Here is a 56,462-nt window from a genome sequence, read left to right as displayed (position 1 = left end):
ATCCTGGGGTGCCGGTTTGGTTTCCGCGCTCCTGCGGACGAACTGGCGCCCGGCTGGGGCAGCGGGCTGGCCAGCGTGCGCCTCCCCTGCGGGAATCGACATGTCCAGCCGCGTCTCGATGCGCTCGACCCGCTGGAGCAACGCCGCTTCGGTATCACTGGCCGACGGCAACAGCAGCCGGGCACAGACGACCTCCAGCAGCAGCCGCGGGGCAGTGGCGCCCCGCATCTCCCCCAGCCCGGCATGCACGACCTCGGCATAGCGGGTCAAGCTGGCGGCCCCGATGCGATCGGCCTGCGAACGCATCTTCTCCAGCTCGTCCTCCGGAGCGTCCACCACCCCGCGGGCCGCGGCATCCGGAACTGCCTGCAGCACAATCAGATCCCGGAATCGCTCCAGGAGATCCACGGCAAAACGGCGTGGATCGTGACCGGCGTCGATCACCGACTCCACGGCACCGAACAGGGCAGCGGAGTCGGCGGCGGCCAACGCCTCGACGGCGTCGTCGATCAGCGCGACATCGGTGGCCCCCAGGAGTGAGAGCGCCCGCTGGTAGATCACCCGGTTGCCGTCGGCGCCGGCCAGCAGCTGATCCAACACCGACAGCGTGTCGCGGGGTGAGCCGCCGCCGGCACGGATCACCAGCGGGTACACCGCGTCGTCGACTTCGACGTTCTCACTGCTGCAGATGGATTCGATGAGGGTGCGCATGGTGCGCGGCGCGAGCAGCCGGAACGGATAGTGGTGGGTGCGAGACCGGATGGTGGGCAACACCTTTTCCGGTTCCGTGGTGGCAAACACAAAGATCAGGTGGTCCGGTGGCTCCTCGACGATTTTCAGCAGCGCGTTGAAGCCCGCGGTGGTGACCATGTGCGCTTCGTCGATGATGAAGATCCGGTACCGCGATTGGGCCGGTGCGTAGAACGCCCGGTCGCGCAGTTCGCGGGTGTCATCCACGCCGCCGTGGCTGGCTGCGTCGAGCTCGACCACGTCGACGTTGCCCGAGCCGTTGGGCGCCAAAGCAACGCAGGAGTCGCACACCCCACAGGGCGTGGGCGTCGGCCCCTCTACACAGTTCAGTGAGCGGGCCAGGATGCGCGCGGAGGACGTCTTGCCGCAGCCACGCGGCCCCGAGAACAGGTATGCGTGGTTGATCCGACCCGCCTGCAGAGCGATCGACAGCGGCTCGGTGACATGCTCCTGCCCCACGACCTCAGCGAAGGTCGCCGGCCGGTACTTGCGATAGAGAGCCACGTCAGCAGGTTACCCAGTCGGTCCGACGACGCTAGTCGCGTGCCAGTAGCGACTCGGTGGCCGCCAACAACGTGCAGGTGGCCAGACCGTGGATCGCGTCCCGAAGTTCGGGCTCCGACGGGAAGGTCGGCGCAATCCGAATATTCTTGTCTTCAGGGTCTTTTCGATACGGGAAGGCCGCACCGGCTTCCGTCAGCGCAATTCCGGCGTCCTTCGCGAGCGCGATGATGCGCTTCGCGGTCCCCGGCAACGCGTCCAGGCTGACAAAGTAGCCGCCGCGAGGATCGGTCCACGAGGCGACCTTGGAGTCGCCGAGCCGCTCCTCCAGGATCTCGGCCACCAGTGCAAACTTGGGCGCAAGCAGTTGCTGGTGACGCTGCATGTGCAGCCGCACCCCGTCGGCGTCGCCGAAGAATCGGGCGTGCCGCAGCTGATTCAGCTTGTCGGGACCGATGGTCTTCTTCGCCGCGTGCTGCAGATACCAGGCGATGTTGCCCAAGGAGCCACCGAAGAAGCTGACCCCGGCGCCGGCAAAGGTGATCTTCGATGTCGACGCGAAGACAAATGGCCGGTTCGGATTGCCCGCCGCAGCGGCCAGCCCGAGCACGTCGACCTGGCGCAAGAACTCGTGCGTGAGGGTATGGACCGCGTAAGCGTTGTCCCAGAACAGACGGAAATCGGTTGCGGCGGTACGCATTTGGACCAGCCGCCGGACGACCTCCCACGAGTACACCGCCCCGGTCGGGTTGGAGAACACCGGGACGCACCACATGCCCTTGATCGTGGGGTCAACGGCCACCAGCTCTTCGATCAGGTCGACATCGGGGCCGTCCTCGCGCATCGGGATCCGCACCAACTCGATGCCCATGCTCTCGGTGATCGCAAAATGGCGGTCGTAACCCGGCGATGGGCACAGGAACTTCACGCCACCGTCATGCAGGTCCTGGATCCAGGGCCGCGGCGAGTCGACGCCACCGTGCAGCAGCGAGAAGACGATCGAGTCGTGCATCGTCTCCAGGCTCGCGTTGTTGCCGGCGATCAGGTTCGGCACGGGAATGCCGAGAATCTCACCGAAGATCTCACGCAGCTCCGGCAGGCCGTGGAGGCCGCCATAGTTGCGGGTGTCGGTGCCCTGGGCGTCACGATAGGCATCGGGGCCATTGCCGGGCAGTGCCAGCAGCTCGTTGGACAGGTCGAGCTGTCCGGGCGACGGCTTTCCGCGGGTCAGGTCCAGCGTCAGCCTCTTGGCCTGCAGCTCGGCGTAATTGTCCTGCTGCAGCTTGTGCTCGGCCAGCAGTTCCTCGCGGCCGAGGGAATGGAAGGACACCTGGGGCCTTTCACGGCGGGAGCGACATAAGGGGACCCCGCGCACCCGCCAGAGCCCATTGACCCTTGCTGCCTTCCGGCCCTGGGGGAGTTCACAGGATGGACGCCGCGCGGGGTCCATCCGAGAGTGTAGTACCCGGACGGAGTGGTTCCGACCGCGCCGCCTCTAGCTGGGAATCCGCCGCAAGCTGGGCAGCGATTCTGGGCTTCGGGGGTGCCTCGGTTACCATTGCCGACGGAGGATTCGCCTAGTGGCCTATGGCGCTCGCCTGGAACGCGGGTTGGGTTAATAGCCCTCAGGGGTTCAAATCCCCTATCCTCCGCACTTGGTTGCGGGGTGTCCGCCCTTTATCGGGCGGACACCCCGGAACTCAACCCAAGGAGGGGTATGCGGCGCGGAATCACAGTGTCATGTCATGCCCTGTCTTTCCTGCTCTCCGCGGTTCTCTTCTTCCTGTTTGTGCTGCCACGCTGGTGGGAGTTCTCGGGCGGCGTCTCGCCGGGTATCGGGACCACGCTGCGCATCGTCACAGGCGTCCTGATCGGCCTCACCGCACTGCCGGTGGCAATCAACCTGATCAAGGTGCGCAAACCCGAATTCGGCACGCCGCAGCTGGCGCTGACATTGCGCGTGTGGTCGATCGTGGGACATGTCCTGGCGGGTGTGCTGATCGTCGGGGCCGCCATCGCCGAGATCTGGCTGTCACTCGACACCGCGGGCCAATGGCTTTTTGGTGTCTACGGTGCCGCCGCGGCCATCGCGGTTCTCGGCGCTGCCGCCTTCTACCTGGCGTTTGTCGCCGAGATGCCGCCACCACCGCCGAAACCGCTGAAGCCCAGAAAGTCCGCGGCCCCGGTTGCCGCTGCTCCGGTAGCCGATGAGCCGGCCCTCGAAGAATCGGAAGCCGACGAATCGGTGCCGGACGAGGTCACCACCGGTGACTCCGACGAGTCCTCCAGCAGCCCGGACACCGACACCACCGATCAGTCGGAAACCACCGACAAGGACGCAGCAGCCGACGACAGCCCGGAAACGGGTGGCCGGTTGCGCAACCGGCGGCCGGCCGGCAAGTCCGGCGCCGCGAAGGTCAACCGGCGACGCGGCGGCGGCGTCGCCGTCTCCGACGACTGACTGGACGATCCCGGTCGGGCCTGCCAGGCAGTATGGACAGGTAACGAATCGACCCCCCGCCCCGAGAGGCAAGTCATGGCCGCATTTCGACCACGTCTTCGTGCCCGCTTCCCGCTGTGGATGCTCGGCACCCTGCTATTGGCGTTCCTCCCCCTGTTCGGAGCGGGAATCGCGCAGGCCGAGCCGGTTCCCCCGGTGGAGCACAACCTGGTGGAGAACAACCTGGTGCAGATCTCGACGCGAGTCGATTTCCAGGGTGTTGTCGGCAACGGCACCGGCATCGTGCTGACCCCGGAGGGTGCCGTGCTGACCAATCACCACGTCATCCAGGGAGCCGACGAGATCAGGGCGTTGACGCTGAGCAACGGCCAGACCTACAACGCCGACGTGCTCGGCTACGACCGCTCCAACGACGTCGCGCTGATCCAACTGCGCGGCGCCTCCGGCTTGATCCCCGCGCCGCTGGGCAACTCGGCGGCCCTGACCGTCGGCGAACCCGTCGTCACCCTCGGAAATGCCAACGGCACCGGCAACCCGCTGACCCGGGAGCAGGGCAGGGTCACCGCTTTGGGCCAGACCATCAGCGCCGAGGACGAGCTGACCGGTAGCTCGCACAGCCTCGGCAATCTGATCGAATCTTCGACCAATCTGCGGTCCGGCGACTCCGGCGGCGCCCTGGTCAACTCCGCCGGCCAGGTCGTCGGACTCAATGCCGCCGCCACCTACAACTTCAAACTCAACGGTGAGTCGACGCCGGGCGGGCAGGGCTACGCCATTCCGATCAACGAGGCGCTGGGCATCGTCGACCAGATCCGTTCCGGCACCGGCACCGCCGAGGTGCACATCGGGCCGTCGGCCATCCTGGGCGTCGGCGTCTCCGGTGTGGATCGCGGTCAGGCGGGCTTGCCCATCCAATCGATCATGCGTGGCGGGCCGGCTGATCAAGCGGGTCTGCGGCCCGGCGATGTGCTGCTGCGCATCGACGGCACCCCGATCTCGTCGGCCAACACCCTGACCGCCGTGCTGGACCAGCGCTACCCGGGTAACAACATCGAGCTGGTGTGGCGCGACGCCACCGGTTTCGAGCGCACCGGCCACGCGATACTGGCCAGCGGCGCCACCAGCTGACCTGCGTGCGGTGCCACCGGCTCAGCCGGCGGTGCCGACAGGATTACCGTCCACGTCCCAGTGGGCGGCAACCTTCTTCGACGGCTGCACCCGCGGCGGTTCGCCCGGCATCTTCGGGTAGTTCGGCGGATAGGGCATATCGCCGAGACCGCGCTCCTCGTCGGCGGCCACCAAATCCAGCAGCGGCTTCAGCGACTGCACGGTGTCTTCCATACCGGACCACGGATCATCGCGGCGGGCCACAAGGTCCGGAACCGTCGCCATGGTGTAGTCGTCAGGGTCGGCGTCGGCGAGCTCTGACCAGTGCAGCGGCGTCGACACCGTCGCGATGGCGGTCCGTCGTACCGAATACGGTGAGGCCATCGTCCGGTCGCGGGCATTCTGGTTGAAATCGATGAAGATCCGTTCACCGCGCTCCTCTTTCCACCACGAGGTGGTCACCAGATCGGGCGCCCGCCGTTCCACTTCCCGGGCCAACGCGATCCCGGCCCGCCGGACGGCGATGAAATCCCACTCGGTGGCGATCCGCAGGTACACGTGCACCCCCCGCCCGCCCGAGGTCTTGGCGTAGCCCACCAGACCCAGCTCGTCGAGAAGCGGCTTGAGAACCTGGACCGCAACGTTGGCGGCCTCCCGAAAACCGGTACCGGGCTGGGGATCCAGATCGATACGCAGCTCATCGGGATGCTCCACATCGGGACAGCGCACCTGCCACGGATGGAAGGTGACGGTACCCATTTGCGCGGCCCACACCACCGCCGACGGATGGGTGATCTTGAGAGCGTCCGCGGTACGTCCCGACGGAAAGGTGACCACACACGTCTGCAGGTAGTCGGGATGTTTCTGGGGCACCCGTTTCTGGTAGATCTCCTCGCCGTCGATACCGTCGGGGAACCGCTGCAGATGGGTGGGGCGGTCCCGCAGCGCGGTCATCATCGGACCCGCGCAGGCGATCGTGCGGTAGTACTCGACCAGCGAGGCCTTGGTACCGGCGACACCCAGTGCGGGAAAGTACGGTTTGTCCGGGCTGGTGAGCCGGACCTTCGTGCCGAGAACATCGACTTCTTGTGCGGGCGTGGCCATATCAGCGCTCCATGACGTGGGTCGACGTGGTAGAGGTCATGCGTCATGCCGAATACGCGGCTGCGACGCCATAATCATCCGATGTCGTATTCATACGAGTCGGCGGCATCAGATTGCAGTCCGCTCACACTTCGAAGTTACGCGTTCATCCTGCTGCGGCGGCTCCGTTTCCTGTATGGCAGCGACTTTCACACGGCAGCAACCCGTTCACCGATCAGAGACCACCGCGCCGATCAAAGACCACCGCGCCGATCAAAGACCACAATGAGGTGATGAAGCTCCCGATCATGCCGCCGATCCCGCCGATGCTGGCCAAGTCGGTGCCGACGATCCCTCCCGATGCCTCCTATGAACCGAAATGGGACGGGTTCCGCTCGATCTGCTTCCGCGATGGCGACGAAGTGGAACTGGGTAGCCGCAACGAGCGACCGCTGACGCGGTATTTTCCCGAACTGCTGGAAGCGGCCAAGGCTGAGCTACCCGAGCGTTGTGTGGTCGACGGTGAGATCGTCATCGCCGCGAGCCATGGCCTGGATTTCGAGGCGCTGCAACAACGGATTCATCCGGCTGACAGTCGGGTCCGGATGCTGGCCGCGAAAACACCTGCGTCCTTTGTGGCCTTTGATCTGCTGGCGCTGGGCGAGACGGACTTCACCGCGCAGCCGTTCCACGTGCGCCGGGCCGCGCTGATCGACGCTTTGGCCGACGCCGGCTCGTCATTTCACGTCACACCGGCAACCACGGACGAAGGCACTGCGCAGCGCTGGTTCGACGAGTTCGAGGGTGCGGGTCTCGACGGGGTGATCGCCAAGCCGTTGACGATCACCTACCAGCCAGACAAACGAATCATGTTCAAGATCAAGCACGAACGTACCGCCGACTGCGTAGTTGCCGGCTACCGCGTCCACAAGTCGGGCGCTGATGCCATCGGCTCACTCTTGCTGGGCCTCTACAAAGACGACGGCACGCTCGCCTCCGTCGGCGTCATCGGAGCATTCCCCATGGCCAAGAGGCGGGAGCTCTTCGCCGAACTACAGCCTCTTGTCGCGAGCTTCGAAAACCATCCGTGGAACTGGGCAGCTCATGAAGCCGGTGACCGCACGCCTCGCAAGAACGAAGGCTCCCGGTGGAACGCTGGCAAAGACCTCTCGTTCGTGCCGCTGCGACCGGAGCGAGTAGTCGAGGTCCGCTACGACCACATGGAAGGCGAACGCTTTCGACACACCGCGCAATTCAATCGCTGGCGGCCCGACCGAGATCCCGGATCGTGCACCTACGCCCAGCTCGACCAAACGCCGGACTTCCGCCTCGGCGACATCATTTCCGGCCTCGGCACACCCACCGATTCGACTACGGCACAGCAAGATCGACCGTGAGGTTCACACGTCACTGCGCTGCGCGTGCTCAGCCGTCCGCCACCGGCTCCGGCAGCGTCGCGATGACGTCGAAGTCGTAGTGGTCGGCGCGGGCGATATGCACCTGCTGACGTGACCGGCCCACGCCGAGGTGCACCGTCCCACGGGGTCCGTTGTAGGTCACTCCGCGGTGCTCGATCGCTGCGAGTATTCGATGCGAGTCGACGCTGTGGACGGTGTTCACACTCGCAGCCAGCGCCAGGATCCCCTCGTAACACGATTCCGCGGCGTTGTTCAAAGCCGGTGCGTGCGGACCGAACCGATCCAGGTAGGCGCCGGTGAAATCCAGCGCCGACGAAGTCACCAGGCTGTTGAAGTACGCCGCGGCGACGTACAGATTGTCGGTGGCCGAATCCCCCGATGCCAGAAGCATGTTCTCTTCCATCAGGGGCGAGAACCGCACCATCCGCTCTTGCCTGCCGTTGGCCGCGAACTGCCGATTGAACTGCACCGCGTCCCGCCCGACCAGCAGCATGATCACCGCATCAGCGTCGCTGGCGTCGAGGTCGTGCAGGACGCCGCTGAAGTCACTGCAGCCGTAGCGCACGTAGAACTCACCGACAACCTTCGAGTGGGAGGTCTCGGCGTGGGCGCGCACCGTCCGAGCGGTGCGCCGCGGCCAGACGTAGTCCGAGCCCACGATGGCCCAACGACGCAATCCCAGGTGATCCCTGAGCCAGTTCAGACCCGGGACCACCTGAACCGCCGGGGTCTCCCCGGAGCAGAGCACGGCCTCACCGGCGGCACCCTCGTGCAGCGACGTGTAGACGTAGGGAATGTTCATCTGCGCCAGCACCGGGGACATGTGCTGGCGAACCGAGGAAATGTGCCAACCGACCACCGCATGCACTTCGCCCGACCGAGCCTGCAGCATCGTGCGGTCGCAGAACTCCTCCACCGGTGCCCCGGCGTCGAGCACCTCGATCTCCACCGGCCTGCCCAGAATGCCGTCGGTGGCGTTGAGCTTGGCGACAGCCAACTCGGCAACCGCTTCACACGATGGGCCGAATATGCCCCCGGGACCTTGAAGCGGGATGGCGAGGCCGATGCGGAACGCATCCGTGTTCCCACCCACACTTCACCTTCTCTGGTCGACTTACCCCGAGGACTTGTGTTCAAATGGAACTTATTGTTGGAACATATTTCCCTGACTCCGATGGCGCGTCAAGCATCGCAGACCGGGCGCGGATCGGAGTATGGATCGTTCGATGTCGACAGAATTCGAGGAACTGGCCGCACTGATCCTGGCCCGCGCAGCACGCCTCGAGCGGACCATCGGTGCCGGCTTGTCGGGGACCGGGCTTGCGGTACCGCACTGGCTGGTACTCGGGGCGCTCAACCGCGCCAGTGACGGGTTGACGATGACAGGCCTGGCCGATGTTGTCGGCCTGCCGGGCGCGACCCTTACCCGCAGCGTAGACCGCCTGGTCGATCAGGCGTTGCTGCACCGAACCGTCGACCCGCTGGATCGTCGGCGAGTGCTGGTGCACCTGACCGATCGCGGTCGGTCGAATTATCGGTCCATCGCCCCCCGGGTCAGCGAGACCGTCGAAGCGGAGCTGGCCGATCTGGCCGCATGGGAGCACCAGGCACTCGCCGGCCTCCTGGCAAAACGCAGCTGACACCACACCTTTCCCAGACCGGCGCCGCCACGCGCCTGGCCGTTCCTTTCCCATGCCCCGTGCCGGGCGAGCCGTCCTGACCGCAAGAATCTTCGACCTTGATTTATTTCCAAATGGAGATAATGTGTGCGTCGTCACATCCCGCGAACAGAGGAATGCACCATGGCCGACCCCACGGACTTCACACGCTCGGGCGTATCCCGATTCCCCGATCGCGACCTCGGTGTCCAACGCTTTTCCTGTGAGGTCGGCGTCCCGTTGGCCGATCAGAAGCATCTCGGCCACAACCGTTGGCATCCCGACATCCCACCCCTGATCGAGGTGGGTCTCGGCGACGAACTGATCCTGGAAAGCGGCGGATACGACGACTACCAGCTCAAGGACGTCGACGACGACGGCGACATCCACTCGTTCGACCTGACCCGCACTCACCCGCTCACCGGCCCGGTCAAGGTGGACGGTGTCAAGGCCGGCGACCTGTTGGTGGTCGACATTCTCGACGTGCAGCCACTTTCGGGTATCGGCTACTCCAACATCCTGCCCGGCATGGGTGGACCGCTGGCGTCATCATTCCCGAACGGATTCAAGACGATTTGGGATCTGCACGGCCTGTTCGCCACCAGCCGTCAGATCCCCGGTGTGGAGATCCCGGCGATCAGCCATCCGGGCATCATCGGGGTCGCCCCGTCACATGAACTGCTGCAGATCTGGAATGAACGTGAAGACCCGTTGATCGCAGACGGGTTGGCCGCACCTCGCGCGGACGCCACGGATACCGCCGTCCTTCGTGACCTCGAGGGCGACGAGTGGGCACGCGTCGCCGCGACCGCGGCACGGACCATCCCGCCGCGCGAGAACGGCGGAAACATGGACATCAAGAACTTGTCGCGTGGTTCGCGCGTGTACTTCCCGGTGTTTGTCGACGGCGCATTGTTTTCCAGCGGCGACTTCCACTTCGCCGAGGGCGACGGCGAAGTCACCTGGAACGCGATCGAGATGGACGGTGTCGGCTGGTACCGGTTCAACGTGATCAAGGACGGGATGGCTCGCTACGGCGTCCGAACTCCCATGTTCAGGCCGTCTCCGGTCGACCCGCAGTTCGGCACCCGGTACATCTCGTTCACCGGGCTGTCGGCAGGTGGTCGTGAGCAGAAGTACCTCGACACCACGATGGCGGTGACGCAAGTCGTCGAGCAGGCGATCGAGTACCTCGGAAAGTTCGGCTACACCCCCGAGCAGGCGTACACCATCATCTCGGTGGCACCGTGTGAGATGCACGTCGGTGGCGTCGTCGACATCCCGAACGCGGCAGTAGTCCTGAAGGTCCCCCTGGACATCTTCGACAAAGACATCCTTCCTCACTGACCGCGGTTCACCGACAGCGCGAGGCCGCCCGGCCGGGTCCTCCGGCCGGGCGGCGTCCCGAGAGAAAACGAGGTTCCCGATGAGCAACATCGGACTGTTCTATGTGGGCGCCGTGCTGATGGTGAACGGAGTCATGCTGTTGGGGTGGGTGAGCCCGCGCGGAGCCGCCCCGCTCAATCTCTTTGTGGGCCTGATGCAGGTATTCACTCCGACCTATCTTGTGCTCACCGCCGGAGGCGACCCCGCCGTCATCCACGCCGCGGCCGGCCTGTACCTGTTCGGTTTCACCTATCTCTGGGTCGGCATCAACGCACTGTTCGACCTGCCCGGCCAAGGCCTGGGTTGGTTCTCGCTGTTTGTCGCTGTGGCCGCAATCGCCTATGCCGCACAGAATTTTGCTGCCGATGCGCCGGTCTTCGGGATCATCTGGCTCTCCTGGGCAGCGTTGTGGCTGCTCTTCTTCCTGGTCCTGGGCTTGGAGCGGACCGAGTTGACCACGATCACCGGCACGGTGGCGTTGGTCGAGGGCGTGCTCACAGCCGCACTGCCCGCCTGGCTCGCCATGGATGGATCCCTTCGCGAGTCCTGGGCCGTCGCACTTGTCGGTGCGGGCGTGGGAGTGACGCTGATCGTTGCCATCAGCTGGGCAGTGGGGCGCCTCAGTCCAGTTGCCACCCCTGTTTCCTGATCCGCGGCCTGCGCGTGAAAATGATCTGATCCGAATCCATGGCGATAGCCTCTGCTGCCCGCCAGACTCGTATCGGTGGGACGCTGAACAGACCCCAAAACGCGGCACGTGGTGTCCCCGAGACCGATCGGAGACACCATGAGCAGCCAGCTGAGCGGCCAGACTGTCGTCCTCATCGGCGGAAGCGCAGGCATCGGGCTCGAGACCGCCCGCCTTGCCCGGCTCGAGGGAGCGGAGGTCATCTTGACCGGACGCAATCCCGACCGGCTCGCAACAGCTGCAACCGCCGTCGGGGCACAGCGCACCGCAGCATTCGACGCGAACAGTCCTGATGCCCTTCGCCAGTTCTTCGACACCATCACCACACCTATCGACCACATCCTCGTCACCGCCGGCGGACCGAAATATGGTCCGTTGCTCGACATGGACATCGCCGATGTCCGCGAGGCACTCAGCGGACACGTCACCCTCGGCCTACAAGTCGCGCACCACGCCAGGCCCAAGATGAGGCCGGGCGGGACGTTGTTGTTGATGGGTGGAACTGGAGGTCGACGTATCGATCATCGACTCGGAATCGTCTCCGCCGCCACCGCAGTACTGCCGCCGTTCACCGCGGCGCTTGCCCTCGAGCTCGCCCCCATACGCGTCAATCTGATCGCTGCGGGTTTTGTCGACACACCCCTGTCCGCGACGCTACTCGGCGATCAAATAGACACTCGGCGAAGTCAATTGGCATCGACCCTACCCATCGGGCGGGTCGTCAAACCAGAAGACGTTGCGGCTCTGGCATTACACCTGATGGCCAACACCGCACTCACCGGCGGCACCTATGACATCGACGGTGGGCAGCAATACATCTGAAACGCAACAAGCCCCCTCCGTCTCGATGAAGGAGGGGGCCTGCTGTTCAGCTGGTGTGGTTACTCGCTGCTTCCACTGGAGCTGCGGCTCGACTTGGCGCTGGAGCTGCCGCGGTCACCGCCGGGGGCCTTCCGGGTCGCGCCGCCGGAGTTGCTGCTCGAGTCGCTGCTGGAGCTACTGCGTTCACCGCCACCGGAGTTCTTGGCCGCAGCCGCGGCCTTCTCGCCGCGAGCCTTGAGCGCCTGCGTCCGGTCACCGGCCTTGCTGCCGGAGCCGGCCTTGGTGGCGGGCTCCGCGTCGTCAGCGTCGGTGGCGCCGGTCTCGGTGGTGTCGGTGGCCTCGGTCTCGGTCTCGGTCTCGGTGGTGTCGGTCACCACCGGTGCCGCCGAATCCACCTCGGACGGAACAGTTTCGGTGGCAGTTGCAGGTTCCGGCGCAACCTCGGGGGCAGTCACCTCGACCACCTCGACCACCGGAGCCGTCGCCGACGGGTTCACAGTGGGCTCGACCGTCGGCGTCGCGGATCCCAGCTCCACCTCGGCCTCGGGCGCCTCGATGGTCGGAGCCGACGAGGTCTCCAAAGAAACCAGCATCGCGTTCGACTCGGGCACCGCCGCAACATCGGCCATCGACGGCCGCGCCCCCTCCGCCGGAGGAGCGATCGCCGCCGCAATTGCCCGAGGAAGATAGACAAACAGCGTGGTGAGCAGGCCGGGGATCTGGTCAGGTGCGTTTGAGATAAGCCCCGGCATCAAGGTCCACTCATTGATCTGATACCCGTTGATCAGGGCATCGAGGCCTTTGGCAGGCATGCCGATGGCCTCACCCACGGCCCCCACGAGGTCACCGACCCGGACCGCGTCGAGGATCGCCTGGGCGCTGGCTCCCATCGCGGTGGTCACACCGAGGACGTTCTGCATGAAGCCCAGGCCGAGCCACATCACCTGCGAGTTGACGGCCTCGAGTGCTGCGGTGACGTTCTTCGAGATGTCGATGGGGATCTGCAACAAGCCCATCAACTCGATGGGGCCACCCAGGAACATCATGACGAAAGACGTGTTGAGCGTTTGTACCGCGGCTTCGATATCGCCCGTCTTGAGCGCGTCGAAGGCCTCCCTCAGCGCCACCGGCAGAGCGCCGTACCCGTCCCCGGTGGCCCACTCCACCATCCCCTCGACAAATCCCACCATGGAGGTCGCGTACAGCTCGGCATACCCGAGTCCGTTGCTGATTGATTGCCTCAGCACCGGAACCGGGTCGGACAGCCATGCGGCGCCGAGCCCCGCCAAGTTGCCGATCGTGTTCTCCGCGAGGTTCGCCCAGGGCGTGATGGGGTTTGCCATCGCCGAGAGCTGCACCGAAGCATGGGAGACCTCGGTGCGGGCCGCCTGAGTATCTGGCAATGGAGCGATGGGGGCGGCGGCGATGACACCGGCACCGACCATTGCGATACCTGCCGTGGCGTAGGGGCGAACCGTGATTTTCACGCAATCTCCTGAATTTGACGACGTCGACAGTGACGGCCGAGACGCTATCTGAGAATCAGTTGAATATTCACAGATCGATAGAACTTGTTTCATCTTTCGTAGCAACCTTCAGTGAACCCATCTTAGCCGCTCTAGCTTTCGAGTTGGAACTTGACTCAGATGCTCAGCTATCCATTAGGGCCCTTCGCCTGGAACACGTTCACCACAAAACACTGACAACGCACGTTGGCAGAGATCTCGATCGGACCCGATTCGCGGTGGCACTGGCCCGGGTCCAGCGGGTCCTAATGACACGCTTGTCATTCATCCCCAATGTGGATAACCCCTGTGGATAACCTCACCGGCGGTCGGCGAACAGGTGCACCAAACCAGAGGCCACCGCACATCGCGGGCCATGGACGGCCTCCACATTGGCCCGCCCCACCACCACCGAGACCGGCCGCAGCGCCTCGGCCACCGTGCGCAGCAACTCGTCATCGAGCGCTCCGCCACCGGCGAGCACCATCGCCGCCGGTGCGCGCTCGAATGCGGTGAGCGCCCGGGCGACATTTGCTGCGACGGTCTCCTGTTTCACCGCCAGCCGCAGACTGCGCCACTCCTCGGCGGCCAGCCGGCTCGAGAAGGGCACCAAGCCGGCGCCGCCGCGGGTGCAGAGCCGGCCGATCGCCTCGGCCGGTGCCGGCGCGTCCAGGAACACCCGGCGACCGTCCTCCTCATGAGCGACGTGCGGGCCTTCGACGCGGATCGCCGGAGTGCGTTTGACGGTCTCGGCCAACGCCCGCGGAATACCGAGCACCCGCGCCACCGCCACGGTGATGGTCTCCCCCGCACCCGCGGCGATCACGGTGGTGTCCACACCGATGAGATCGATGGTGCCGCCACCGATATCGCACACCACCGAATCCGGCGGCAGGCCCGGCGTGGTGCGGGCCCCACGCGCCGCCGCCTCCGGTTCCGTGGACAACGTGTCGGCGGGTCGTCCCGTCAGCTCCTCGAGGATGCCCGCCGCATCGGTGACTTCGTCGGCCGCCAGCAGCGCGACCACGGCGCCCTGGGCGTCGGCGACTCCGCGCCGCAACCACACCCCGTTGTCGATCGCCGACAGATCGGTGAAAAAGGCGTCATGCACGGCCAAGCCGTCGGCGGCAGTGGCCACCGCGGCCAACCGCACCCGTTGCACCGCGCCGGGGGCGGAGTGCCGCAGCACCGAATGCGCCTGCGCCGGTGAGTACCGCACCGAATTCACTTCGACGTAGTCATCGTGTGCGTCCGGAGCCGGCGCCGCGGTGAGGCGGCGGGTCACCGCGATCGCCGACGCGTCCGAGAGCTCACGGCAGAACTCGGCGACGTCACCGATCCGTTCCGGCGGCAACTCCAGGGCGGCGGTCAACCCGATCGGATCTGCCAGCGCCCGATAGGCCCGGCCCGGTTCGACCACCTCAACGGCCACCAGTGCCCCGGGTTCGATGTCGACAGCGGCCTCGTCGACCACCGGGACATCCAGCGGGATCCGGTTGGCGATCAGCACCGCATCATCCTGGGCGGCAAGCACTCCGGCGATCTTCCAGCCACCGGCGACGGCCGAGGTGAGCTGGGCGGCGGCGACCTCGAAATCGCAGTCCTGGTCCACGGAGACAATGACCGGATGCTCGGCCGCGGCCGCCGCCAGATCCGCGAGCCGCACATGGCGGCCCACCCCGTGGCCGCGGCCCGCCGCAGTACTCGCATCAGGGCTGCGCAGGCTGCGCACCGGCGAATTCGGGGCCACCGCACGCGGTATCGGCGCGGTGGCGGTATCCACGGGCCGCAGTGCCGCCAACAGCAACCGGTCGGCGACCACCCCGGCGTCGACCTCGATGCGGTGCAACAGCGCGGCCGCGCCCTGCAGCGATTCCCGGGATCCCTTGCGGCCGCGGGTCGGTGCCTGACCGTGGGCCACCGAGGTGACCGTCGATCCGTTCACCCGGGCCAATACCACCTCGGTGGTGTGGTTGCCGACATCGATACCCGCGACCGTGCAGCACCCGGAGTTCAACGCAGCAGACCTCGGCGGGCATACACCTGAGCGGCCTGCGACACCAGCGCGGCACACCGCGCCGCACCCCGGGTCTCCAGACTGACCCGCAGCTCCTCGAGTTCCTCGACCGTCGATCGATACGGACGCAGCGCCTCATATAGGCCCATCACATCCTCATCGTCCATGCTGGCCAATTCGGCTGCGCGCAAGAAGTTCTCAGCCAGCTGCGGGTTGCCACCGGCCTCGGCGACAACAGCCTGGTGGGCCAGGACGATGGGATCCATCCGCAGGTCCGCCAAACCGAGTTTGCCGTCGACGGCATTGGCAGTTGTGAAACGCTCGTCCGTCATCGCCTCACCTCCACACCGACCGGCGGTTGACCCGGCTCGCATGCTTGCCGTTCCAGCGCCACCAGGGCGACCGCCCGGGCGTGATACCGCGCCGAGATCGACTCATCGGTACCGCCGGTGAAGATCGGCACCGGCGCCATGCCCTTGGCGTGCCGGGCGGCGTTCTTCCCCAGTTCGCGGTACATCGAGGCCGTCAACAGCGGGGCGACACTGAACAATTCGAGGTTGGCCAGCGGTGCCAGATCGCGACGGTGGATCAACGAGGTGCCCTTGCCCTGCAAGCCGATTCCGATCCCGGAGCCGGACAGCCGGGCCGCCGTCAGCCCGATCAGTCCCACATCGATGGTGGAGCGCACCCGCACCAGCCTCGGCACACAGCCCTCTTCCTCCAGTCCGGCCGAGATCTGCCGCAGCACCTCACCGATCGACAGGCCACACAACGTCAGCCACACACTGCGCCCCCACGCCGGGGAGAGCCCGATGCAGACCTCACGCGGGTCGCTGCCCTGGCGGGCGGTCTCACCGTCGGTGACGGTCAAATGCCCGCGATACCCCTCCTGGTCGGCCGTCAGCTCCGACGAACTGCGGGCCTGCCGAATCGCGTCGATCTCAGCCGCCCGCTGCGGGGTGGGGGTGTATCCCGTTCCCGGACCGGCATAGTCGTTGGGATCGGTGAGCTTCGACAGCACCACGAAGTTCTCGTCGAAGATTGCCGATGTCTGCAGCTGGTCTCCTTTGAGCCGTTCCCGGGTGAGTCGGGTGATGGCGGCTGCCTCCTCGGCGAAGCCGGTTCGCTGCAGGGCGGCAATCACATCGAACACCGTCAACTGTTTGGCCTCGATGGCGGCCGCCGCTTCGGCGACCATTTTCGGGTGCCCGGCGGGGAGATCGCGGGACCCGTTGGCGAAGACAACTTCCTCGACACGGGCATCGTCGTAATCGGCCAATCCCAGGTCTCGGTAGACGGCCTGGACTGCTTTCGCCGCACGTCGCCGCACTACCTCCAGATGCTCGGGCGACACCGTCCGCAACCCGCCGTCGGCGCCCCAGTCCCGTTGCAGGACCAGGAAGTCGTCCATATCGTCGGAGTTGAAGTTGGACAGCGCAAACGCATTGTCGTACCGCGGGATCGAGCCGAATCCGGAGAACACAAAATCGGCACCCGCCAACAGCACCGGCAGGGTGTGTGCGCTGCGCCGGATATCGGATTCGGAGATCAGGTTGTCATTGCCGGCGCACGACTCGAGATCTCGCATCATCACCATCAGGTTCTCGGCCAGTAGCTCTTTCATGCCCTCGGGCACCGAGGCCACCACGCCCACACCGTCGATGCCCCCGTTCTGGACCCCCTGGGAGCCCAGCGCCCGGGCCAGCGACACACACCGCGACTCCAGGTAGAGGATGGAGCACCTCTCGGCCGCACCCATCAGCACTTCGGCGCCGCCGCCGCTCGTCACCCGCATCTTGAGACCGCGGGAAGCGTAGGCGGAGGTCAGAATCGCCTTGCTGAACGGCGTGTCGTCACCGTCGACAAACACCTGTTCGGTGCCGTAGATCGAAATGGTCTCGGCGTAGCTGGTCAGCCCGCGCAACCCGAGCCGCAGTTCCAGCGCTTCTTCGATGGAGCACTGCGCCATGGCCCCCGGAGTGCCGACCTGGCTGCCGATCAACAAGGCCACCGCGTTGGAGGGGGCATCGCTGAGTACCGGCACCGTCGTCTCCACCTCGCGGAACCCGTAAGCGACCGCGCTGGCCGCATCAGCCGCGATCAGTAGTGGATCGTCAAGCTGATTGGTGACGTGGGCCTGATTGCTCGGGGTGCGCCGGGCCCGCATCTTGGCCATCGCCATCTGCATCTCGACCGGGGACATCAGGGCGATCACCCGGGCGAGTTTGGCCGGGGTGGTACCGCCGATGAGGCGGACCACCTCTGCCCGCGGAACATTGACGTCGACCGCCATCCGGGCCAGCGCCGCGTCCTCCAGCGCCATGGCTTCTTCTGCGGTCTCCAGGTCGATCCCGTAGCGGGCGATGAACTCGTCGATGACGTCGAACTCGGCGGCGCCTTTGCCGTCGAGTTCGACGATTCGACCTTCCATCAGAACCAGTGAGGGAGCTGGGTCGTGCGGGCTGTGCATCGCGATCAGACCGAGGTCGGCGTCGGCGACGCTGAACCCGTCGAGGTTGACCGGTTTCGAGTCCAGGACCCGAAACCGGCCCAGCTCCTGCGTCAAGACGACCTCCTAGTCGCGAGTCTCACTGTCTTCGAACACAATCCGACCGATCAACTCGTACCGCCGACTGTCCCGGAACTTGAAGTACAGCGCCATCGACGCACCGAAGATGAACAGCCCGACCACGATCCACGGGGTCATCTTGAACAGCAGGGTGCCCGATGCCGTACCCGCAGCCGCGTCTTTGTGCTCCCACAGCAGATACACCACGTAGAGCATGCCGAGCCCGCCGAGCAGCGGCGCCAGGAACGTCTTGAACCAGTGTGCACTCGACGGGTGGTTCTTGTGGAAGTGGAAGTAGGCGATGACGGAGAAGGCGCACAGCGACTGCACGATCAGGATCGCCATGGTGCCCAGGATCGCCAGCAGCGTGTACATGTGCACATACGGGTCCATGCCCGCGGCCAGGAATGACAGGACCAGCACCAGGGCGATACCGCTCTGGACAAACGACGCGATGTAGGGCGAGCCGTGCGTCTTGTGCGTGGCCCCAAGGGTTTTCTGCAGCCTGCTGGACAGCCCTTCACGCCCGAGCGCGTAGAGATAGCGCGATGCGCAGTTGTGGAAGGCCATACCGCAGGCGAACGATCCCGTCACCAGCAGGATGTTGAACATGGTGATGGCCCAGTCGCCGTAGGTGTCCCGGACCGGAGCGAAGAAGATCTCCGAGGAGGTGTCGGCGTTCTGCGCCAGCTCGATGGCCTGCTGGGGTCCGGTGCCCGCGATCGCCATCCAGGAGACGAAGACGTAGAAGATGCCGACGCCGAGCACGGCGAACATCGTGGCACGCGGGATGATTCGCTTCGGATCTTTGGATTCCTCGCCGTACATCGCGGTTGATTCGAAGCCGACCCAGGACCAGAACGCGAAGAACAACCCCAGCCCGGCACTGGCGCCGGCGATGGCGGCCGGGGTGAAGGCCCCGATCGGGTTGAGGATCTCGCCGACGGCAAATCCGTCCGGACCGCCGCCCTTGAACAGCACTGCGAGCGCGCCCAGGGAGAGCATGAAGATCTCGGTCACCAGGAAGACACCGAGCACTTTGGCGGTCAGGTTGACGTCGAAGTACGTCAGGATCGCGTTGAGCGCCAACATCAGCAGTGCCGGGATCACCCAGTGGATGTCGATACCGAACTGCGAGGACAGGAAGTTCTGGAAAAAGAAGGAGAAGATACCGATCAGCGACGCCTCGAAGACCACATAGGCCATCGTGATCAGCAGACCGCTGGCCATGCCGACGACGCGGCCCAGTCCGTGTGAGATGTAGCCGTAGAAAGCGCCGGTGGTGGTGATGTGCTTGGCCATGGTCGCGTATCCGATGGCAAACAGTCCGAGGACCACGGTGGCCACGATGTAGCCTGCGGGGGCGTGTGAACCATTTCCGAAGCCGACGGCAATCGGCACGTTGCCGACCATCGCGGTGATGGGGGCGGCCGTGGCCACCGCCATGAAGATGACTCCGAGGGTCCCGACGGCGTTGCGCTTGAGCCGCTGAACCGAGTCACCTGTGTGTTTGTCGCGTGAGACGACTTTATCGGTCATCGATGGGGCTACCTTCCCGGTAAACCAGTGGGGCAAGCGGTGCGCTCCGGCACAACAGCCGGTGTGGTCCAGCCCACAGTGAACTTGGCTATATTGGCACTACCAAATAGCTTGCGCAAGCACTTTCGAGAGCTTTTTCCACCTTTGGCTCGATCTTTTCAACCATTGACATAAATGGTCCACCCTTTTATGGTTGTCGCCGACACGGCTCGACGAACACGCAGGGAGACTCGTGTACGACTACGGCACCTTCTCGTTCGACTCCAAGGCTCAGGTGTTGGAGCGGGCCAAGAAGTATTGGAACCCCGACAAGACCCAGTTCTGGACCGACACCGGTGTGGATCTGGTCATCGACCGCCGCGAAGGCTACTTCCTCTGGGATATGAGTGGCCGGCGGCTCATCGATCTACACCTCAATGGCGGCACCTACAGCCTCGGCCACCGCAACCCCGAGATCATCGCGGCGCTGACCGAAGGCATGGAGTACTTCGACGTAGGCAACCACCACTTCCCCTCGGTGGCCCGCACCGCCCTGGCCCAGAAGCTGGTCGAGTCCGCTCCGGCATCAATCACCAAGGTGGCCTTTGGTTCCGGTGGCGGCGAGGCCATCGACATCGCGCTCAAGAGCGCACGTCACGCCATGCAGCGCCGCAAGATCGTCTCCATCGTCAAGGCCTACCACGGCCACACCGGCCTGGCGGTCGCCACCGGTGACGACCGTTTCGCCAAACTGTTCCTCGCCGACCGCCCAGACGAGTTCGTCCAGGTGCCGTTCGGCGATCTCGATGCCATCGAGCAGTCGCTGCGCGACCGCGATGTCGCCGCGGTGATCATGGAGACCATTCCCGCCACCTACGGATTCCCTCTTCCCCCAATCGGTTACCTGGAGGCGGTGAAGGACCTGTGCGTCCGGTACGACGCCCTCTACATCGCCGATGAGGTACAGACCGGGTTGATGCGTACCGGCGAGATGTGGGCGATCACCAAACACGATATCGAACCGGACATCCTGGTCACCGGTAAAGGACTCTCCGGCGGGATGTACCCGATCACCGCCGCATTGCTCAGCGACCGGGCCGCACAGTGGCTCGATCAGGACGGTTTCGGTCACATCTCCACCTTCGGTGGCGCCGAACTCGGTTGTGTCGCAGCGCTGAAGACCCTCGAGATCAGCGGTAGGCCCGAAGTCCGGTCGTCGGTGCACTACATCGCCGACCTGTTCGCCGGAGGGCTGGCCCGCATCCAGGCCGACTATCCCGACTGGTTCATCGGCATCCGGCAGAACGGGGTCGTCATAGGGATGGAGTTCGATCACCCCGAAGGGGCAAAATTCGTGATGCGCGAACTCTACGAACGCGGAGTATGGGCGATCTTCTCGACACTGGATCCCCGGGTGCTGCAATTCAAACCGGGCCTGCTGATGAGCCGAGAGCTGTGTGAGGACGTACTCGACCGCGTCGAAGTCGCCGTGGGCCAGGCCCGCCGGGCCGTGATGGGACGGAGGACGGCATGACCGGCATCCACGAAGTGGGCCAGATCCTCGAGCGGGCCCGATGGGCCGCCGCAGCGTACGCCGAGTACGACCGGGCCGCGGTCAACGCGGTGGTCACCGCCGTCGCCGACGCCGCCTACAGCGAGGCCGAACGCTTCGCCGCAGCGGCAGTCGCCGAGACCGGCATGGGTGTGGTTGCCGACAAGGTGATCAAGAACCGTGCCTGCTCCCGCGGGATCGTGGAGTTCTACCGCGACGAGGACTACGTCTCACCGCGGATCGACGATGCCCGCAAGATCGTCGAAATCCCCCGTCCCGCAGGCGTGGTGCTGGCGCTGACCCCCACCACCAACCCGGTGGCCACCGTGTACTTCAAGGTGCTGCTGGCGCTCATGACCCGCAACGCCGTCGTTGTCGCGCCCCACCCCCGGGCCCGGCAGTGTTCCGCCGATGCCGCTCGGGTACTCGCCGAAGCCGCAGTGGCAGCGGGTGCCCCGGACGGTCTGATCCAGGTGATCGACGAGCCGTCCATCCCCCTGGTCGAAGCGTTCATGGCCGACGAACGCACCGACGTCATCGTCGCCACCGGCGGCAGCGCCGTGGTGCGGGCAGCGTATTCGTCGGGCAATCCGGCACTCGGCGTCGGCCCGGGCAATGTTCCGGTGTTTGTCGACGCCAGCGCCGACATCGACGCCGCTGCCCGCCGCATCGTCGACAGCAAGGCGTTCGACAACTCGGTGCTGTGCACCAACGAGTCAGTGCTCATCGCCGAGGAATCCATTGCCGGCAAGCTGCGTTCGGCGCTGACACGCAACGGCGCCCACATCCTCGATGATGAGGCCGCCGACCGGTTGCGCCAGTTCATGTTCCCCGGCGGCGCACTCAACACCGATGTGGTGGGCCGGGACGCTGCGTGGATCGCCGAACAGGCCGGGGTGCGGGTGACGCCCAAGACCCGGCTGCTGATCGCACCGTTCACCGATGTGCTCACCGAAGAGGTGCTCACCCACGAGAAACTCTCACCGGTGCTCGGGATGACCACGGTGGCCGACGCCGAACGTGGCATCCGCGCCGCCCGTGCGGTGATCCGGATCGCCGGCGCCGGACATTCCGCCGCCATCCACAGCGAAAACCCTCGAGTGATCGCCGATTTCGCGGCGAAGGTACCGGTCCTGCGGGTATCGGTCAACGTCGGGAACAGCACCGGCAGCTCGGGACTGGAGACCAACCTGGCTCCGTCGATGACCATCGGAACCGGCTTTGTCGGCCGCAGTTCGATCGGCGAGAACCTGCAGCCCAAACACCTGGTGGACTGGACCAGGATCGCCTACAACGCCGACGCCGGGGTGACGATGCCGAACTTCGCCGGTGCCACACCGTGGCGGTCTCCCGCCGGACCGGTGCCTGCCTATCCGCGAGCCTCCAACGACGTCGGCGCTGCGCCGACAGCACCACGCACCACCCGGCCGGCACCAAGGTCGGCCGATCCCGGAATCGAGGCGCTGCGTGCCGAGCTGCGCACGTTGGTCGCCGAAGAACTCGCTCAACTGATCAAGAGGTGACTCGTGGCTGAACTACGTTCGTTCATCTTCATCGATCGGCTACAGCCGCAGACGATGTCGTATCTGGGCACCTGGATCAAGGGCAGCCTGCCCCGATCCGGGGTTGCCGCCCAGATCATCGAAGTGGCCCCCGGTCTCGACATCGAGGGCGTCACCGATGTCGCTCTCAAGCACGCCGAAGTCAAAGCCGGGATCCTGGTGGTCGAGCGACAATTCGGCTACCTGGAGTTCCACGGTGAGACCTCGGCGGTCCAGGCCGCCGCCGATGCCGCCCTCGATGAACTGGGCTGTGGCGCCGGCTCGGCCGTCAGCCCGAACATCCTGGCCTCCCGCATCATCTCCAGCATCGACCAACAGCACGCATTTCTGGTCAACCGCAACAAGATCGGGTCCATGGTGTTGGCGGGTGAGTCACTGTACGTACTCGAGGTGTCACCGGCCTCCTATGCGATCCTGGCCACCAACGAAGCGGAGAAAGCGGCCGATATCAAGGTCGTCGACTTCCGGATGATCGGTGCCACCGGACGGGTCTACCTCTCCGGTAGCGAGGCCGACATCCGCCAGGCCGCCGCCGCCGCCGAAGACGCATTGCGCCGGAGCCTCGGGTGAGCGGTATCGATCGTGAACAGCTGCGGCTCCTGGTACGGGAGGTGGTGCGCGACGCGGTCCGCGACCTGACGCCCCGGACACCGCGGCCACCATCGGCGCCCACCGCACCGCCGGTGCCGGCCGCACCGGTGGCACCGGTCAGCTCCGTCGCACCGACCGGGCCACTGGCCGCCGACGAGAAATCGCGTACCGACAGCGTACGGATCGCCTCGGACTCAGATCTCGACGGATTTGTCCGAAAGCTGTTGAATCTCTTCGAGAATCCCAAGACCCGCGCTGACCTGCGGCACGGTCGGCTGTCCTTTCGCCTGGCCAATGCCGGCCGCGGAACCGGAAGCAACACCCACCGCATCGACCGGGGCGCGGTCACCGAACGCCAGGTCGCCGATCTCGCAGGCACCGGCGCCACGCTGGTCCTCGGCCCCCGGGCCATCCTCACCCCGCTGGCCCGGGAGCGGGCCCGCGCGCTCGGCATCACCGTCCAGAAGGAGCGCAAATGATCACCGGCACCGTCTCAGGACATGTCTGGTCCACCCGATGCGTGGACGGGATGCCCCCGGGCGCCCTTCTCGAGGTCGAGGTGGACGGCTCCGGATCCCGACTCATCGCCTTCGATGTCCTCGGGAGCGGCCTCGGTGAACGGGTGCTGGTCACCCAGGGTTCGGTGGCCGCCAGCTGGTTCACCGGCACCCCACCGCCCATCGACGCACTCATCATCGGCTCCATCGACCCCACCGACCGCTAACACCACCCACTAGAAGGAGAAACACCATGGCCAGCAATGCAATCGGAATGATCGAAACCAAGGGTTACGTCGCAGCACTCGCGGCCGCCGACGCGATGGTCAAGGCAGCAAACGTCACCATCACCGATCGCCAGCAGGTGGGCGACGGCCTGGTGGCCGTCATCGTCACCGGTGAGGTCGGCGCAGTGAAGGCCGCCACCGAAGCCGGCGCCGAATCCGCCTCGCAGGTAGGTGAACTGGTGAGCGTCCACGTGATCCCGCGCCCGCACAGCGAACTCGGCGCGCACTTCTCGGTCGCCAGCCAGTAGGTCCGCCGATGGCCTCGACGGACGCCCACCCCGGCACCGGGACCCGCACCGATATTCGGGTGTATCTCCTGGTGGAAGACCTCCAACCGCAGTTCGCCGCTTACCTCGGCACCCCGACCCGCGCCCGCGGATACCCGCCGTATGCCGGTGAACACGCCCTGATCGTCGAAGTGTCACCAGCTTTGGCCATCGAACGCGTCATCGACCTGGCATTGCGGGAGGTTCCCGGGATTCAACCCGGAATCCTCTATGTGGAACGCCAATTCGGGGTGCTGGAGATCCACTCGGCCGACCTCGGAGACCTTCAGCGGGCCGGCGAAGCCATCCTGACCGGTACCGGGAACTCCGCGTCCGACCAGCTGCGGCCGCGGGTCCTGTACCACGACATCATCGAGAACATCACCGATCAGCATGCGGTGATCCTGAACCGCAACCGGCAAGCATCGATGGTCCTGCCGGGCCAGTCGCTGCTGGTCTACGAGATGACCCCGGCGCTGTTCGCGGCGGTGGCGGCCAACGAAGCCGAACGGGCCGCACCGGGTCTCGATCTCGTCGATGTGCAGATGATCGGCGCCGCGGGCCGGCTGTACATCGGGGGCAGCACCGCCGATGTGACGGTGGCACGCGATCGCATCACTTCGGTGCTGGCTGGTATCGAAGGTCGCGACCACTGATGGCGGGCGCCGACTTCATCGGTGACGACCTCGCCGTCGCCGAACGGGCACTCGAGCACTATGACCTGTCCAGCAGCTCGACGCTGCGGCTGCTGAACCTGTCGGAGAACGCCACCTACGCAGTCGAGGACACCAGCACCGGGGAACGGTCGGTCCTGCGGGTGCACCGGAAGAACTACCACCGCAGGCATGAGATCGAATCGGAACTCGATTGGCTCGACGCTCTGCGCCGCGACAGCGAAGTTGTCGTGCCGGAGGTCCTGCAGGCACGTGACGGGCAGCGGGTGATCTCCCTCGATCACGACGGCACCGAACGCCACATCGTGCACTTTGCGAATGTGGCCGGGGCCGAACCCGATCCGGAGACACTGACTGTCACCGACTTCCACACACTGGGCCGCATCACCGCCGCCCTGCACGATCACGCCCGGACCTGGGTGCGGCCGACCGGCTTCAACCGATTCGCCTGGGACTGGGAGCACTGCCTGGGTGCAACACCGCGCTGGGGCAGTTGGCGGGACGCGGATGGGGTGGGCGCGCCCGAAGCGCAGATCCTCGACCGGGCCCAACAGCTGTTGCAGCAGCGGTTGGCCGAATACGGCTCGGGACCGGAAACCTACGGGCTGGTCCATGCCGATCTACGCCTGGCCAACCTGCTCGTCGACGGTGACGCAACGGCTCCTAACAACGCCGGATCTCCTTCGCCTGCTCGTACCTCGCAGCCTCGGCCTCCGACGGGTCAGATCACCGTGATCGACTTCGATGACTGCGGATTCGGCTGGTACTTCTACGACTTCGGCACCGCCGTCTCCTTCCTCGAGGACGACCCAGCGCTGCCGGAATGGCAGGAGGCCTGGACTTCGGGATACCGGACCCGCAGGCCGCTGGCCACCGCGGACGAGGACATGCTGGCGTCATTTGTGCTGTTGCGGCGGCTGCTCCTGCTGGCCTGGATGGGCTCGCACCGTCATTCCCGCGAATCGCAGGCGATGTCAGTAACCTACGCAGCAGGCAGTTGCGTTCTCGCCGAACGCTATCTCACCCACAACGGCCTCCGGCTGGCCTGAAAACTAGGAAGGCACCCAGATGTTCGCTTCGCTTCACGGCCGCTCGGCCGTTGTCACCGGTGGCAGCAAGGGGATCGGCCGCGGCATCGCCGAGACCTTCGCCCGCGCCGGGGTGAACGTTGTGATCACCGGACGGAACCAGTCCGACATCGACGCCGCGGTGACCGCTCTGGCCGACGCGCCCGGCTCGGTCACCGGAATCGCCGCCGACGTCACCAGCCCCGATGACTGCCGGCAGGTAGTGGCCACGGCCGTGGAGCGAAACGGTGGTCTGGACATCGTGTGCGCCAATGCCGGGATCTTCCCGTCGGGCCGGTTGGAGGATCTGACCCCCGAGGACATCGAGCAGGTGATGGCGGTGAACTTCAAGGGCACTGTCTTCATGGTGCAGGCGGCGCTGCCGTCGTTGGCCGCCAGCGGCCACGGCCGGGTCATCATCACCTCCTCGATCACCGGACCCATCACCGGCTATCCGGGGTGGTCGCATTACGGCGCCAGCAAGGCCGCCCAGCTCGGCTTCCTGCGGACCGCCGCCATGGAGCTCGCGCCGAAGAAGATCACGGTGAACGCGGTGCTGCCCGGCAACATCATCACCGAAGGTCTGGTCGATATGGGCCAGGATTACCTCGACCAAATGGCAGCCACCGTGCCCGCGGGCCGGCTGGGCAGCGTTGCCGACATCGGGAACGCCGCGCTGTTCTTTGCCACCGAAGAAGCCGCGTATGTTACTGGTCAGTCGCTGGTGGTGGACGGTGGACAGATCCTGCCCGAGTCGGCTGCGGCGATCGCCGACATGTAGCTGAGGTGCATACTATTTGGTACAACCAATTTTGGTACCACCAGTTTTGACAGGCGGGAGACGTCGGTGCCGACTCGAGTCGAGGAGCTGCGGCGCCAGATCGTGGCCGACGTGAACGCAGGCGTGCCCGGCACCAAGCTGGGCAGCGAACGCGAGCTCGCCGACCGGTACTCCACCAGTAGGTCCACCCTGCGCCAGGTACTGGCGGCGCTGGAGGAGTCCGGCCTGGTCGAACGCGTCATCGGGCGCGCCGGGGGCATCTTCATCAGCCATGTGCAGGTCCAGCGCAGCCTGACCGACGTCGTCGGCGTCCCGGCTTTTCTCGCCAACCAGGGGTACGTCGCGGGCACCCGGGTGCTGTCCACCAAGATCGCGGTGCCCGACCGCGCCACCCGGCAGTCGTTGCATCTCGAGCCCGGAGAGTTCGTGGTCGAGATCCAGCGGGTCCGACTTGCCGACGGATCGCCGATCTCGTTGGAACGCGCGCAGTTTCCCGCGGACAAGTTCCCCGGGCTCCTCGAACAACAACTCGGCGGCTCCATCTACGAGGTCCTGGAAGCCCGGTACGGGTTGGTGACCTCACGCGCCGACGAGCGGATCGAAGCCGTCAACGCCACCCCGGAGGAAGCCACCCTGCTGGGCGTCAAGCAGCGGTCGGCACTGCTGCTGATCACTCGCACCGCCTACGACCAAGACGGCACCCCGTGCGAGTTCTCTCACGACCTGTTCCGGGGTGACCGCACCCGATTGGCGGTCACCGTCAACGGCCGCGGGATCGGGGTCCCCTCCGCCGACATCGCGTCGGTGAGCCTGCAGAGCCGAAGCAAGGCCAGCTGACCCGACCTTGACCTGAACAAAGGTTGATGTTGCAGCCTGGGTCACATGCGCAAGATCGGCACTGACCTCTGGGAAACCCGTCCCGACAGCCCGTTCCCTGGCCTGACCACCCACGCATATCTGTGGACCGGCGGGCGCGACGGCAACATCCTGTTCTACTCGCCGGCCACCGAAGCCGACTTCGACCGGATCGACGAGCTCGGCGGTATCGGCCACCAGTACCTGTCGCACCAGGACGAGGCCGGACCGATGCTCGCGGCCATCCACCGACGATTCGACACCCGCCTGCACGCCCCCCAGCCCGAACTCGCCGCCATCGGCGCACATCGCCATGTCGACGTCCCGCTGGCGGACCGGCACGTCGACACGAACGGGATCGAGGTGATCCCCAGCCCCGGGCACACCGCCGGCAGCACCTGCTACCTGCTCACCGCCGACGACGGCACCCGCCTGCTGTTCACCGGGGACACCATGTTCGTCGGCGCCGACGGGACCTGGGCGCCCGGCTACCTCCCGCCGATGAGCGACGCAACAACGCTGGCGCAGACGCTACACCTGCTGCGCACGCTGACTCCGGATGTGGTGATCTCCAGCGCATTTCCCAGCGACAGCGCGGTCCACGTACTCGACGGCCGCCCCTGGGCGGCGTGTGTCGACGAAGCGCTCGACGCGCTGGCCGCCGCAGCGCCTCACAGCCGCTTTTCATCGTGACCGAGGCCATAGGCAGATGCCCGACCGGTCCGACAGACGTGATGCTGCCAACAGCCGATCAGATCCCGCCACCGGGATGAAAGCCCGGCTCCGGCGGGTTTACACAGTAGTCACCGGGACGAATAGCGGGAGAAACCCAGATTCGGCACCGGGTTGAGGACACGAAAGAAGACGAGAATGAAGAAGTTCGGATTTGCCGCCCTGACCGCAGCCGCGCTGGCAGGCGGGGCACTGGGGATGGCCGCCCCCACACTGGCCGCCCCGAGTGGAGTGGGCAGCGCGCAGGACACCATCAAAGCACTGGAAGCCGAAGGCTACGACGTTGTGGTCAACCGCCTGAGCTCCACACCGCTGGCCGAGGCCAGTGTCATCTCCGTGGGTCGCAACCAGAGCGCGACGGCGGCCATGTCCGGCGCCGACTACACCCCCAAGGTGTACGGACCCGTCACCCCCACCACCGTCTACGTCACCGTCAACTGACCCAGCACGCCAGAAAAGGGGCCCCATCCCGGGGCCCCTTTTCTGCGTTTCGGCACCGACTAGATTGCGCTGCATGACCCGAACGCCCGCCGCGGGCCGGTTCGCCCCCAGCCCGTCGGCCGATCTGCACATCGGCAATCTGCGGACCGCCATGCTGGCGTGGCTGTTCGCCCGCGCGACGGACCGCCGCTTCCTGGTCCGGGTCGAGGATCTCGACGACCGGACCGATACGTCGATCGCCGCGCGCCAGCTGGCGGACCTGGCAGCGATCGGGGTGAGCTCCGACGAGCCGCCGGTGTGTCAAACCGCACGAACCGACCGCTACGACGCAGTGATCGACGATCTCACCGCACGCCATCTCGTCTACGAATGCTATTGCAGCCGAAAAGAAATACTGCAGGCACCGCGAGCCCCACACGCCCCCGAAGGCGCATATCCCGGCACCTGCCGGGACCTGACCGAGACCGAACGCGCCCAGCGCCGCACCGGATCCCGACCACCGGCGCTGCGCCTGCGCTCCGACACCCACCACTACACCGTCACCGATGTTCTCCACGGCAGCTACACCGGGGTGGTCGACGACCTGGTGCTGCGTCGCGGTGACGGCGTGCCCGCCTACAACCTGGCCGTCGTCGTCGACGACGCCGCCCAGGGTGTCGACCAGGTGGTGCGTGGTGACGACCTGCTGCCCTCGTCACCACGCCAGGCCTACCTCGGCGCCCTCCTCGGGTACCCACCGCTGGTGTACGCCCATGTGCCGCTGGTCCTCAACACCGAGGGGAAGCGGCTGGCCAAACGAGACGGCGCCGTCACGTTGGCACAGATCGGCATCGAGGCGACACTCGAGAAGATCGCGGCCTCGTTGGGCTACCACGCCAGCACCCTGTCCGGGATGCTCGACGAGTTCGACCCGGCGCGGCTGCCCCGCCGGCCGTGGATCTACACCGGGTGAGCAGAACCCTTCTCCTGGCCCTCATCGAGTTGTTAGGTTCCGGCGGTGAGCCACTATCTGCGAAGGGCACTGCTGGCATTTTTTGTGCTGGCGGCGCTGATCACCGCGGCCTGCGGCGGGTCGTCGAACGGTGACAAGAACCCGGTCGAAGCGTCGGGGGTGCTACGGGTCGGCACCGAAGGCACCTATGCCCCGTTCAGCTACCACGATCCGAGTACCGGCCAGCTGACCGGCTACGACGTCGATGTCGCCCGTGCCGTCGCGGACAGGCTCGGCGTCAATGTCGAGTTCGTGGAAACCCCGTGGGATTCCATCTTCGCCGCACTGGAGGCCGGTCGCTTCGACGTCGTCGCCAACGAGGTGACCATCAACGACGAGCGCAAGGCCAAATACGACCTGTCGGAACCATATTCTGTGGGCGAGGGCGTGATCGTCACCCGCGCCGACGACAACTCCATCACCTCGCTGGCCGACCTGCCGGGCAAGACCACCGCACAGAGCACCACCAGCAACTGGGCCCAGGTGGCCCGCGACGCCGGCGCCCGCGTGGAAGCCGTCGAGGGTTTCAGCCAAGCGATCACACTGCTCAACCAGGGCCGTGTCGATGCCACCGTCAACGACAGTATCGCCGTCTACGCCTACCTCGCCGAAACCGACGACACCTCGGTCAAGATCGCCGGCAACACCGGAGAAAAGAGCGAACAGGGCTTCGCCGCCGTCAAGGACAGCGGCCTGCTGCCCGATCTGAACAAGGCGGTCGAGGAACTCCGGAACGACGGCACCCTGGCCGAGATCTCGCAGAAATACCTGAAAGCCAACGCAACCGGCAGCGGCGATACCGGTGCCGGCGCGACACAGCCGCGGTCAGCCTGGCACCTGATCCTCGACAACCTGTGGCCGCTGGCGAAAGCCGCCATCACCGCGACCATCCCGCTGACGATCATCAGCTTCGTGGTGGGTCTGGTGATCGCACTGGCGGTGGCACTGGCCCGGATGTCGTCGAACCTGGCGCTGTCCAACCTCGCCCGGCTCTACATCTCGATCATCCGCGGCACCCCGCTGCTGGTCCAGCTGTTCATCGTGTTCTTTGCCCTACCGGAATTCGGCATCCGCATCGAACCCTTCCCGGCGGCGGTCGTCGCGTTCTCCCTCAACGTCGGCGGGTACGCGGCCGAGATCATCCGTTCGGCGATCCAGAGCATCCCGAAAGGACAATGGGAAGCCGCGGAGACCATCGGCTTCCACTACGTCGGCGCACTGCGGCGAATCATCCTGCCGCAGGCCGCCCGAGTGGCGGTACCCCCGCTGTCCAACACCCTGATCTCACTGGTCAAAGACACCTCGTTGGCCTCGACCATCCTGGTCACCGAACTGCTCCGGCAGGCGCAGATCATCGCCGCGCCCACCTTCGAATTCTTCGCCCTGTACGGCACCGCCGCGGTCTACTACTGGGTGATCTGCCTGGTGTTGTCGTTCGGCCAGAGCCGGCTGGAACACCGATTGGAAAGGTATGTGGTCCGATGACCTCCGACAACATCGACTATCGCGTCACCGCACGGGGTGTCGAGAAAGCCTTCGGCGACAACAAAGTGCTCAAGGGCGTCTCGTTTTCCGTCGAGCGGGGAACGGCAACCGCCATCATCGGGCCGTCGGGCTCAGGCAAGACCACACTGCTGCGCACCCTCAACGCCCTCGACCGGGCCGATGCCGGGGTGATCCGGGTCGACGACATCGAAATCGACTTCTCCACGCCGACACCCAAACCCGAGGTGCGCAGATTCCAGTCACGCAGTGGGTTCGTGTTCCAGAGCCACAATCTCTTCCCGCACAAGACGGTGCTGCAGAACATCATCGAGGGGCCGGTGATCGTCCAGAAGCGCCCCAAGGACGAGGCCATCGCCGAGGCCCGCGTGTTGCTCGACCAGGTCGGCCTGACCGACAAGCTGGACCAATACCCGTATCAGCTCTCCGGCGGCCAGCAACAACGTGTCGGTATCGCCCGGGCCCTGGCACTCAAACCCAAGTTGGTGCTCTTCGACGAGCCCACCTCGGCTCTGGATCCCGAACTCGTCGGTGAGGTGCTCTCGGTCATCAAAGACCTGGCCGTCGAGGGGTGGACGATGGTGGTCGTCACCCACGAAATCCAGTTCGCCAAGCAGGTATCCAATCAGGTGCTGTTCACCGATCGTGGCGTGATCCTGGAGCAGGGACCACCGGAAAAGGTGATCGGCGACCCCAAGGAAGAACGCACCAGGCAATTCCTGCAGCGAATCCTCAACCCGCTGTAGCGGCGGCAGTCAGAGGACTTTACTCAGAAATGCCCGGGTGCGGTCCTGCCGGGGCGCCTCGAGCACAGCTGCGGGCGCGCCGGATTCGATGATCCTGCCGTCGTCCATGAAGACCACGGTGTCGGCCACCTCCCGGGCGAAGCCGATCTCGTGGGTCACGACGATCATGGTCATTCCTTCGGCGGCAAGCCTTTTCATGACGTCGAGAACCTCACCGACAAGCTCGGGATCCAGAGCCGAGGTGGGCTCGTCGAAGAGCATCAACGTGGGTTCCATCGCCAACGCCCGAGCAATCGCGACGCGTTGCTGCTGCCCGCCGGAGAGCTGCGACGGGTACGACGTCGCTTTCGACTCCAAGCCGACTTGCTCGAGTAGATCCATTGCCCGTGAGGTGGCAGTGGACTTCGTGAGGCGCCGAACGCCGCGGGGTGCCTCGATGATGTTCTCCAGCACCGTCATGTGCGGAAACAAGTTGAAGCGCTGGAAAACCATGCCGATGTCTGTCCGGCGCCGAGCGGTTTCCTTCTCGCGCAGTTCGTAGAGCTTGTTGCCGCGTTGGCGGTACCCGACAAGTTGTCCATGAACCGACAGTCGGCCCGAATCGACTTTCTCGAGGTGGTTGATACAGCGCAGGAACGTCGATTTCCCCGAACCCGACGGGCCGATGATGCATACCACTTCTTGCGGGTGCACCTGTAGATCAACACCTTTCAACACCGGTGTGGCACCGAAAGCCTTCCGCACATCGACGGCCTGGACCACTGCCCCCTCAGCCACCAGTGGTCTCCTTTTCCGCCGGACGAGCCGGTCTACGCGTGGACCACAGTCGCGACAAGCCGCCGGGCACCGCTGATCCGGTCAGCCCCCGCGCATAGTGCCGCTCCACGTAGTGCTGGCCGAGCGACAACACCGACGTGATCACCAGGTACCAGATGCTGGCGGTGATGAGCAGCGGAATGGTCTTGTAGTTGACGGCATAGATGAGCTGAGCCGAGTACAACAGTTCGGCGACCGCGATGACGCTGACCAGCGAGCTCATCTTGAGCATGGTGATCATCTCGTTGCCGGTCGGAGGGATGATCACCCGCATCGCCTGCGGAAGAATGATCCTCCCCGTGATGCGCAACGGGGACATGCCCAGCGCCTGCGCAGCTTCGGTCTGCCCGTGGTCAACCGACTGGATGCCACCTCGCACGATTTCGGCCATGTAGGCCGCCTCGTGCAAGCTCAGCGCCAGCACCGCGGCAACCAGAGGTGAGATGACGTCGTTGGCATCAAAAACCACAAACTCCGGCCCGAACGGTATGCCCAGAGACAACCTCGGATACAGCGCCGAAATGTACGCCCAGAAAATGATCTGAACCAGCAGCGGCGTTCCGCGGAACAGCCAGACATACCCGAAGGCCACCGCTCGGAGGATCGGATTCTTCGACAGCCGCATGACCGCAATCACGGTGCCGAGGACGATTCCGACGGCCATCGACACTGCCGTCAGCACCAATGTCAGCCGTAGGCCACTCATGATTCGTTCCGAGAACAGGTACTGACCGACCACATCCCACTCGAATCGGGGATTGGTCGTCACCGAGTGAACCAGCATGGCACCCAGCACTGCCAGGATCAGTAAGGCCACCCACCGGCCCGGATGGCGGACCGGGATGGCTTTCACGGCAGCGCTGTCGTTCACGGCAGCGTCGGGTGCGGGACGTTCGGCCGTCTCACTTGATGGCGACAACATGCGATCTCATCGTGCTACGTGGAGCGAAACACGCTCCATCCCTGATGCTTTCACGGCCGGTCGCCGGGCTCATTGTTGAGCCTGGTCATCGTTGATGGTGACCTCTTGGCGTGAGCAACAGTCGTTGAGCGAGTACTTGTCGAGAATCTGCTGATAGGTGCCGTCGGACATCAGCTTCTCCATGGCGGCCTTGAGCGCGTCCCGGAGTTGGTCCTGCCCTTTGGGGACCGCGATGCCGATGTTCTTGGCGTCATAGTTCGGGCCCACCGTTTTGAAGCTGCCGTCGGTCTGATTGGAGATGTTGGCGTTGACCGGGGCGAAGCCCACCACCGCGGTCACCCGATTCGCCGACAGCGCCAGTGTCGCTTCATTTCCGGTGTTGAACTGATTCACAGTGATCGGCGCGGCCCCACCGGCTTGACACTTCGTCGACTCGTTCTCGACAAACTCGGCGAAGGTGGTGCCCTTCAGAACACCGACCTGCTGGCCGCACAGATCCGCGACTTCACTGATCGAGTCGTTGGACTCGTTGACCAGGATGTTGGTACCGGCGGACAGGTAGTCGACAAAGTCGACAACCTGCTGCCGCTCGGCCGTATCGTTCATTCCGGCCATCACGATGTCATGCTTGCCGCCGGCCAAACCCGGTAGCAGCCCGTCGAATCCGCTGTTGACAAAGACCAGCGGAACACCGAGGACATCACCCAACGCCGCACCCAGATCTGGATCGACGCCGACGATCGTCTTCCCGTCGTCGGCGATCGACTCCAGCGGTGGGCTGTCGGCAGCTGTTCCGACCTTGATCTCTCCGGCGTCGCGGATCTCCGCGGGAAGCATCGCCGCGATCTGCGGATCCCCACCTGCGGTGGTGGAGGATGCCGGCTCAGCGGCGTCGTCGGCAGTCCCGCCGCAGGCAGCGACGGAGAAGGCGACCAGACCGCACACCGTCAGCGTGACCGCCCGGCGAGCCTTGGAAACCATTACCTCATTGCGTGACATCTACGTCCTTCCATTCTGAACCGATTTCAGTTTTTCGATGACCAGCCCGTAGCTCTGCGTTGCGCTGGCGAGGTCGGCGAGTGAGACTTTTTCTTCCGAGGTGTGAGCAAGAGCCGGGTCTCCCGGCCCCCAGATGATCGTCGGCACCCCGGCCTCGCTGAGGAACGAGGCGTCGTTGCAGGCCTGGTCGAATCCGAATGATGCAGCACCCAACACTGATTCGGAGACTTCGTGGGCGGCTCTGGCCAGCGCGCTGCCCTCACCGATCAGACAGGGCGGCCAGGACTTGATGACCTCGGTCGAGACCGGGAACCTCGGATGCTTGGCGGCGATCTCCGCGATGTCCTCGGTGATGCTCTTCAGTGCACCGGCAGCCGATTCTCCGGGGACCAGCCGCCGGTCGATCGTGAACACCGCCTTGTCGGCAATCGAATTCACCACGGTGCCGGCCTGGAACGTGGTCACCGTCAGCGGCGACGAGTCGGTGTCACGGGAAGGCGTTTTGCGGTCCGGATCGCTGAGGTACCCGACGATTTCGGCGGCGACGGGGACCGGGTTGAGACCGGCCGACGGGATTCCGGCGTGCGAGGCGACACCGTCGACGGTGACGCGCACCCACAGCAGTCCGCGGTTACCCAGATACGGGTGCAGGCTGGTCGGCTCACCACAGATGGCCCAGTCGTACCTGGCGAGTCCGTGCTCGGCAATGTACGGGATCAGACCGTCGTCGCTGCCCGTCTCCTCGTCGACATCCACCAGGAGCGTGACACTGCCTTGGTCGAGTCCCCCGGACATCTTCAGTGCCTTCAAGGCTCCGGCGAAGCCGGCGAGGCCGGCTTTCATGTCGCAGGCACCCCGGCCGTACAGATACCCGTCGTCGATCACGGCGCCAAAAGGATCCCGTTGCCATCCGACGTCGACCGGCACCACGTCGATGTGCCCCTGGAACAGGATGTTGGCACCGGGTCGATCGCCGTCGATGCGGGCAAGCAACGTCGGCACCCCGGCCGCGGATTCCGAGACGGTGACAGCAACACCGGCCTCCACCAGATAGTCGGCGAGCGTCGTCAGGGCCACCCGGGTGACGGCGGTGTCCGAGGTGATCGACGGGCAGCGCACCAGCTGCACCAGGAGTTCCACGACAGACGGCTGCACGGACGTCAGCGCAGATGCGAATGCGGTTCTCAAGTTCCCTCTTCCAGTGTTGCCCGGCGAGCCGTCATGGCGGTCGAGCTCCGGGCCGTTGCAGCCTGTCGCTTGACAGTTTGCAGCGTTGAAAGGGGATGTTGGTAACGCCTGAGTTACGGCCTTGAGCTGCGCGTTACTTCTTGGTTGCCGATGTTCCTATCGCATGACAGGTTCGTCTGGTGGATGTTGATACCGATGCCGAGTGGGGAGGATGACCCAATGGCCACAGGTTCGGAATCGAGGACCGCGACGGTGCGGCGACGGTTGGGCGTCAACGGGCGCGACGCGATCCTCGACGCGGCAGCTCACCTGTTCACCACGCTGGGTTTTGCCGGTACGTCCACCCGGGCGATCGCCGACGCCGTGGGAATCCGGCAGGCGTCGCTCTACCACCACTTCAAGACCAAAGACGAGCTCGCGTGTGCCCTGCTGAATCAGACCGTGACGCCCACCCTGGATCTCATCCCCTACCTGCTGCGGGTGACACCGGCACTGACTCCCGCCGGACACCTGCATGCCTTGGCCACTTTCGACGGCGACCGGTTGCTGAACCGGCGCTGGAACCTCGGAACGCTGTATCTGCAGCCCGAATTGCGCAGCCCAGGCCTGGCCCCGTTCTGGTCGGGGCACGACAGGCTTCGCTGGCACTATCTGACGATCAGCCAGAGCATCGCCGCCGAGACCGAAATCCATCAGGCGGCAACCGAATTGCCGTTCCGCATCGTCGAGTCTCTGGTCAGCATGTGGGCGACAGAGCCCGGCGAGTACCGCAACGCGCTGCCTGCCGAGTTCGCCGATGCGTGTCTGCGGGTGCTCAGGGTCCCCGAGGAGAGCATCCGTGGCTGCCGCGACACCACCCACGCGCTACTGCAGAGCTACTCGGGCGCCGGGAGATCAGGCTGAACGCACGCGTTTGTACGCCTGATCCCGGCGTGTCGCGAGCAAACACGCGCGGTCGCGGGATAGAAGATGGCCTGCATGCCAGCTGAGACCAGAGACGCGGACGTCATCATCGTCGGTGCCGGCCTGTCCGGAATGATCGCCGCCCGCACCCTGCTGGCGGCCGGGCTTCGTCCCCTGGTCCTGGAGGCCGACGACCGGGTGGGCGGGCGCATCCTCACCGAAGAGGTGCTGCCGGGAGTTCCCGTGGAGATCGGCGCCCAGTGGATCGGCGACACCCACGAGCGGATGTTTGCGCTCGCCGAAGAATTGGGCGTCCAGACCTACCCGCAATACGACGAGGGCCAGACGTCCTACGAGCTGGGAGGCACCGGGGTGCTGCGGGAGGCGGACTTCCAGTCCCGCTTCGCCGACGAGCTGACCGAGCTGGAACGGGTGCTGCGCCACCTCGACGAACTCGCCACCGAGGTCCCCGTCGAAGCGCCGTGGAAGGCGCCGCGGGCCCTGGAATGGGACGCCATCACCGCCGGGTATTGGTATGACAGCCAGAACCTCTCGCCGGTGGCCCGCACCCTGCTCGAGATCTGCACGGTCGGGATCCTGGCGGTGCCCACCGCCGAGGTGTCGTTCCTGCATCTGCTGTTCACCGTCCAGACCTGCGGGGTGACCTCGGAACTGTTCGCCGAATCCGAGGGCGGCGCCCAAACCACCCGTTTCCTCGGGGGCACCGGTGAGATCCCGCGCAAGCTGGCGGCATTGATCGAAGAGCACCTGGTGCTGAGTTCGCCGGTACAACTGATCGAGCACACCGAATCGCAGGTGACGGTGCACTGCCGGGGCGGGCTGGTAGCCCATGGTCGGCGGGTCATCGTCGCCATCTCTCCCACACTGGCCGGCCGGATCATGTACGACCCGCCGCTGCCCGGGGTTCGCGACCAGCTGACCCAGCGCCTGCCCAACGGTTCGTCGATGAAAGCCTTCTTCATCTACGACGAACCTTTTTGGCGTGCAGACGGTTTCAACGGCCAGCTGATCTCCGATATCGGCCCTGCCCGGATGTCCAACGACACCTGCATCCCCGGTGACGACCACGGGGTGATCCTGATGTTCCTCGAAGGCGATCAGGCCCGCACCTACGGGCGGCTACCCCAGGATCAGCGACAGGACCTGCTCACGGCAGAATTGGTGCGCCACTACGGAGCTGCCGCCGCGCACCCGGTGGCCTACGTCGACGGTGAGTGGTCGAACCGGCAATGGACCCGCGGGTGCTACAACGCCAACCACGGCCCACATGTGTGGACCACCTACGGCGCGGCGCTGAGTGCGCCGCTGGGCGTGATCCACTGGGCCTCCACCGACACGGCGACCTTCTGGAGTGCCTACATGGAGGGCGCGGTCGATGCCGGGGAGCGGGCGGCGGCCGAGGTCATCGATGCGCTGAACCCTTAAGAGACAGCAACTTTCAGCGTCGAAAGACCACGCAACGTCAAGTTGGGCTTGTACTCGGGTGTGCTGGCCATGCGTGCGTTCGGGAACCGCGACGTCACCATCGTCAGTGCCAGCTGGGCTTCCATGCGGGCCAGCGGCGCCCCCAGACAGAAGTGCGCACCGTGGCCGAACGCCAGATGTTTGATCGACGCGCGGTCGGGGTCGAACACCTCCGGGTCGACAAACGACTCCGGATCACGCTGTGCCGCAGCCAGAAGCAGCATTGCGATATGCCCCTTCGGGACGGTTGTGCCGTTGATCTCCAAATCCTCTGCGGCGATCCGGCTGACCAGCTGCACCGGCGGGTCGTGACGCAGCGTCTCTTCGATGACGGCCGACGCGTGGGTGGGGTCCGCGGCCAATGTGGACCAGTGTCGCGGCTCGCGCAGCATCGCCAGGATGGCGTTGGCGATGAGGTTGACCGTGGTCTCGTGACCGGCGATGAGCAGCAGGTTGCAGGTGGCGACGATCTCGTCCTCCGTGAGCTGGTCCCCATCCTCTTCAGCTGCGATCAGCCGCGACATCAGGTCCTCACCGGGGTCGGCGCGGCGTCGGGCGATCAAGTCCCGCAGGTACTGGCGCAGCCACCGTCCGGCCTGGAGCCGTTCATCCATATCGTCGGGTAGTTCACCGGTGAAGGTGATGAACGGGTCCAGCGAGCGCGCCAGCAATGCCGACGCGCGGGAGAACTCCGGTTCGTCCTCCAGCGGTACACCGAGCAGCCGACAGATCACCGCGACCGGCAACGGGTAGGCCAGGTCGGCGATCACATCGAACTCACCGGCGGCTTCGGCCTTGTCGAGCAATGCGTCGACCAACGAGGCGATCTCGGATTCCATCGCTTTGACGACCTTGGGCGCAAACGCCTTCTGCGCCAGTTTGCGCAGCCGGGTGTGGTCCGGTGGATCGAGGAACAGGAACCCGGGAACGCCGAACGGACGCTCCGGTTCGCCGTCGGCGATGGCCTGCTGCGCCACGGTGGACTTCAGCCGGTCATTGGCGGAGTCGGGGTGGCGCAGCACATCGAAGCAATCCTGGTATCCGGAGAACACCGCAAGGTTCATTGCCGGCAACAGCATCGGTCCGCGGGCGCGGATCTCGCCGTAGAGGGGGTAGGGGTCGGCACGATTGCCGGGGGCGAGCAATCGCACCAGAAGTTCCTGGGAGTCAGCGAAGGGGGCAGCCATCGCCTTATTTTACACGCGTTGAAGAAGCCGCTGGTCAGCTGCAGCTTTGCCGCGGCGGCCGGCCGGGCGGCATCGAAGGCACGGAAGAAAGCTGGTTTTCAGGTCGACCTCAGACCCGGACAGCACCGTAGTAACGGCCCAGGACGTGCTCGCGCAGCTCGTCGAAGGTGCCGTCACCGATCGAGGCCCGGATCTGATCGACGAGCCGGATGATGAAGCGCTCGTTGTGGATGGTGGCCAACATCGACGCCAGCATCTCTTTGGCCTTGAACAAGTGGTGCAGATAGGCACGGGTGTAATTGCCGCAGGTATAGCAGTCGCAGGCCGGGTCCAAGGGAGTGAAGTCCCGCTTGTAGCGGGCCCCGGTGATGTTGTAGCGGCCGGTCTCGGAGTAGATCGCGGCGTTGCGAGCCACCCGCGACGGCGATACACAGTCGAACGTGTCGGCACCGGCCTCGACCGCGGCAAACAGGTCATCGGGTTCGCTGATACCCAGCAGGTGCCGCGGCTTGTCCTCGGGCAGCTCGTCGGTGACCCACCCGACGATGGTGGCCAGGTTCTGCTTCTCCAGCGCGCCGCCGATGCCGTAGCCGTCAAAGCCGCGACCGTCGGCGTCGACCAGGCCCACCAGGCCCCGGGTGGCCTGCCGCCGCAGATCTTCGTACTGCGCGCCCTGCACCACACCGAACAACGCCTGGTACGGCTTGGTGTGACGTTCCTCGGTGAGACGACGGTGCTCATCCAGGCAGCGAATCGCCCACCGATGGGTGCGCTCGACCGACGATTCCTGGTACTTGCGGGTGTTGACCAGGGTGGTCAGCTCGTCGAAAGCGAAGATGATGTCAGCGCCCAGCTGATGCTGGATCTGCATCGACACCTCGGGGGTGAACCGGTGCGTGGAACCGTCCAGGTGCGAGGTGAAGGTCACACCCTCCTCATCGACCTTGGCCAGACGCTCCTTGCCCTCGGCGATCACGTCATCGGCCTGGACCCTGTTGGCGTCCATCGAGAGCACCTTGCGAAAACCCGCTCCCAGCGACAGCACCTGGAAGCCGCCGCTGTCGGTGAACGTCGGGCCGCCCCAGTTCATGAAGGCACCCAGACCGCCCGCCTCGTCCACCACATCAGGGCCCGGCTGCAGATAGAGGTGGTAGGCGTTTGCCAAAACCGCCTGTGCACCAAGTGATTTCATGGTCTCGGGCAGGACGGCCTTGACCGTTGCCTTGGTACCCACCGCGATGAACGCCGGGGTCTGGATGTCACCGTGCGGCGTATGGATCACACCGGTGCGTCCCCGCCGGCCGGGCAGGACATCGTGTACTGAGAAGAAGCCGTCCGTCACAGCAGACATTCAACACCGACCGCAGCAGATGCCACGAATACGAGACTTCGGCGAGAGCACCTCGATACATTCGTCGGGTGAACAACGCAGGGTGCGCGCTGGTGGCAACGGCGCTGGTGGCAAGTATGACCGGCTGTTCGTCCGGCCCCGACCAAGAGCCGCTGCCGCCGGGCGCGCTGGCACCGGGCACCGCGGCCCTCACCGTCAACGATCGCCAGCTCGGCGAGGTCACCTCGGTGCAGTGCACGTCGGCCGGGCCGCTGATGACCATCACCACCGGCGACGAGAACTCCGGCAGCACGTCGGTGGTGTCCAACGCCGACGGGCTCGCGGCGCAGTCGGTCTATCTGCGCAACGTGGGCGGCTTCACCGGCAGCTACAACCTCGACCTCGGCGGCAACGCCGAGGTGTCGATGACCGGCGGCACGTACGCGATCACCGGCAGCGCCGCCGGCTTCGACACCGAGCAGCCCAGTTTCCGCACCGAGGCCACCTTCGAGATCAAGGCGGCCTGCTAGCGCGGTCCCCGCCCACTCAGTTCCCGGCCGCGGCCATCCGTTCCTGGACGAGGGCGTGTGCCGCCTGGCCGGCCAACAGGTCACCGGAGCGTTGCCGATCCAGGATCCGGCTGACGGTCGCCCCGATCCCCCGGACCCGTGCCTCGGTCTGGCTGCGGCCGGCCTGCTCCAGTTCACCGGCGATCTGGATCAGGCCGCCGCCATTGGCCACGTAGTCCGGCACCCAGGTGATCCCACGCCCCCGCAGCAGCTCCTCGACGGCTGGCTGGGCCAGCTGGTTGTTGGCGCCGCCGCACACGATCTGCGCCGACAGCGCCGCAACGCTCGCGGCGGTCAGGGTGGCGCCCAGCGCACACGGGGCGTACACGTCGACGTCGGCGTCCACCACCCTGTCACGCACCTGCACCGAGCTGAAACTGTCCCGGACCCGTGCACACGCCGCGGCGTCGACATCGCTGACCGTCACCTGCGCGCCGGCTTCCACCAGGAGCCGCACCAAGTTGTGGCCGACCTTGCCGACACCTTCGACACCGACCTTGCGGCCGTCCAGATCATCGCTGCCCCAGACTGATTCGGCGGCCGCCCGGATTCCGCTGAACACACCGAGGGCGGTACTGCCGGAAGTGTCCCCCGACCCGCCGTGGGCCGCGGTCTTGGCAGTGACGTGTTTGGTGGTGCGGCCGATGACGTCCATGTCCTCCGACGTCGTGCCGACATCACCGGCGGTGATGTACCGACCACCCAGGGAGTCCACGAACCGGCCGTGGGCCTCCAGCAGCTCGGAGGTCTTCAGGCGGGTGGGATCTCCGATGATCACGGCCTTGCCGCCGCCGAGTGCCAACCCCGCGATCGCCGCCTTGTAGGTCATGCCCCGAGACAGGCGCAGCGCATCGGTCAGCGCATCGCTCTCGTTGCGATAGGGGTAGAAGCGGGTACCGCCGAGCGCCGGCCCCAGTGCGGTCGAGTGCACGGCGATGATGGCCTTCAGCCCGCTGCGCTCATCACACCCGAATGCCACGTGCTCGTGCGGGGTGTCGTCGGCGAAGTCGGGCCGGTCGAAGACACCGGTACCGATCACCGACTCCAATTCCAGCGAAGCCGTCACCTCGAGAAGTCCTTTCCATCGAAATGTGCTGTGTAACAAGTAGTTGTCATATCGGCAGGCCCGGCCGCTCGACACCGACGATGCGGGCGCCGCGGAAGAACTGCAGTAGTTCGGCGTCGCCGTGGGCGCCGACACCACTGGCACCCCAGAATCCCTGCGTCGATCCCGACACCAGGTCCAACACGCTTGTGCCGTTGACTTTCACTTCACCGCAATCCATCTCGGCGCCGAGTGTCATCGCAGTATCGATATCGGCACTGAACACGTAGCCGGCCAGGCCGGTGTTGCGCGAGTTCGCCAGTGCCAGAGCCTCGTTGTCGTCGGCGACTCGATGCAGTGTCAGCACCGGGCCGAAGAGCTCGTCCCGGGTCAGCTGCTCTGGTGCACCGTCCACCACTACCGGGGCGCGGAACCAGCCGGGAAGATCGGGCAGCCGGGTGACCTCATAGGCGGTGCCGCCGCCGGCCGTCAGCCGGTCCACCGCGTCACCGACGTGCTGGTACTGCGAAACGTGCGCCTGCGGCCCCACCACGGAATCGGCATCGAGGCAGTGCCCGACGCGCAGCGCCCGCAGTCGATCCAGCAGTGCGTCCAGCAGCGCACCGTGGCGCTCGCCCACCACTGCGACGCTGCCCGGGCTCTCACACCACTGCCCGTTGAGCTTGGTGAATCCGGCAACCAGCGCGTCAGCGGTCGCATCGATGTCGGCATCGGCGCGCACGATCGCGGGGTTGTTGCTGCCCAGTTCCAATTGCAATGCCTTGCAATCCGCGGCAGCGGTTCGGGCCACGTCGACCCCGCCCACCCGGCCTCCGGTGAACGACAACGCGCGTACCCGAGGGTCGCCGGCCAGTTGGCGTCCCACATCGGCACCACCGTGAACCAGTTGGAAGACCGATGGCGGCAGACCAGCTTCGGAAAGCGCTTCGTGCAGTGCCGCTGCCACCAGGACCGCACTCGACGGCGCCCAGTTCGACGGCTTGGCGATCACCGGTGCACCGGCCGCCAATGCATACGCCGTCTTCTTCGCCAGCACAAAACTCGGGGCGTTCCACGGTGCGATCACCGCCGCGGGACCCCACGGCAGGTAGCGCAGCGCCACCCGTTGCCCGGGTTCACCGACCGGCCGCCCGCCGTCGTCGGCACCGAGATGCTCGGCCGCAGACTGCAGGGCATCCGAAAGACCCTGGGCGAACAGCGATGTCACCGATTCGACGACTCCGGAGTTGATCGCGTCCAAACGTGCGATCTGCGCGGATTTCTCGGCAACCAGATCGGCGGCCCGGCGCAGCACCGCGGCCCGTTCCGAGACCGGTGTGCGCCGCCAGTCACCAAGTTCGTGCAGCGCAGCCGCGGCCACCACGGCGCGATCGACCGCGGACTCCGTGCTCTGGCGCTGCCGCTGCACCGCGATGCCCGTATTGGGATCGGTGAGATCGACTCCGAGATCGCCTCCGGGAATCGACCACACACCGTCGATCAGCTCTTCCGGCGGAGCGAGTTCCACCGTGGACATCGTCAAGACTCTCACCTTTCGTGTGACCGGGCGCCGGGTGCTGCGCGGTATCCCGCGCAGCGCCCAGCGTCATCCGGTCGGCGTCAGATAGTTTCGAAGTACCGGTTGCGGTCCCAGTCGCTGACCGCGTGCAGGAACTGCATCCACTCATGGCGGGCAACCGTGGAATAGTGGCCGACCACATCCTCACCGAATGCTCCGGTGGCAAACAGGCTGCGCTCGAGCCGGTCCGCCGCATCTCCGAGGGTGACCGGAAGTCCGGTGTGCCGGTTGGCGTAGCCGTCGCCCTCACACGGCGCACCCGGATCCAGTTGGCGGGTCATCCCGTCACGCATGCTGGCCAGCACCGCGGCGGTGGCCAGATACGGGTTGACATCGGCACCGGGCAACCGCATTTCGAGGCGATTGTCACCTGGGCCACCGGTGATGATCCGGCAGGTGGTGGTGCGGTTGTCCAGACCCCAGGTCAATCCGTTGCCGGCGAAGTCATTGCTGATGATGCGCCGCATCGAGTTGATGGTGGGGGCATAGAACGTCATCAGGTCGGCAACCCGATCCAGCAGACCGGCCACCGAATGCCCCAGGGACGCACCGATGGTCCGGTCGGCGGCGCCGTCGTAGAACGGTGTGCTGCCGTCGGTCCCGCGCACCGAAGCGTGGATGTGGCAGGACGAGCCCATCCCCTCGGTCAGAGGCCGCGGCATGAAGGTGGCCGTCATCCCGTTGTTGCGCGCCAGGCTGATGACAGCGCTCTTGAACAGCACGTGCCGGTCCGCGGTCTCGAGTGCGGTGCTGTACTCGAGGTTGATCTCCCACTGCCCCAGACCGTATTCGGCCTGCGCCACTTCGACCGGAATCCCGCTGTCCTCCAGCTTGTTGCGCAGCTGCCGGAAGAACGGCTCCATGGCGTTGCCGGCGTCGATCGCATAGTCCGAGCGCGCCAGAGTGGTGGGCTCCAGGTCGCGGTAGCCGCGGCGCCGCAGCTCCTCTGGCGTCCCGTGATACAGGTGGAACTCGAGTTCGGTTGCGGTGTAAGCGGTCAGGCCGTCACCGGCCAGGGCGTCAACCTGACGACGCAGGATGGTGCGTGGCGCCACCGGCAGCGGTTCACCGGTCTTCTCGTCGATGGAGTCGGCCAGACAGATGGCGCTGCCCTCGAGCCAGGTCGCCACCCGCAGGGTGTTCAGGTCGGGCACCAGCCGGAAGTCGTGCCAACCGGTATGTCCGCCCGCATAGTCCACCTTGAGGGTGTCCATGTCCTGGTCCACATCCCAGGCGTACACGCAGCTGCAGACGTGCAACCCGGAGTCCAGGATGCGCTCGAATGCCCGCACCGGCATCCGCTTGCCGAAAAGCCGTCCGTACATGTCGATTCCGGCGACGACAACGGTATCGATACCGGCGGCCCTCAGGTCGCCGACTGCAAGTGTCGAAGTCATCGGGTCAGCCACCCGCCGTCGACAGGCAGCTGCACTCCGCTGATGTAGGCCGCGTCATCGGACAGCAGGAAGGACACCGCTGCCGCCATGTCCTCGGGTCTGCCGAGCCGCTTGACCAGCAGTCTGGACTGCATGAACTCCATCACCGCCGGATCGTTGAGGTCGACGTCGGGCAGGAAGTTGGTGGGCACCGGCCCCGGCGCGATGCAGTTCACGCGGACGTTGTAGCGGGACAGCTCGACGGCCAGCGCCTTGGTCAGCATCTTGACCCCGCCCTTGGATGCGTTGTAGTGCACCTGCGCAAATCCCTGTGAGGACACCACAACTTCGGCCTCGACAGTGGAGAGGTTCACCACGGCGCCCTGTCCGGCCTTCCGGAAGTACGGGGCGGCCAGCTGGGTGGTGATGTAGACGCCCTTGAGGTTGACGTCGACCACCAGGTCCCACTCTTCGTCGGTGAGATCCTCCAACGACGACATGGTGACCAGACCGGCGTTGTTGACCAGGTAGTCGAACCGCTGCCATTCGCGGACGGTGGCGTCCAGCGCGGCCGAAACGGCCGCACGGTCACGAACGTCGGCCTCCAGCGCCAGCGCGGTGCCTCCGGCTTCCTCGATGGCACCGGCTGCTTCTTTGGCGCGACCGAGATCGACGTCCACGATCGCCACCTTGGTGCCGTGCCCGGCCAGGCGCTCGGCGATCGCCTTGCCTATTCCGGACCCGGCCCCGGTGATGAAGGCGACCCGGTTCTCATGCGATGACGACATCTTTTTCCTGCTTTCTGTCGATCTGACGATTTTTCGAGGCTGCGGCTTCAACGAGCCAAGCGAACAGCGGATCGGTCCCGTCGAGCATCTCGGGGTGCCACTGGACTCCGACGATGGGGGCGTCAACCGCTTCGATGGACTCGACGACACCGTCGGGAGCACGGCCGGTGACCACCAGGTCGTCACCGACCTGGTCGACCGCCTGGTGGTGGAGGCTGTTGACAAACACCCGGTCACCGTAGAGGCGGTGCGGCACCGAACCGGCTGCCAAGTCGACGGGGTGCACTCGCCGCTGTCTCGGATAACCGAGGAAGCTGTGCGCCTCACCGGAGTCCGCGGGTAGGTGTGGCACCAGGGTGCCACCACGGCCGACGTTGATCAGCTGTGCGCCGCGGCAAATTCCCAGGACGGGGATACCGCGGACCCAGGCCGCGTTGAGCACCGCAAGCTCGTAGTCGTCGCGAACTGGTTCGAATCCGGTGGCGAAGGGGCCAGGGGTGGCGCCGTAGCGGCGGGGGTCGACGTCGGCTCCGCCGGAGAGCACCACAGCGTCCAGTCGGGCGACCGTGGCTTCCGGGTCCCCGGCCATGCTCAGGTGCACCGGAAGCCCACCGGCGCGGGCGATGCCGGCGGCGTAGTCGACGAAGTACATCTCGACGAGGGCATCCTGAACCACCGGCACGACGGACGGTCCCGCCGGTTGCCTGCGGCCAGTGACACCGATGAGCGGGCCGCTCGCGAGGTGATCCGGGTCATAGTGGTTCATTGGACTCACGATAGAACCATTGCACAGTTCCGTCAATCTTCGCTCCCTAACGTTCTAACTTGATACCTATGGACCTCGACCCCACGACGCCTACCGTCAGCGGCGACATCGCCAGGCGACTGCGCACGCAGATCCATGCGGGCGATCTCGGCCCCGGCGACCGCCTACCTTCGGAGCGTGACCTGGCCAAACAGTTGGGAGTCGGCCGGGTCAGCATCCGGGAGGCGCTCCGGCTGCTGCAGGCAGGCGGGTATGTGGAAGTCCGCCGCGGCGCAACGGGTGGCACGTTCATCACCGGCCTGGACCGTCCCTACCGCGACTGGCTCAGCAACATGCGCAGCGGATCCGGAGAGATCACCGAGATTCTCGATCTGCGCATCGGCCTGGAAAACCAGGCGGCCCGGCTGGCCGCGGAACGGCGCACCGACGCCGACCTGGTCGCGCTGGAGACCGCCATCGACGAGATGACCACCTCGGCGTCGCGGGTGTCGTTTCGCAACGCCGATGCCCGATTCCACAACACCCTGGCCCGGGCCACCCGCAACCGCCGGCTCGAGTCGGCGATCACCAACGCCCGCGGTGAGATGTTCGCCCCGCTGGACGCCCTGGTGTACACCGAGCTCATCGAAACCAGCCGGGCCGGCCATCTGGAGATCTTCACCGCGGTGCGTGACCGCGACCCCGAGGCCGCTCGGGCGGCGATGGACAGCCACCTCGAGCAGACCCGAGTAGAGGTCAATCTGCTCATTCACGGCTCGATGGAGCCGAACAGCTTTGACTGACCGGATGTTCAGACCGCGGGGGTCAGCTTGTCGGGGTCGTCTCCGGAGCCACCTTGCCGGTGCCGAAGATGTCCAGGTCGGTACTCAGGGGCCGTAGCGATCCGATGACAAAGCCGATGACCGCAACGATCACCAACAACCACGGCATCGCGTTGACGATCGCCGACTCGCTGCCGGTCAGCAACGGGTAGTTGACGATGATGAGGTAGCAACCGGTGAACAGACCGCAGGCCGAGAGCCCGGGTGCGACGATGTGGGTCCACCAGTTCCGATCCGGGCGGCGCAAGAAGAAGCCGATCACCGACAGCGAGGTGACTCCCATCAGCGCGATCACGCCCAACGCGCCCAGACCCGCTGTCTGGTTGCCCAGGTCCAGGTACGGGTCGGCGCCGGCCAGCGAGTAGCCGATCACCGCCAGGGCGACCGCACCCGCCTGTACACACGCGGCGATGTGCGGCGTCTTGAAGCGTGGGTGGGTCTGGCCGAGCTTCCGCGGCAGCACACCTTCCCGGCCGAAGGCCATCAGGTAGCGGGTGGCCATGCCGTGCAGCGCAAACAGAACCGCAATGATGCTGGTCAGCACCAGCCAGCTCAGCACATGCACCGACCAGCCGCCCAGCACTCCGGCGGAGGCGTTGAACACCAGGTTGCCCGGGTCGGCAAGCGCTGCCTCCTGGGCGTCCACCCCACCGGAGGCTGCCACCAACGACCACGACGACACCAGATAGGTGATCCCGATGAACGCGATGGCCACCTTGGTGGCACGCGGGACGGTCCGGCGCGGATCCTTGGCCTCTTCACCGAAGATGGCCGTGGCCTCGAACCCGATGAAGGACAGGAACACGAACATGAACCCGATACCGACTGCACCGCTGAAGATCTGGGTGGGGCTCAGTGAGCTGATGGGGTAGGCCCCCGGCCCTTTGACAAAAAATGTTGCGATCGAGATCAGGATGAGCATGCCTGTCTCGAGGATCAAGAGAATGCCGAGCAACCGGGCGTTGACTTCAACACCGATGATGCCGACGACCAGTGCCGCGGCGAGCACCACAAACGAGAACACCTGCCAGGGGATGTCGACCCCGAGCTCCGACAGGAAGACGCCGTTGGCGAAGAAGCCGATGAGCCCCACGACGTAGAGCACCAGCACGTTGTAGGCCAACATGGCCACCAGACCGGCCGCCATACCCAGGCGGCGACCCAACCCCACCGACACATAGGCAAAAAAGGCACCCGCATTGGTCAGGTGCCGGCTCATGGCGGCATAACCGACGGCAAAGAGTGCCAGCACCACGGCCACCACCACGTAGGTACCTGGTGCGCCGATACCGTTCCCATAGGCCACGGCCAACGGGAACGCGCTGGCCATCGCCGTCAACGGGGCGGCCGTGGCCACCACCATGAATACGATGGACCGGACACCCATGGCGCCCGTTTTCAGCTGACTCCCCGATTGGGCGGCTGTATCGCCGGCCGGTTCTGGCATCGTTGACTCCATTCGTCGCAGGTCAAGGCCGCGATAGTGCTGATAATCGGTGGTTCTATGGCAGGACCATTAGCACTATAGGGCCGGTTGGCCCAACGAGCACGGGATTGAAAGATTTTTGTGTATTGCCGGCCCACATCGGGAAACCCTCCAGCGTTCTGCGCAAACCCCCGCACTTTGCCGGATTGCTCTCATACTGCTGAGAGGACCGTCAGAGTCGACGGGCCCCTAACGAAGGAGATCTCGTGAAGAGTGCCTTGTTCGTCGCCATCGGCGGCGTCGCGATCATAGTCGGGGGACTGACCGGATGTTCGGGCGACAAGTCGGCCGAGGAATCCATCAGCTCCGCCACCGAAACCATCGAGAGTGGGGCGAGCTCGGCAACGAGCGCCATCACCTCGGCGACCGAAGCCGCCAAGGGCAACCCGCCCCCCGGCGCCGCGACCGTCACCATCGACGGCCAAGAGCAGAACATCGAAGGCCAAGCCGTGTGCACGAACATGGCCGGCAACATCCAGATCGCGATCGGCAACGCCACGCAGGGCATCGGCGCGCAGGTGACCGAGGCGGACCCACCCGTCGTCAAGCAGGTCGGCCTGGGCAATGTCAACGGCGTTGCCCTCGGCTACACCGAAGGCGTGCCCGGCGGTGAAGCCTCCGCGGAAAAGGACGGCAACACCTACAAGATCAGCGGCAACGCCACCGGAGTCGACATGGCCAACCCGATGCAACCGATGACCAAATCCTTCGAGCTGGCGGTGACCTGCCCGTAGGTCACCGCGCCGGAGGCCGCTAGAGCGCTCCTCGGGCGCGCAGACTCCGGAACAGCGCCGCGGTGCCGAACTCCCACCGCTCACACTCGTCGCTGGTTCGAACCCTGTTGACGAGGCTGCCCAGCAGCGGAGTGGTGATGGAGACCAGATCACCGCGATGGTGGGTGAATCCCTTACCCGGTTCGTCCCGATCGGCAACCGGCGCGAACATCGTGCCGAGATACAGCACAGCGCCATCGGGGTATTGGTGGTGGTCCCCGATCATCTGCGCCACCAGATCGGTCGGGTCCCGGCTGATCTCGTTCATCGACGAAACACCGTCGAGTGAGAATCCGTCGGTTCCCTCGACCCGGAGTGAGACCTCCATCCGCCGAACGTGATCCAGATCGAAAGTGTCGTCGAACAACCGGATGAACGGACCCAGCGCGGCAGAAGCGTTGTTGTCCTTCGCCTTCGAGAGGAGTAGCGCCGACCTGCCCTCGAAATCACGAAGATTGACATCGTTGCCCAGGCAGGCCCCGACGATCCTGGCGGCCGACGAGATCACCAGGACCACCTCGGGTTCGGGGTTGTTCCAGGTCGACTTGGGGTGCAGTCCGACGTCCGAACCCGCGCCCACCGAGGCCATCGGCGAAGTCTTGGTGAAGATCTCGGCGTCCGGCCCGAGACCCACCTCCAGATACTGGCTCCAGGCTCCACGGGCGGTGAGAATCTCCTTGAGACGGTCGGTGTCCTCGGAGCCCGGAACCAGACCGGACAGATCGCCGCCGATCTCTGCGGCGAGTTCTTGCCGGTACCTGGCTGCGTCGGCGGCGTTTCCACCGCACCGCTCCTCGATGACGCGCTCGATCATCGACACCGCAAAGGTGACCCCGGCGGCCTTGACCGCCTGCAGATCGATGGGGCTGCACAGCCGCGGCGCACCCGGCCGCCGATGCCCAACCGGGGTACTTGCCGCGATGTCCTCGACCGCGCCGAGATCCACTCCGGCGCAGCCTTTCACGAACCGAACCGGATCGTCGAGCTCCATCAGGTCCCGTACCGTCGGGACGTCGGCGGTGATATCGAGAACCCTGCGATCCCGGACGGTGGCGACGCACGGACCGTCGGGCGTCCACACCCGACCGACGAGCGTGGCACAGTCCTGGTCGACGGGAAGCAGGTCAGCAGCCGTTGGCGGCCAGGCGATTGTCATCGGATCCCCGAAAGATAGTCGGCGTGCAACCGGTCGAGCTCGCGGGCCAACCGGTCGGTGTCTTGGTGGTCGAACAGGCAACGGCGCACTTCGTCTGCGGCGTGCTGCTGAAAAGCGATGGCCCCGTTACCCCGCGGCCTGATCCACGACTCGTCCAGCGTTACCCGTGTGCCACTGAAGAAACCGTTCGAGGCATTGTCCACGGCAGCGTCGCGCCACGCGGTCGCCGAACCGGGTTGGCCGGCATGATCGACGAGAAAACCGCGTTGCACATCCGGGTTCATCAGCCAGCGCACATGATCGAGCAACGCGCTATCGGGCTCCTCGCGCAACGCGCTGAAGGCGATACCGGTACCACCGAGCACCGCTCCCCGACGCCCTGAGCTCCCGAGCGGGGCGTCACCGAACGTCAACGCCGGGGCGCTGCGCGCATAGTTGACGTAGCCATAGACGTGCGGGCAGTACACCGGACCGGTCCCCGCCGCCATCGCATCCAGCAGCGTGATCGGATTGTCCACCACATCTCGGGGGCAATCGGCCGGGATGAAGTGTCGCAGCGTTTCCACCGCGGCCCCGACCGCGGCCGCCGACAGGAACGTCGGCCCCTGCCCTGGCTGAGCCCCGTCGGCGATCGCAATGGAACACAGCGTCAGGAACGGATGCGGCCCGGACGTCGGCACCCTGGACTCCACGTGGTGTGCCAACTCCACAGCGGCCGACCAGGTTTGCGGTATCGCCACCGAGGTGTCGGCGACGACGGCCACTTGAGTGGCCGCGTCCAGTGGTAGCGCCCACAAGCGACCGTCCATCCGGTAGGAACGCATTGAAGGCCCCGCCGAATCCAGGTCCCAGGACGCGATCTCATCGGGACCGAAGAGATCGTCGACCGGCCGTAACGCATTCTGTGCCAGCGCTTCTCCCACATGGGGGTGGTCCAGCACGATGAGGTCATAGCGCTGGGCGGTGACACCGATGGGTGCTGCTTCGAAACCTTCCAGAGGCTGGATGTCCCAGGTCAGATCGCAGTCCGGCGCGGCTGTGGCCAGCACAGCGGCACGCAGCGCTTCGTAGCCGCGCGGATGATCCCAGGTCAGGCCGGTCCAACGGCTCACGCCCGCAGTTCCTCGGGCAGCCCTGCAGTCGGCATGTTCTGATAGGCGACCGGCCGGACGAATCGCTGCGCGGCGGCGGTGCCGACCGATGTTGTGGTGGATGCGGTGGTCGACGGCCACGGCCCGCCGTGTTGCTGAGCATCGCTGACGGTGACACCGGTGGGCCACTGATTCCAGATGACGCGCCCGGCCCGGTCACTGAGCACGTCGAGCGCGTCCGCCGCCTGGGTGTCCACGTCGTCGCCGCCCTGGATCGTGGCGGTGAGCGATCCCGGGATGCTCGACAGCACAGCAAGCGCTTCGCCGGCATCCCGGTAGTGCACCACCATCGTTGCCGGACCGAACATTTCCGTGTTGACCAGCGACGGGTCCGCAATGGCCGCCTCGGCGGTCGCGGTGAGGATGGTGGCGCGCGGGGCACCCTCGGCGGCCGGCCCCTGCAGCGCGATTTCGACGGCCGCCTTGGCTCCGAGTTCGCGCAACGATTCGGCAAAACCGGTATCGATGCGGTCGTTGAGCATCGGACCGACAGCGGGAATCTCGAGCCGATCGAGGAATGCGGCGAGGTCCGGGACCAGGACAACGCCGGGTTGGGTGCAGAACTGGCCGGAGCTCGCGGTGAAGGAAGTGGTGAACCCGGAGACGATGTCGTCGGCGCGTGCTTCCCATCCCGCATATGTCACCAGTACGGGGTTGGTGCTACCGAGCTCGCCGTAGAACGGAATCGGATCCGGCCGGCTCACCGCGAGGTCGAACAACGCCCGGCCACCCGAGACCGAACCGGTGAACCCGACTGCACGGATTCGCCGATCCTGCACTGCGGCAGCACCTTCACTCTGCCCTGAGATGAGACCGAAGACACCGGCGGGTGCACCGGCGCGCGCCAGTTCGGCGATGACGATCTCAGCGGTCTTCTCCGAGAGTTCCAGGTGACCGCTGTGCGCCTTCACCACCACCGGGCAGCCGGCCGCCAGCGCGCTGACGCTGTCACCGCCCGCCACCGAGAACGCCAACGGGAAGTTGCTTGCCGAGAACACCAGCACCGGACCGATTGGCACGTGGCTGCGGCGGATATCGGGGCGGGGCCCCATCGGCCAGTCTGGATCAGCAGCATCGGACCTGACGTCGAACAGCTTGCCCTCCTCGAGGCGCTGCGCGAACAGCTGAGCCTGGAACACGGTGCGGCGCAGCTCCCCCCGAAGTCGGGTCTCATCCAGGCGGGTTTCGCGCCGGGCGATCTCGACAAGGGTGTCCGCGTTGGCCTGCAGGCCGTCAGCCACGGCCCGCAGCCAGGCTGCCCGCTCCGCCGCTGACGCCTTTCGGGTCGCCGCCCGCGCGCTGTCGGCACCCGCGAGTGCGGCTTCGACGGTCTTGGTGAGATTCGATGTCACGAAAGAACTCCTATTTCAGGATCGTCGGTCGACGGCGAGGATGTGCTCACAAGCCAGGACCGTTTTGCCGTGCTGGTTGGTTCCGGTGTATCGCTTGCGTACCAATCCGATTCGTGGATTTCGGGCGTGCTCGCTCACCTCGATCACTTCGGCGACTGCGGTGACCACATCACCGTCGAGGACCGGGGCGGGGAACCGAATGCGGTCATAGCCGTAGGCGACGGCCTTGCGGTTGTACTCGACCGTGAGTCCGACCACGACGGCAAATGTCAGAACCCCGTGGGCGATGACCCCGCCGAACCGAGGTGCGGCGAACTCTTCGTCGGTGTGTGCCGGGTGCCGGTCGCCCGACATCTGGGCGAAGTCGCCGATGGTGGCTTTGGTGATGACGATGGAGCCTGCCTGTTCGGTCTCACCGACGGTGTACTCCTCGAAGTACCGGTCGAACAGTTCCGGCCGAACTGCGTGGTCGTCCGGCATCACAGCGCCGTCGCCGAGGTGGACGCGGTGCGGTGGACGTGATCGAAGTGCTCGACGCTCTCTTGATCTTCGTCCCGGCGGAAGTGCTTGGACAGATACACCGAGACCAGCGCGACGGAGGCCATGATCATCATCCACATGGCGACCGGCCACCAGTGATCGGTCGCGGCGTACAACGCCGTGGCGATCAGCGGAGCGGTGCCGCCGAGGAGCGCGCCGCTGACCTCGCGGGCGAACGCCACCCCGGAGTAGCGCAACTCAGGCGCGAACAATTCGGTCAGGAACGCCGCCTGCGCCGCGTAGCACGTGGCAACCGCGCCGACAAAGCAGACCACCAGCGCCAGCACCATCAGCACCGGAATGCCGGTGTCGATGAGCATGAACATCGGAATCGCCCAGAGGAGCCCGAACGAGGCGCCGAACAGGAACAACTTGCGCCGCCCGACGCGGTCGCCCAGCCTTCCGAAGAACGGCATGAAGGCGGCACCCATCACCAGCACCATGGCGTTGATGCCAAGGGCGAGCAGCGACGCCAGGCCCAGGTTGTTGGTGAGGTAACTCAGCGCCCACACCTGGGGGATGTAGGAGAAGCCGGACAGCATGAAGTTCGATCCCAGGGCGACTGCCAGCCGGCCCTTTTCGGTTTTGAACAGCTGAACCAACGGAATGCTCTTGTCGTCCTTCTTGGCCTTCTCGAAGCTCTCGGTCTCCTGGACCCGCCGCCGGATGTACATGCTGATGGCCAGCATCACCAGGCTCAACAGGAACGGGATGCGCCAGCCCCAGGTGTGGAAGTTGTCACCGGTCAGCCAGAGCGAGAGCTGGAAAGATCCCAGCCCCAGCGCCGAACCGATCCACACCCCGGCGCCCGACCAGGAAGCGTAGAAGCCCCGGCGTCCGCTCGGCGAGGACTCCGACGACAAGATGATTGCGCCCGCATACTCTGCCCCCGCCCCGAGTCCCTGCAGAATCCGCAACAGCACCAGCAAAATCGGTGCGGCGACGCCGATGGTGGCGTAGCTCGGGAGCAAGCCGATCAGCGCGGTGGAGACACCCATCAGCACCAGGCAGGCGATCATCACCGGCTTGCGGCCGATCTTGTCTCCCAGATGGCCGAAGATCACGCCGCCCACCGGTCGGGCGAAGTAGCCGACGGCGAAGGTGGCGAAGGAGGCCAGCAGACCCGTGGTGGGATTGTCGCTGACGAAGAAGTAGGTGTTGAACACCAGCGCTGCGGCCGCACCGTACAGCGCGAAGTCGTACCATTCGACGAGGCTGCCTACCGCGGCCGCCGCCGAAGCTCGGCGCGCCTTCTTTTCCGGTGTCTCCGTTGGCATGTCCACTCCCGTGTGAGTTGTTCTGGGTGACGTCAGTTGTGGTTCAGGTGCTCGGTGAGCAGGGCGTCGCGGTGGACGGCGCCGTCGTTTTCCAAAGATTCGATCTCGCTCGCGGCCAATCCCAGTTCGCTCAAGATCTCAGCGGTGTGCTGACCGTTCAACGGTGCGGGTCGCACCACCTCTTGTGACGACTCGCTCAGCTTGAACGCAAACCCGGGAGTCTTCACCCGCCCCTCGGTGGGATGGTCGTACTCGACGAAGGAACCATTGTGACGGACCTGCGGGTCGTCGAGCAGGGTGGTGTAGTCATGGACCGGACCGACCCAGACGCCGTCCGCACCCAGAGTGTCGATCCAGTGCGCGGCGGTGCCCTTGGCCAGGTTTTCGGTGACCAGCGAGGCGATCGCGTCCCGGTGGGTGAAACCGTCCCGCTCCGCGTCGAACTCCAGGAACCTGGGGTCGTCGAAAACCTTTGCCAAAACGTCCATTTCGGCGAAGGACAGCGCAACATAACCGTCGGATGTCGGGAAGATGCCGTACGGCGCCCGGATGTAGGAGTGCGCGTGGATCTCGGTGGCGGGGGTCTGCTTCACCTTGCCGACAGTGGCAACGCTCAACTCTTGCATCTGTGCCGCGATGATCGAGTCCAGCATGTTGACCTCGACCAATTGCCCCACGCCGGTTCGCTCGCGATGGAACAGTGCGGCCAGGGTCCCCTCGAAGGCCGAGTAGGCGGTGAACGCGTCCGCCATGAAGAACGGCGCCGCGCGGGGCGGTTCACCCTGCCGCTGTGCACTGGCCAGCCCACCGCTCATCGCCTGCACCAGCACGTCTTGGCCGGGGCGGTTCATGTAGGGCCCGCTGGCGCCATAACCGGACATCGAGACATACACCAGATCGGGTTTGATCTCTCGCACGGTCTCGT

54 protein-coding genes, 1 tRNA gene and 1 other RNA gene are annotated in these 56,462 nt (G+C 65.6%); 28 read left to right on the top strand and 28 right to left on the bottom strand.

Annotated features, from left to right (window positions below; translation table 11 throughout):
* The 3 genes from WBB07_RS14255 to ffs form a co-directional block, all read right to left on the bottom strand.
* On the bottom strand, positions 1-1,254 hold a 1,254-nt coding region (locus tag WBB07_RS14255), incomplete at its 3' end, for a DNA polymerase III subunits gamma/tau (RefSeq protein ID WP_526308713.1).
* Positions 1,255-1,285: 31 nt separating this feature from the next.
* Positions 1,286-2,581 carry an aspartate aminotransferase type Ic gene (locus tag WBB07_RS14250; RefSeq protein WP_526308711.1) on the bottom strand — a complete coding sequence of 432 codons (1,296 nt, stop codon included), beginning with the start codon at positions 2,579-2,581 and terminating at the stop codon, positions 1,286-1,288.
* A 26-nt stretch (positions 2,582-2,607) separates the two neighbouring features.
* An RNA gene (gene ffs / locus WBB07_RS14245) (signal recognition particle sRNA small type) lies at positions 2,608-2,702 on the bottom strand.
* Positions 2,703-2,817: 115 nt separating this feature from the next.
* Here ffs and WBB07_RS14240 point away from each other — a divergent pair.
* The 3 genes from WBB07_RS14240 to WBB07_RS14230 all read left to right on the top strand — a co-directional run bounded on the left by WBB07_RS14240 (position 2,818) and on the right by WBB07_RS14230 (position 4,840).
* A tRNA-Ser gene (locus tag WBB07_RS14240) sits at positions 2,818-2,903 on the top strand.
* A 65-nt stretch (positions 2,904-2,968) separates the two neighbouring features.
* Entirely contained in the window at positions 2,969-3,712 is a 744-nt protein-coding gene (gene lucA / locus WBB07_RS14235; RefSeq protein ID WP_526308709.1) for a lipid uptake coordinator LucA, read from the top strand.
* 75 nt (positions 3,713-3,787) lie between these two features.
* Positions 3,788-4,840, top strand: coding sequence for a S1C family serine protease (locus WBB07_RS14230; protein WP_526308707.1), 1,053 nt, complete (start codon positions 3,788-3,790; stop codon positions 4,838-4,840).
* 21 nt (positions 4,841-4,861) lie between these two features.
* On the opposite strand, the gene ligD is transcribed toward WBB07_RS14230, so the two are convergent.
* Positions 4,862-5,923 (bottom strand): non-homologous end-joining DNA ligase, encoded by a 1,062-nt coding sequence (gene ligD, locus WBB07_RS14225; RefSeq protein ID WP_526308705.1) that lies wholly within the window; start codon positions 5,921-5,923, stop codon positions 4,862-4,864.
* Between the two features lie 272 nt (positions 5,924-6,195).
* Here ligD and WBB07_RS14220 point away from each other — a divergent pair, with 272 nt between their 5' ends.
* Positions 6,196-7,299 (top strand): ATP-dependent DNA ligase, encoded by a 1,104-nt coding sequence (locus tag WBB07_RS14220; RefSeq protein ID WP_526308703.1) that lies wholly within the window; start codon positions 6,196-6,198, stop codon positions 7,297-7,299.
* 28 nt (positions 7,300-7,327) lie between these two features.
* Here WBB07_RS14220 and WBB07_RS14215 read toward each other — a convergent pair whose 3' ends face one another.
* Positions 7,328-8,413, bottom strand: a complete 1,086-nt coding sequence (locus WBB07_RS14215) for a substrate-binding domain-containing protein (protein WP_526308701.1) — start codon at positions 8,411-8,413, stop codon at positions 7,328-7,330.
* 133 nt (positions 8,414-8,546) lie between these two features.
* Between WBB07_RS14215 and WBB07_RS14210 the strand changes: the two genes are divergently transcribed.
* The 4 genes from WBB07_RS14210 (at position 8,547) to WBB07_RS14195 (ending at position 11,874) form a co-directional block, all read left to right on the top strand.
* A complete protein-coding gene (locus WBB07_RS14210; RefSeq protein WP_526308699.1) occupies positions 8,547-8,960 on the top strand; it encodes a MarR family winged helix-turn-helix transcriptional regulator in 414 nt (137 codons plus the stop codon).
* Positions 8,961-9,122: 162 nt separating this feature from the next.
* Positions 9,123-10,325: an acetamidase/formamidase family protein gene (locus WBB07_RS14205; protein WP_526308697.1), complete on the top strand. Its 1,203-nt coding sequence runs from the start codon at positions 9,123-9,125 to the stop codon at positions 10,323-10,325.
* Positions 10,326-10,404: 79 nt separating this feature from the next.
* On the top strand, positions 10,405-11,013 hold the full coding sequence (locus WBB07_RS14200) for an AmiS/UreI family transporter (protein ID WP_526308695.1): 609 nt from the start codon (positions 10,405-10,407) through the stop codon (positions 11,011-11,013).
* A gap of 138 nt (positions 11,014-11,151) precedes the next feature.
* Positions 11,152-11,874, top strand: coding sequence for an SDR family NAD(P)-dependent oxidoreductase (locus WBB07_RS14195; protein WP_526308693.1), 723 nt, complete (start codon positions 11,152-11,154; stop codon positions 11,872-11,874).
* A 59-nt stretch (positions 11,875-11,933) separates the two neighbouring features.
* Here the strand turns inward: WBB07_RS14195 and WBB07_RS14190 are convergent, their stop codons facing one another.
* From WBB07_RS14190 to WBB07_RS14170, 5 genes are all read right to left on the bottom strand, one after another.
* Entirely contained in the window at positions 11,934-13,361 is a 1,428-nt protein-coding gene (locus WBB07_RS14190) for a hypothetical protein (RefSeq protein ID WP_526308691.1), read from the bottom strand.
* A 337-nt stretch (positions 13,362-13,698) separates the two neighbouring features.
* Entirely contained in the window at positions 13,699-15,396 is a 1,698-nt protein-coding gene (locus WBB07_RS14185; RefSeq protein WP_526308689.1) for a diol dehydratase reactivase ATPase-like domain-containing protein, read from the bottom strand.
* The gene (locus WBB07_RS14180; RefSeq protein ID WP_526308687.1) at positions 15,393-15,728 is read right to left on the bottom strand and encodes a diol dehydratase small subunit; all 336 of its coding nucleotides are present in this window, start codon (positions 15,726-15,728) and stop codon (positions 15,393-15,395) included. Before WBB07_RS14180 ends, WBB07_RS14185 begins: the two co-directional genes overlap by 4 nt.
* Positions 15,725-17,962 (bottom strand): propanediol/glycerol family dehydratase large subunit, encoded by a 2,238-nt coding sequence (locus tag WBB07_RS14175; protein ID WP_526308686.1) that lies wholly within the window; start codon positions 17,960-17,962, stop codon positions 15,725-15,727. The genes WBB07_RS14180 and WBB07_RS14175 overlap by 4 nt, the downstream gene beginning before the upstream one ends.
* A gap of 9 nt (positions 17,963-17,971) precedes the next feature.
* Positions 17,972-19,504 (bottom strand): amino acid permease, encoded by a 1,533-nt coding sequence (locus WBB07_RS14170; RefSeq protein WP_526308684.1) that lies wholly within the window; start codon positions 19,502-19,504, stop codon positions 17,972-17,974.
* A gap of 232 nt (positions 19,505-19,736) precedes the next feature.
* On the opposite strand from WBB07_RS14170, the gene WBB07_RS14165 reads away from it, so the two are divergent.
* The 15 genes from WBB07_RS14165 (at position 19,737) to WBB07_RS14095 (ending at position 32,028) form a co-directional block, all read left to right on the top strand.
* The gene (locus WBB07_RS14165) at positions 19,737-21,017 is read left to right on the top strand and encodes a class-III pyridoxal-phosphate-dependent aminotransferase (RefSeq protein ID WP_526308721.1); all 1,281 of its coding nucleotides are present in this window, start codon (positions 19,737-19,739) and stop codon (positions 21,015-21,017) included.
* Positions 21,014-22,558, top strand: coding sequence for an aldehyde dehydrogenase family protein (locus tag WBB07_RS14160; RefSeq protein WP_526308682.1), 1,545 nt, complete (start codon positions 21,014-21,016; stop codon positions 22,556-22,558). Before WBB07_RS14165 ends, WBB07_RS14160 begins: the two co-directional genes overlap by 4 nt.
* A 3-nt stretch (positions 22,559-22,561) precedes the next feature.
* The gene (locus tag WBB07_RS14155; protein ID WP_526308680.1) at positions 22,562-23,167 is read left to right on the top strand and encodes a BMC domain-containing protein; all 606 of its coding nucleotides are present in this window, start codon (positions 22,562-22,564) and stop codon (positions 23,165-23,167) included.
* Entirely contained in the window at positions 23,164-23,667 is a 504-nt protein-coding gene (locus WBB07_RS14150; RefSeq protein WP_526308678.1) for a hypothetical protein, read from the top strand. Before WBB07_RS14155 ends, WBB07_RS14150 begins: the two co-directional genes overlap by 4 nt.
* Positions 23,664-23,912, top strand: a complete 249-nt coding sequence (locus WBB07_RS14145) for a EutN/CcmL family microcompartment protein (RefSeq protein WP_526308676.1) — start codon at positions 23,664-23,666, stop codon at positions 23,910-23,912. The genes WBB07_RS14150 and WBB07_RS14145 overlap by 4 nt, the downstream gene beginning before the upstream one ends.
* Positions 23,913-23,938: 26 nt before the next feature.
* On the top strand, positions 23,939-24,220 hold the full coding sequence (locus WBB07_RS14140; protein ID WP_526308674.1) for a BMC domain-containing protein: 282 nt from the start codon (positions 23,939-23,941) through the stop codon (positions 24,218-24,220).
* Between the two features lie 8 nt (positions 24,221-24,228).
* On the top strand, positions 24,229-24,894 hold the full coding sequence (locus WBB07_RS14135; protein ID WP_526308672.1) for a microcompartment protein: 666 nt from the start codon (positions 24,229-24,231) through the stop codon (positions 24,892-24,894).
* Positions 24,894-25,961, top strand: coding sequence for a phosphotransferase enzyme family protein (locus WBB07_RS14130; protein WP_526308670.1), 1,068 nt, complete (start codon positions 24,894-24,896; stop codon positions 25,959-25,961). Before WBB07_RS14135 ends, WBB07_RS14130 begins: the two co-directional genes overlap by 1 nt.
* 19 nt (positions 25,962-25,980) lie before the next feature.
* Positions 25,981-26,760: a 3-oxoacyl-ACP reductase FabG gene (fabG, locus tag WBB07_RS14125; protein ID WP_526308668.1), complete on the top strand. Its 780-nt coding sequence runs from the start codon at positions 25,981-25,983 to the stop codon at positions 26,758-26,760.
* 66 nt (positions 26,761-26,826) lie between these two features.
* On the top strand, positions 26,827-27,597 hold the full coding sequence (locus WBB07_RS14120; protein WP_526308666.1) for a GntR family transcriptional regulator: 771 nt from the start codon (positions 26,827-26,829) through the stop codon (positions 27,595-27,597).
* A 45-nt stretch (positions 27,598-27,642) separates the two neighbouring features.
* On the top strand, positions 27,643-28,308 hold the full coding sequence (locus WBB07_RS14115) for an MBL fold metallo-hydrolase (protein WP_526308664.1): 666 nt from the start codon (positions 27,643-27,645) through the stop codon (positions 28,306-28,308).
* Positions 28,309-28,485: 177 nt separating this feature from the next.
* Positions 28,486-28,788: a hypothetical protein gene (locus WBB07_RS14110; RefSeq protein ID WP_526308662.1), complete on the top strand. Its 303-nt coding sequence runs from the start codon at positions 28,486-28,488 to the stop codon at positions 28,786-28,788.
* A 73-nt stretch (positions 28,789-28,861) separates the two neighbouring features.
* Positions 28,862-29,740 carry a tRNA glutamyl-Q(34) synthetase GluQRS gene (gene gluQRS, locus WBB07_RS14105; RefSeq protein WP_526308660.1) on the top strand — a complete coding sequence of 293 codons (879 nt, stop codon included), beginning with the start codon at positions 28,862-28,864 and terminating at the stop codon, positions 29,738-29,740.
* Positions 29,741-29,785: 45 nt separating this feature from the next.
* Positions 29,786-31,264: an ABC transporter permease subunit gene (locus WBB07_RS14100; protein ID WP_526308658.1), complete on the top strand. Its 1,479-nt coding sequence runs from the start codon at positions 29,786-29,788 to the stop codon at positions 31,262-31,264.
* Positions 31,261-32,028, top strand: coding sequence for an amino acid ABC transporter ATP-binding protein (locus WBB07_RS14095; protein WP_526308656.1), 768 nt, complete (start codon positions 31,261-31,263; stop codon positions 32,026-32,028). The genes WBB07_RS14100 and WBB07_RS14095 overlap by 4 nt, the downstream gene beginning before the upstream one ends.
* A 9-nt stretch (positions 32,029-32,037) precedes the next feature.
* On the opposite strand, the gene WBB07_RS14090 is transcribed toward WBB07_RS14095, so the two are convergent.
* From WBB07_RS14090 to WBB07_RS14075, 4 genes are all read right to left on the bottom strand, one after another.
* Complete coding sequence (locus tag WBB07_RS14090) at positions 32,038-32,790, bottom strand: amino acid ABC transporter ATP-binding protein (protein ID WP_526308719.1); 753 nt, start codon at positions 32,788-32,790, stop codon at positions 32,038-32,040.
* 7 nt (positions 32,791-32,797) lie between these two features.
* Complete coding sequence (locus WBB07_RS14085; protein ID WP_526308654.1) at positions 32,798-33,766, bottom strand: amino acid ABC transporter permease; 969 nt, start codon at positions 33,764-33,766, stop codon at positions 32,798-32,800.
* A gap of 69 nt (positions 33,767-33,835) precedes the next feature.
* Positions 33,836-34,747: an ABC transporter substrate-binding protein gene (locus tag WBB07_RS14080; RefSeq protein WP_526308652.1), complete on the bottom strand. Its 912-nt coding sequence runs from the start codon at positions 34,745-34,747 to the stop codon at positions 33,836-33,838.
* Positions 34,748-34,765: 18 nt separating this feature from the next.
* Positions 34,766-35,920, bottom strand: a complete 1,155-nt coding sequence (locus WBB07_RS14075) for a M20 family metallopeptidase (RefSeq protein ID WP_526308650.1) — start codon at positions 35,918-35,920, stop codon at positions 34,766-34,768.
* Positions 35,921-36,172: 252 nt separating this feature from the next.
* Here WBB07_RS14075 and WBB07_RS14070 point away from each other — a divergent pair, with 252 nt between their 5' ends.
* Both WBB07_RS14070 and WBB07_RS14065 read left to right on the top strand, forming a co-directional pair.
* Positions 36,173-36,856, top strand: a complete 684-nt coding sequence (locus tag WBB07_RS14070) for a TetR/AcrR family transcriptional regulator (protein ID WP_526308648.1) — start codon at positions 36,173-36,175, stop codon at positions 36,854-36,856.
* 75 nt (positions 36,857-36,931) lie between these two features.
* Positions 36,932-38,302, top strand: a complete 1,371-nt coding sequence (locus WBB07_RS14065) for a flavin monoamine oxidase family protein (RefSeq protein ID WP_526308646.1) — start codon at positions 36,932-36,934, stop codon at positions 38,300-38,302.
* On the opposite strand, the gene WBB07_RS14060 is transcribed toward WBB07_RS14065, so the two are convergent.
* Together WBB07_RS14060 and tgt are read right to left on the bottom strand one after the other, a co-directional pair.
* Positions 38,299-39,528 carry a cytochrome P450 gene (locus tag WBB07_RS14060; protein WP_526308644.1) on the bottom strand — a complete coding sequence of 410 codons (1,230 nt, stop codon included), beginning with the start codon at positions 39,526-39,528 and terminating at the stop codon, positions 38,299-38,301. The two genes, WBB07_RS14065 and WBB07_RS14060, sit on opposite strands and share 4 nt — an antisense overlap.
* A gap of 109 nt (positions 39,529-39,637) precedes the next feature.
* A complete protein-coding gene (tgt, locus tag WBB07_RS14055) occupies positions 39,638-40,870 on the bottom strand; it encodes a tRNA guanosine(34) transglycosylase Tgt (RefSeq protein WP_526308717.1) in 1,233 nt (410 codons plus the stop codon).
* Between the two features lie 77 nt (positions 40,871-40,947).
* On the opposite strand from tgt, the gene WBB07_RS14050 reads away from it, so the two are divergent.
* Entirely contained in the window at positions 40,948-41,388 is a 441-nt protein-coding gene (locus WBB07_RS14050; protein ID WP_526308642.1) for a lipoprotein LpqH, read from the top strand.
* A 16-nt stretch (positions 41,389-41,404) separates the two neighbouring features.
* Here the strand turns inward: WBB07_RS14050 and WBB07_RS14045 are convergent, their stop codons facing one another.
* The 5 genes from WBB07_RS14045 to WBB07_RS14025 all read right to left on the bottom strand — a co-directional run bounded on the left by WBB07_RS14045 (position 41,405) and on the right by WBB07_RS14025 (position 46,981).
* Positions 41,405-42,493: a Glu/Leu/Phe/Val family dehydrogenase gene (locus tag WBB07_RS14045; protein WP_526308640.1), complete on the bottom strand. Its 1,089-nt coding sequence runs from the start codon at positions 42,491-42,493 to the stop codon at positions 41,405-41,407.
* A gap of 46 nt (positions 42,494-42,539) precedes the next feature.
* Positions 42,540-44,009 carry an aldehyde dehydrogenase family protein gene (locus tag WBB07_RS14040; protein ID WP_526308715.1) on the bottom strand — a complete coding sequence of 490 codons (1,470 nt, stop codon included), beginning with the start codon at positions 44,007-44,009 and terminating at the stop codon, positions 42,540-42,542.
* Positions 44,010-44,092: 83 nt separating this feature from the next.
* Entirely contained in the window at positions 44,093-45,448 is a 1,356-nt protein-coding gene (locus tag WBB07_RS14035; protein ID WP_526308638.1) for a glutamine synthetase family protein, read from the bottom strand.
* On the bottom strand, positions 45,445-46,215 hold the full coding sequence (locus WBB07_RS14030; RefSeq protein WP_526308636.1) for an SDR family NAD(P)-dependent oxidoreductase: 771 nt from the start codon (positions 46,213-46,215) through the stop codon (positions 45,445-45,447). Before WBB07_RS14030 ends, WBB07_RS14035 begins: the two co-directional genes overlap by 4 nt.
* On the bottom strand, positions 46,199-46,981 hold the full coding sequence (locus WBB07_RS14025) for a gamma-glutamyl-gamma-aminobutyrate hydrolase family protein (protein ID WP_526308634.1): 783 nt from the start codon (positions 46,979-46,981) through the stop codon (positions 46,199-46,201). The genes WBB07_RS14030 and WBB07_RS14025 overlap by 17 nt, the downstream gene beginning before the upstream one ends.
* A gap of 68 nt (positions 46,982-47,049) precedes the next feature.
* On the opposite strand from WBB07_RS14025, the gene WBB07_RS14020 reads away from it, so the two are divergent.
* The gene (locus WBB07_RS14020) at positions 47,050-47,763 is read left to right on the top strand and encodes a FadR/GntR family transcriptional regulator (RefSeq protein WP_526308632.1); all 714 of its coding nucleotides are present in this window, start codon (positions 47,050-47,052) and stop codon (positions 47,761-47,763) included.
* Positions 47,764-47,785: 22 nt separating this feature from the next.
* On the opposite strand, the gene WBB07_RS14015 is transcribed toward WBB07_RS14020, so the two are convergent.
* The gene (locus tag WBB07_RS14015) at positions 47,786-49,249 is read right to left on the bottom strand and encodes an amino acid permease (RefSeq protein WP_526308630.1); all 1,464 of its coding nucleotides are present in this window, start codon (positions 49,247-49,249) and stop codon (positions 47,786-47,788) included.
* A 245-nt stretch (positions 49,250-49,494) separates the two neighbouring features.
* Here WBB07_RS14015 and WBB07_RS14010 point away from each other — a divergent pair, with 245 nt between their 5' ends.
* The gene (locus WBB07_RS14010) at positions 49,495-50,022 is read left to right on the top strand and encodes a lipoprotein LpqH (RefSeq protein ID WP_526308628.1); all 528 of its coding nucleotides are present in this window, start codon (positions 49,495-49,497) and stop codon (positions 50,020-50,022) included.
* Positions 50,023-50,041: 19 nt separating this feature from the next.
* Here the strand turns inward: WBB07_RS14010 and WBB07_RS14005 are convergent, their stop codons facing one another.
* The 6 genes from WBB07_RS14005 to WBB07_RS13980 all read right to left on the bottom strand — a co-directional run.
* On the bottom strand, positions 50,042-51,217 hold the full coding sequence (locus WBB07_RS14005) for a fumarylacetoacetate hydrolase family protein (protein ID WP_526308626.1): 1,176 nt from the start codon (positions 51,215-51,217) through the stop codon (positions 50,042-50,044).
* On the bottom strand, positions 51,214-52,329 hold the full coding sequence (locus WBB07_RS14000; RefSeq protein ID WP_526308624.1) for a hypothetical protein: 1,116 nt from the start codon (positions 52,327-52,329) through the stop codon (positions 51,214-51,216). Before WBB07_RS14000 ends, WBB07_RS14005 begins: the two co-directional genes overlap by 4 nt.
* Entirely contained in the window at positions 52,326-53,720 is a 1,395-nt protein-coding gene (locus WBB07_RS13995) for an aldehyde dehydrogenase (NADP(+)) (RefSeq protein ID WP_526308622.1), read from the bottom strand. Before WBB07_RS13995 ends, WBB07_RS14000 begins: the two co-directional genes overlap by 4 nt.
* A gap of 15 nt (positions 53,721-53,735) precedes the next feature.
* Positions 53,736-54,200 carry a MaoC family dehydratase gene (locus tag WBB07_RS13990; protein ID WP_526308620.1) on the bottom strand — a complete coding sequence of 155 codons (465 nt, stop codon included), beginning with the start codon at positions 54,198-54,200 and terminating at the stop codon, positions 53,736-53,738.
* Complete coding sequence (locus WBB07_RS13985; protein WP_526308618.1) at positions 54,200-55,537, bottom strand: MFS transporter; 1,338 nt, start codon at positions 55,535-55,537, stop codon at positions 54,200-54,202. Before WBB07_RS13985 ends, WBB07_RS13990 begins: the two co-directional genes overlap by 1 nt.
* A 32-nt stretch (positions 55,538-55,569) precedes the next feature.
* A partial coding sequence (locus WBB07_RS13980) for a CaiB/BaiF CoA transferase family protein (RefSeq protein ID WP_526308616.1) occupies positions 55,570-56,462 on the bottom strand: 893 nt, incomplete at its 5' end.

It is taken from the genome of Mycobacterium sp. (assembly GCF_049647605.1).
Taxonomy (GTDB): domain Bacteria; phylum Actinomycetota; class Actinomycetes; order Mycobacteriales; family Mycobacteriaceae; genus Mycobacterium.
The sequence above is the reverse complement of the archived record's forward strand: the minus strand, read 5'-3'. Positions and strand labels throughout refer to the sequence as shown.

Bases quoted from the DNA above. Each gene is read 5' to 3' on its own strand.
- lucA (WP_526308709.1), top strand. From the start codon at position 2,969: ATGCGGCGCGGAATCACAGTGTCATGTCATGCCCTGTCTTTCCTGCTC.
- WBB07_RS14230 (WP_526308707.1), top strand. From the start codon at position 3,788: ATGGCCGCATTTCGACCACGTCTTCGTGCCCGCTTCCCGCTGTGGATG.
- ligD (WP_526308705.1), bottom strand. From the start codon at position 5,923: ATGGCCACGCCCGCACAAGAAGTCGATGTTCTCGGCACGAAGGTCCGG.
- WBB07_RS14220 (WP_526308703.1), top strand. From the start codon at position 6,196: ATGAAGCTCCCGATCATGCCGCCGATCCCGCCGATGCTGGCCAAGTCG.
- WBB07_RS14210 (WP_526308699.1), top strand. From the start codon at position 8,547: ATGTCGACAGAATTCGAGGAACTGGCCGCACTGATCCTGGCCCGCGCA.
- WBB07_RS14205 (WP_526308697.1), top strand. From the start codon at position 9,123: ATGGCCGACCCCACGGACTTCACACGCTCGGGCGTATCCCGATTCCCC.
- WBB07_RS14200 (WP_526308695.1), top strand. From the start codon at position 10,405: ATGAGCAACATCGGACTGTTCTATGTGGGCGCCGTGCTGATGGTGAAC.
- WBB07_RS14195 (WP_526308693.1), top strand. From the start codon at position 11,152: ATGAGCAGCCAGCTGAGCGGCCAGACTGTCGTCCTCATCGGCGGAAGC.
- WBB07_RS14180 (WP_526308687.1), bottom strand. From the start codon at position 15,728: ATGACGGACGAGCGTTTCACAACTGCCAATGCCGTCGACGGCAAACTC.
- WBB07_RS14170 (WP_526308684.1), bottom strand. From the start codon at position 19,504: ATGACCGATAAAGTCGTCTCACGCGACAAACACACAGGTGACTCGGTT.
- WBB07_RS14160 (WP_526308682.1), top strand. From the start codon at position 21,014: ATGACCGGCATCCACGAAGTGGGCCAGATCCTCGAGCGGGCCCGATGG.
- WBB07_RS14145 (WP_526308676.1), top strand. From the start codon at position 23,664: ATGATCACCGGCACCGTCTCAGGACATGTCTGGTCCACCCGATGCGTG.
- WBB07_RS14140 (WP_526308674.1), top strand. From the start codon at position 23,939: ATGGCCAGCAATGCAATCGGAATGATCGAAACCAAGGGTTACGTCGCA.
- WBB07_RS14135 (WP_526308672.1), top strand. From the start codon at position 24,229: ATGGCCTCGACGGACGCCCACCCCGGCACCGGGACCCGCACCGATATT.
- WBB07_RS14130 (WP_526308670.1), top strand. From the start codon at position 24,894: ATGGCGGGCGCCGACTTCATCGGTGACGACCTCGCCGTCGCCGAACGG.
- fabG (WP_526308668.1), top strand. From the start codon at position 25,981: ATGTTCGCTTCGCTTCACGGCCGCTCGGCCGTTGTCACCGGTGGCAGC.
- WBB07_RS14115 (WP_526308664.1), top strand. From the start codon at position 27,643: ATGCGCAAGATCGGCACTGACCTCTGGGAAACCCGTCCCGACAGCCCG.
- WBB07_RS14110 (WP_526308662.1), top strand. From the start codon at position 28,486: ATGAAGAAGTTCGGATTTGCCGCCCTGACCGCAGCCGCGCTGGCAGGC.
- gluQRS (WP_526308660.1), top strand. From the start codon at position 28,862: ATGACCCGAACGCCCGCCGCGGGCCGGTTCGCCCCCAGCCCGTCGGCC.
- WBB07_RS14095 (WP_526308656.1), top strand. From the start codon at position 31,261: ATGACCTCCGACAACATCGACTATCGCGTCACCGCACGGGGTGTCGAG.
- WBB07_RS14085 (WP_526308654.1), bottom strand. From the start codon at position 33,766: ATGTTGTCGCCATCAAGTGAGACGGCCGAACGTCCCGCACCCGACGCT.
- WBB07_RS14080 (WP_526308652.1), bottom strand. From the start codon at position 34,747: ATGGTTTCCAAGGCTCGCCGGGCGGTCACGCTGACGGTGTGCGGTCTG.
- WBB07_RS14070 (WP_526308648.1), top strand. From the start codon at position 36,173: ATGGCCACAGGTTCGGAATCGAGGACCGCGACGGTGCGGCGACGGTTG.
- WBB07_RS14065 (WP_526308646.1), top strand. From the start codon at position 36,932: ATGCCAGCTGAGACCAGAGACGCGGACGTCATCATCGTCGGTGCCGGC.
- WBB07_RS14060 (WP_526308644.1), bottom strand. From the start codon at position 39,528: ATGGCTGCCCCCTTCGCTGACTCCCAGGAACTTCTGGTGCGATTGCTC.
- WBB07_RS14040 (WP_526308715.1), bottom strand. From the start codon at position 44,009: ATGTCCACGGTGGAACTCGCTCCGCCGGAAGAGCTGATCGACGGTGTG.
- WBB07_RS14035 (WP_526308638.1), bottom strand. From the start codon at position 45,448: ATGACTTCGACACTTGCAGTCGGCGACCTGAGGGCCGCCGGTATCGAT.
- WBB07_RS14030 (WP_526308636.1), bottom strand. From the start codon at position 46,215: ATGTCGTCATCGCATGAGAACCGGGTCGCCTTCATCACCGGGGCCGGG.
- WBB07_RS14025 (WP_526308634.1), bottom strand. From the start codon at position 46,981: ATGAACCACTATGACCCGGATCACCTCGCGAGCGGCCCGCTCATCGGT.
- WBB07_RS14020 (WP_526308632.1), top strand. From the start codon at position 47,050: ATGGACCTCGACCCCACGACGCCTACCGTCAGCGGCGACATCGCCAGG.
- WBB07_RS14015 (WP_526308630.1), bottom strand. From the start codon at position 49,249: ATGCCAGAACCGGCCGGCGATACAGCCGCCCAATCGGGGAGTCAGCTG.
- WBB07_RS14005 (WP_526308626.1), bottom strand. From the start codon at position 51,217: ATGACAATCGCCTGGCCGCCAACGGCTGCTGACCTGCTTCCCGTCGAC.
- WBB07_RS13990 (WP_526308620.1), bottom strand. From the start codon at position 54,200: ATGCCGGACGACCACGCAGTTCGGCCGGAACTGTTCGACCGGTACTTC.
- WBB07_RS13985 (WP_526308618.1), bottom strand. From the start codon at position 55,537: ATGCCAACGGAGACACCGGAAAAGAAGGCGCGCCGAGCTTCGGCGGCG.